This window comes from Brevundimonas sp. NPDC055812, assembly GCF_053616535.1.
Window position 1 is genome coordinate 1 of record NZ_JBSHDX010000005.1, and the last position, 55833, is coordinate 55833.

Below are 55833 nucleotides of genomic sequence, written 5' to 3' on the forward strand. Positions count from 1 at the left end.
TCCGGCACGAAGACGTCGTTCAGGCCGATGTCGCCCGTCACCGAGGCGCGCAAGCTGAGCTTGTCGCCGATCTTGCCCGTGGTGAAGCCGTCGAAGTCGCGCTCGACGATGAAGCCGCGGATCTTGCCGTCCAGCTTGGCCCAGACGATGGCCAGGTCGGCGATGGGCGAGTTGGTGATCCAGTATTTGCCGCCGTTCAGGCGATAGCCGCCGTCGACCGCGACCGCCGTGGTCTTCATCGAGGCCGGGTCCGACCCGCCGTCCGCCTCGGTCAGGCCGAAGCAGCCGACCAGCTCGCCAGCCGCCATCTTCGGCAGGAATTTCGTCTTCTGCTCTTCGGAACCGAAGGCGTAGATCGGGTACATGGCCAGCGACGACTGCACCGACATGGCCGAGCGATAGCCGCTGTCGACCGCCTCGACCTCGCGGGCGATCAGGCCGTAGGCGACGTGCGACGCTTCGGAGCCGCCGTACTGCTCGGGCAGCATGGCGCCGAGGAAGCCCATCTCGCCCATCTCGGTCATGATGGCGCGGTCGAAGACCTCGTCGCGGAAGGCGGCGACCACGCGCGGCAGCAGGGCCTCGCGCGCATAGGACCGCGCCGCATCCTGAACCATCCGCTCTTCATCGGTCAGCCGCCCCGTCAGGTCGAACGGGTCATCCCAGCGGAAGGTTTGGGCGGAAGGGATCTTGCCGTCGGCCATCGGTCGTCCTTGTGCGTCTGAGTAAGGGGCTCACGCGGGATTGAAGCGGCGTGACGAAGCGTCCCCTGTTGCTGCGGCGGGTTTAAGCCAGAATGCGACCGCCGGGTAGAGGGACCGGCGCGAGCACGCTAGGCTGTCGTCATGTCGAACGCTTTCAACCGCCTGTTCCGCGACCACCCGCGCGAGGTCGACGAGACCTATGTCGAGCATCTGGCCGCCTCGTCGCGCTTCGGCTTCAAGCTGCTGCGTCTGGCGGGCTGCGCCTTCATCCACGCCGTCGCGCCGGGCCTGCACAAGACCACGGTGTCCGACGCCATTCGCGGCATGGCCCAGGACATGGGCGGGCGCGCCGCTGAGGCCCGCGAGTGCCGGATGCGCGACGCGGGCGTCTGGGACGTCGGCCTCTAGGCGCTGAACACCCCGACCAGCCACAGGACCGGCGACAGCAGCACCACCACGCCCAGGATCGCCAGGCCCGCCCACTGAAAGGCGCCGAAGCGACGCGGCATGCTTGTACCGACAAAGCCCGCGCCGGTCGCGAAGGCGAACAGGGCCAGCCCTCGCGACGCCGCGCGAACCGTCGAATCCGGTCCGTCCAGATCATCGCCTTCATCGGTCGCGAACTCGCCGGTCCCGGCGCGCGCCAGCAGGTCGCGTGCCTGCGCCGCCTGATCCGCCCGCCCCATCAGACGGATGCCGAGGGCGCGCTGCATCAGGGGATCGACCGTGGTCTGGAACCGCTCGGTCACGGACACCTCGATGTCGTGCGACGCCAGGAAGGCGGCCGCCAGATCGGCCTCATAGACGTCTTGATAGCGGGCGATCTCGACCAGGCTCATGTCGCCAGCCTAGCACGCCTGCGGGACGCGCAATTGAAAACGGCGAGATCCGAAGATCCCGCCGTCGTCAATCGTTCGCAGTGCGCGGACCTTACAAGTCCAGCAAGGCGCGCGCGGGGTCTTCCAGCAGTTCCTTGATGCGGACCAGGAAGGTCACGGCTTCCTTGCCGTCGACGATACGGTGATCGTAGCTGAGGGCCAGGTACATCATCGGACGGATCTTGACCTCGCCGTTGATGGCCATCGGGCGCTGCACGATGTTGTGCATGCCCAGGATGCCCGACTGCGGCGCGTTCAGGATCGGCGTCGACATCAGCGAGCCGTAGGTGCCGCCGTTGGTGATGGTGAAGGTGCCGCCCTGCATCTGGTCCATGGTCAGGGCGCCGTCACGGGCGGCCTTGCCCAGGGCGCCGATGCCCTTCTCGATGCCAGCCAGCGACAGGACGTCGGCGTCGCGCAGCACCGGAACCACCAGGCCCTTGTCGGTGCCGACGGCGATGCCGATGTCGTAGTGGTTCTTGTAGATGATGTCCGTGCCGTCGATCTCGGCGTTGACGGCCGGGATTTCATGCAGGGCCTGGACCACGGCCTTGGTGAAGAAGGACATGAAGCCCAGCTTCACGCCGTGGCGCTTCTCGAAGACTTCCTTGTACTGGGCGCGCAGGGCCATGACGTTGGTCATGTCCACCTCGTTGAAGGTGGTCAGCTGGGCGGCCGTGTTCTGGGATTCCTTCAGGCGGCGGGCGATGGTCTGACGCAGGCGCGTCATCTTCACCCGCTCTTCGCGCGGCTGGTCGGCGCGCGGGGCGGCCGGAGCAGCAGCGGCGGGCGTAGCCGGGGCGGCGGCGCCGATGGCGGCGATGGCGTCGGCCTTGGTGATGTTGCCCTTCGGACCCGAAGCCGACAGCGAAGCCGGGTTCAGGTTGTTTTCCGAAACGACGCGCTGAACGGCGGGCGACAGGTGAGCAGAAGCCGGAGCCTGGGCAGAGCCCGTGTTGGCCGGAGCGGCGGCCGGGGCCGGAGCAGCCGCAGCGGCGGCGCCCGAGGCGGCGACCGAACCGATCACCTGACCGGGGGTCACGGTAGCGCCATCAGCAGCCGTGATGGTCAGGACGCCGGCGGCTGGGGCCGAGACTTCCACGGCCACCTTGTCGGTCTCGATCTCGACCAGCAGTTCGTCCTTGGCGACGGTGTCGCCCGACTTCTTCAGCCAGGTTCCGATCGAGCCTTCGGCGACGCTTTCGCCCATGGTCGGCACGGCGATGTCGACCGCGGCGCCGCCCGAAGCGGCCGGAGCGGCGGCGGGAGCCGCAGCCGCCGGAGCCGGAGCCGAGGCGGCGGCCGCGCCGCCTTCGGTCACGGCGCCCAGCACCGTGCCGGGAACGACCGTGTCGCCTTCACCGGCGTTGATCGCCGACAGCACGCCGTCGGCGGGAGCGACGACCTCGAGCGAGACCTTGTCGGTTTCCAGCTCGACCAGGACTTCGTCCTTCTTCACGGCGTCGCCAACCTTCTTGGTCCACTTGGCGATGGAGGCTTCGGCGACGGATTCACCGAGGGCGGGGGTCAGGATATCGGCCATCTTCAGTGTCTTTTCGTGTCTGAACTTTGCTTGTCTTTTAGGTCAGGCGCGGCGGTCAGGCCATGGCCTCGGCGAGGAAGGTCTCGAGTTCCTTCAGGTGTCGGCTCATCAGGCCCGCAGCGGTCGAGGCCGAAGCCGGACGACCGACGTAGCGCGCGCGCTTGGCCTTCACGTCCATCTTCTCGAGCGTCAGCTCGATCCACGGATCAACGAAGGTCCAGCCGCCCATGTTCTTCGGCTCTTCCTGGCACCACACCAGGTCAGCGTTGGGGAAGCGCGCCAGTTCCGCCGAGATCGACTTGATCGGCCACGGATAGAACTGTTCCAGACGCAGGATGTAGATGTCGTTGACGCCCGCCTTCTCGCGCGCGTCCAGCAGGTCGTAATAGACCTTGCCCGAGCAGACGATGACCTTGCGGATGTCCTTGTCGGCCTTGAGCGTGACGCCCGCCACGTCCGGACGCAGCTGGGCGTCGTCGCGCAGCACGCGGTGGAAGGACGAACCCTCGGCCATGTCGGCCAGGGTCGAGACGGCCTTCTTGTGACGCAGCAGCGACTTGGGCGTCATCAGGATCAGCGGCTTGCGGAACGAGCGGTGCAGCTGGCGACGCAGGATGTGGAAGTAGTTGGCCGGCGTCGTGCAGTTGGCGACCTGCATGTTGTTCTCGGCGCACTGCTGCAGGAAGCGCTCAAGACGCGCCGAGGAGTGCTCGGGGCCCTGGCCTTCATAGCCGTGCGGCAGAAGCATCACGAGGCCGCTCATCCGCAGCCACTTGCGCTCGCCCGAGGAGATGAACTGGTCGATCACCACCTGGGCGCCGTTCACGAAGTCGCCGAACTGGCCTTCCCACATGGTCAGGGTGTTCGGGTCGGCCAGCGAATAGCCGTACTCGAAGCCCAGCACCGCCTCTTCCGACAGGGCCGAGTCGATGACCTCGAAATGGGCCTGGCCTTCACGCAGGTTGTTCAGCGGGAAGTAGCGCTGTTCGGTCGTCTGATCGGTGACGCCCGAGTGACGCTGCGAGAAGGTGCCGCGCACCGAGTCCTGCCCCGACAGACGCACGTTGTAGCCCTCGTCCAGCAGGCTGGCGAAGGCCAGGCTCTCGGCCGTGGCCCAGTCGATGTTCTGGCCGCTCGACACCGCCTCGCGACGGCCGTCGATGACGCGCTTCAGCGTCTTGTGCACGTCGACGCTGTTCGGGATGGTCGTCAGACGGTGGCCGAAGTCCTTGAGCTTGTCGGCCGGGACGGCGGTGTCGCCGCGCTGCGCGGCGTCATCGGTGTTTTCGGCGCCCAGGCCCTTCCACTCGCCGTCCAGCCAGTCGGCCTTCTTGGCTTCAAAGGTCTTTCCGGCCTCGAACTCGGCGTCGAGATAGGCCTCGAAGCGGGCGATCTCGGCGTCGACCTCGGCCTGGGTGATGACGCCCTCGCCGATCAGGCGCTTGGCGTAGATCTCCAGCGTCGAAGGCTGGCTCTTGATCTTCGCGTACATCAGCGGCTGGGTGAAGGTCGGGTCGTCGCCTTCGTTGTGGCCGAAGCGGCGGTAGCAGAACATGTCCACCACCACGTCCTTGTGGAACTTCTGGCGGTATTCGGTGGCCACCTTGGCGGCGAAGACGACCGCTTCGGGATCGTCGCCGTTGACGTGGAAGATCGGCGCCTGGACCATCAGGGCCACATCCGACGGATAGGGCGACGAACGCGAGTTGCGCGGGCTGGTGGTGAAGCCGATCTGGTTGTTGATGACGAAGTGCAGGGTGCCGCCGGTGCGGTAGCCCTTCAGCCCCATCAGGGCGAAGCACTCGGCCACGACGCCCTGGCCGGCGAAGGCCGCGTCGCCGTGGATCAGCAGGGGGGCGACCTTGGAGCGGTCCAGCACCCATTCGACGTCCGGCTTGCCGACGTTGACCTCGGCCTCGCGGATGTCGAAGGCCTGTTTGGCGCGCGACTTGCCGAGGACAACCGGGTTGACGATCTCGAGGTGCGACGGGTTGGCGGTCAGCGACAGGTGGACGCTGTGGCCGTCGAACTCACGGTCCGACGAGGCGCCCATGTGGTATTTGACGTCGCCCGAGCCCTCGATGTCCGAAGGGACGGAAGATCCGCCCTGGAACTCGTGGAAGATGGCCTTGTAGGGCTTGCCCATGACGGCCGCGAGGACGTTCAGGCGGCCGCGGTGCGCCATGCCCAGAACGATTTCGTCGACGCCCAGGGCGCCGCCGCGCTTGATGACCTGCTCCAGCGCAGGAACCATGGCCTCGCCGCCGTCCAGGCCGAAGCGCTTGGTGCCGGGGAAGCGCTTGTGCAGGAAGCGCTCGAAGCCTTCCGCCTCGGCCAGCTTCTTGAAGATGGCCAGCTTGCCTTCCTTGGTGAAGGCGTTCTGCTCGAACTTGTCCGGGCCTTCGAAACGCTGCTGCAGCCAGGCCTTCTCTTCAGGCTCGGCGATGTGCATGAACTGCACGCCGATGTTGCCGCAGTAGGTGCGCTTGAGGATCTCCAGCACCTGGCGGACCGAGCCGGTCTCCAGACCCAGGACGCCGTCCAGGAAGATCGGGCGATCCATGTCGGCGGCGGTGAAGCCGTAGAACTCCGGCGTCAGCTCCGGGTTCTGGATCGGCGGCTCGATGCCCAGCGGGTCGAGGTTGGCCTGCAGGTGGCCGCGCACGCGATAGGCGCGGATCAGCATCAGGGCGCGGATGGAATCGTGGGCGGCGGCGCGCACGTCGGCGGCTGAAACGGCGCCCGAGGCGTCAGCGACCGGAGCGGCCGGACGCGGGCCGGGCTTGCCGGCGGCCTTGGGATCGACCTTGGGGGCCGGCCAGCGGCCGTCGAACACGGCGGTTTCCTCGGTCGGCTCGGTCGCGCCCGAACGGCCCCAGGAGCCGGCGGCGGCCGACTGCTTCACCAGGTCGGCGTTGTCCTTCAGCTGATCGAAGAAGGCGCGCCACTCCCCCGACACCGAGCCGGGGTCCGAAGCCCATTTTTCGTGCAGGTCCTCAATGAAGGCGGCGTTCGCGCCATAGAGGAAGGAGGTCTCGGCAAAGACCTGGTTCAGCCGACCCGCATCGTCCGCCATTTTTCTTTCAATCGTCCCTTTACAACCGCCCGCGCACAGCCGCGCGGAGAGCAGCGCCGTTCATATAGGCCCTGTTTCCTTACTGGTCATGACCGAAGGGAGGCGGAGCGGGTGGAATTTGGTCGAATCAGCAAGAAAAAACGCCCCCGGACGATTCCGGAGGCGTTACAAAAGGTCACACGGCGCGAAAAACGTCCCCGGAACGCGGATAGGTTAGACTTTGGTCTAATCCGCCGCCCCGCCGACGCCGCACCCGCCCTTCGGTGAATCCGGCGCTCAAGCCGCGAGCGACCGCGTCGCGAGCATTCGCCGCGCCCCTCAAAAAGGCGCTGAAGCAGCGAGCCGCCGCGCGGCGAGCGATAGCGCCCGCACGCGCAGCGTGCGCTGAAGGATTTAGCCCTTCAGCACTTCCACCAGAGTCGTGCCCAGGCGCGCCGGCGACGGCGACACGCGGATGCCCGCGGCCTCCATGGCGGCGATCTTGGATTCCGCATCGCCCTTGCCGCCCGAGACGACGGCGCCGGCATGGCCCATGGTGCGGCCCTTCGGCGCCGTACGGCCCGCGATGAAGCCGGCCATCGGCTTCTTGCGGCCCTTCTTGGCTTCGTCGATCAGGAACTGGGCGGCGTCTTCTTCAGCCGCGCCGCCGATTTCGCCGATCATGATGATGGACTCGGTGGCGTCGTCGGCCAGGAACATCTCCAGCACGTCGATGAACTCGGTGCCCTTGACCGGGTCGCCGCCGATGCCGACGGCCGTGGTCTGGCCCAGGCCTTCGTTGGTGGTCTGGAACACGGCCTCATAGGTCAGGGTGCCCGAACGCGAGACGATGCCGACGTTGCCCTTCTTGAAGATATTGCCCGGCATGATGCCGATCTTGCACTCTTCGGGGGTCAGGACGCCGGGGCAGTTCGGGCCCAGGAGGCGCGAGTTCGAGCGGTCCAGACGCGCCTTGACGCGGACCATGTCCTGCACCGGGATGCCTTCGGTGATGCAGGTGATGAAGGGGATCTCGGCGTCGATGGCCTCGATGATGGCGTCGGCCGCGCCTGCCGGCGGAACGTAGATCACCGTGGCGTCGGCGCCGGTGCGCTCCTTGCCTTCGGCGACCGAGGCGAAGATCGGCAGGGTTTCACCGTGCGAGCCGGTCCAGGTCTGGCCGCCCTTGGTCGGGTGCACGCCGCCGACCATCTTGGTGTTGTAATAGGCCAGCGCCTGTTCGGTGTGGAAGCCGCCGGTCTTGCCGGTCAGGCCCTGAACCAGGATCTTGGTGTCTTTGTTGACGAGGATGGACATGTGTCTGTGCTCTGAATTCTGTGTGTCTGCTGGGCGGTAGCGGCGCTTAGGCGACCGCCGCGACGATCTTCTGGGCGGCGTCGTCCAGGTCGTCGGCGGCCTGGATGGTCAGGCCCGACTCGTTCAGGATCTTCTTGCCCAGCTCGGCGTTCGTGCCTTCCAGACGCACGACCAGCGGCACCTTCAGGCCCACTTCCTTCACCGCGGCCACGACGCCCTCGGCGATGACATCGCACTTCATGATGCCGCCGAAGATGTTGACGAGGATGCCCTCGACCTTCGGGTCGGCGGTGATGATCTTGAAGGCCGCCGCGACCTTGTCCTTGCCGGCGCCGCCGCCGACGTCGCAGAAGTTGGCCGGCTCCTTGCCGTACAGCTTGATGATGTCCATCGTCGCCATGGCCAGGCCGGCGCCGTTGACCATGCAGCCGATGTTGCCGTCGAGGGCCACATAGGCGAGGTCCCACTTCGAGGCCTCGATCTCCTTGGCGTCCTCTTCAGTCTCATCGCGCAGGGCGCGGATGTCTTCGTGGCGGTACAGGGCGTTGCCGTCGAAGCTGACCTTGGCGTCCAGAACGCGCAGGTGGCCGTTCTCCATGACGATCAGCGGGTTGATCTCGAGCATGTCCATGTCCTTCTCGACGAAGGCCTTGTACAGGATCGGGAACAGCGACTTGCCGTCTTCGGCGGCCGAACCGGTCAGCTCCAGCGCCGCATTGATGGCGGCGACGTTCTCGGCGGTGACGCCGGCTTCCGGGTTGATGGCGATGGTGTGGATCTTTTCGGGGGTGGCGTGGGCCACTTCCTCGATGTCCATGCCGCCTTCGGTCGAGACGACGAAGGCCGTCTGACCGACCGAACGGTCGACCAGCAGCGAGCAGTACAGCTCACGGGCGATGTCGGCGCCGTCTTCGATGTACAGGCGGTTGACCTGCTTGCCGGCCTCGCCCGTCTGGGCGGTCACCAGGGTGTTGCCCAGCATTTCCTTGGCGTGGGCGACGGCTTCCTCGATCGAGAAGGCCAGACGCACGCCGCCCTTGGCGTCGGCGCCCAGTTCCTTGAACTTGCCCTTGCCGCGGCCGCCGGCGTGGATCTGCGACTTCACGACATAGAGCGGGCCAGGCAGCTGCTTGGCGGCGGCTTCGGCCTGGTCGGCCGAGGTGATGGCGACGCCGTCCGCGACCGGGGCGCCGTAGCCCTTGAGGACCTGCTTGGCCTGATACTCGTGAATGTTCATGTCTGATCCGCGCCGTTTAGGGAGGTTTGTGGAAACTTTGGCCGCGCTTATAGGCGTCGCGCCTTCGCCAGCGCAACCGCCTGTCGTCTTATGGCCTCATGAGGATTTTCTTATGCCGGGCGGCGGGCCTCGCCGGACCGCCGCCCAGGGCTGTCTGGGGGCCGTTAGTCGACCCAGTCCTTCTGGAGCGTGCGCGAGGCGCCGAACAGCAGGGCCGAGGACAGCAGGTAGAAGCCCATGCCCGTATAGATGGCCCAACGCAGGCTTTCCTCGCCGAAGGTCGGACGCAGCATGTCGCTCATCCAGCCGAAGTAATAGATGCCGACGGCGATCCCCAGCAGGTTGTTGATCAGCAGGAACAGGGCCGAGGCCGTGGTCCGCATGGTCGGGCTGGCCAGATGCTGCACCGCCGCCGTGATCGGCCCCAGCCAGGTCAGGTTCAGGCCCGTCGGGATCAGGAAGATCAGGAAGGCCAGGGCCAGAGCCGCAAAGCCGTTGGGGTCCGAGCCCGGCATGACCGCGCCCACCACCGCGCCTGAATTCATCGCCAGGATGAAGCACGGCACCGAAATCAGGAAGGCGATCGCCGGCGTCAGCGGATAGGCCCCCTTGGATTTCCTGCCCAGCCGGTCGGCCATGGCGCCGCCCAGCCAGATGCCCGCCACCCCGCCGACCAGGACGATGGCGGAGTAGTACCAGGCCGTCTGCGACAGGGTCAGGCCAAAGCTGCGCATGAAGAAGCTGGGCAGCCAGGCGGCCACGCCGTAGCCGCACACAGAGGACGACGCCGCGCCGAACGCCAGCAGCCAGAAACTGGGCTTGGGGGCCAGGGTGCGCACCACCGCCTTGAAGGGCGGGGCTTTCGGCGTTTCGACGGGAGCGGCTGCGGCAGCGGCCGGCTCGATGTCCAACCCTCCGCGCTTGGGATCCTTGACCGTCAGGCGCAGGACAGGCGCGACCAGCACACCCAGGACGCCGACCACGATGAAGGCCGTGCGCCAACCGTAGGTCGCCGCCAGCAAGCCGCCGACCAGGGTGCCCGCCGCCATGCCCAGCGGAATGCCGAAGGCGTAGGCCGCCAGGGCCCGCGCCCGCTGTGACTTGGGGAAGTAGTCGGCGATCAGGGAATAGGCCGGGGCCACGCCGCCCGCCTCGCCGATGCCGACGCCCATGCGGCACAGGAACAGGGAGCCGAACCCGCCCGCCAGGCCGCACAGGGCGGTGAAGCCCGACCACAGCGTCAGGGCGCCGGTCATGATCCACACCCGGCTGAACCGGTCGGCCAGCCAGGCGATCGGGATGGCCAGGGTGGAATAGAGCAGGGCGAAGGCCAGCCCGCCCAGCAGGCCGAACTGGCTGTCGCTGAGGTTGAACTCGGCCTTCAGCGGCGCGGCCAGAATGCCGATGATCTGCCGATCCAGGAAGTTCAGCATGTAGATGAGGATCAGGATCCCCAGCACATAGTAGCGATAGCCCGGCGAGGCGGTTTGCGCCTCGACCGTTCCCGCCTGGACCTTTGCGGCCTCGATCTGATTCATGGGCCTTCCCCGACTGGCTGCTGCGGCGACGGTAGCGGCCCGACGGCCGCGCGCCACGAAAAAAGAAGGGCGGCGGCTCCAACGAACCGCCGCCCAGTACGCTGCGCTCAGGCCTGCAGCATCAATACTTGGCCGAAACCTTGATCATCCAGGTCCGCGGCGCGCCGTAATAGGCGGTGCGGATGTTGCCGATGGACGAGAACTCCTGAGCGTCGGTCTTGTAGACCTCGTCCGACAGGTTCTGGCCATACAGGCCGACCGAATAACGATCCGACGCGTCCGACCAGACGACGCGAGCATCGTACAGCCAGTAGTCGTCCTGATACATTCCCGGGATCTCGATGGCCGTGTTCTCGTAGGTGTTGTCCACCGCCAGAGCCATCCTGGAGCGGAACTTGGCCGCGCCGCCGACGGTCACCGAGGAGCCGCCCGACAGGAACCATTCGTACTGGCCGCCGAACCGCAGGGTCCACTTGGGCGAGAAGGCCGGGTCCTGGAAGGCGCGGCTGCCGCCGAAGTTGGTGAAGCGGTCGTCCTTGAACTCCTTGTAGTCGGCTTCGAGGAAGCCGACCTGGGCGTCCAGCGTCAGACCGCGGATCGGGACCAGAACGCCTTCCAGCTCGAAGCCGAAGATGTCCAGCTGACCGGCGTTCAGCACCGACAGAACCGGGGCGGGCAGACCCGTCACCGGGTCCGTGTCGAGACCGGCGACGCGAGCCTGGAAGTCTTCATACTTGGTCATGAAGGCCGCCAGGTTCAGGCGGGCGCGACGATCCCAGAACGAGGTCTTGGCGCCGACTTCGAACGAGTCCGCCGTTTCCGGCTGGTACTCGGTCGCCTCGGTCGGGGAGTTGGCGCGGCCGTTGAAGCCGCCCGACTTGAAGCCCTGCGAATAGCGGGCATAAACCATGGCGTCGTCGGACAACAGATAATCGGCCGACAGCATGATCGAAGTGTCGTCGTACTTGCCCACGTCCGGAGCGAAGACATAGGTCGCGTTGAATGCCGGCAGCAGGCTGTAGAAGGTCGACGTCGTGCGCCAGTAGTCCTTCTCTTCCTCAGTATAGCGGACGCCCGCCGACAGGCGCAGCTTGTCGGTCACGTCATAGCTGAGGTTGCCGTAGACGGCCTTGGAGGTCGTCTCCAGAGTGTCGTCGATGGTACGCAGGAAGCCGGAGTTGCCGAACGCCGGTCCCAGCAGAGCGTCGTTATAGCTCTCCTGATGGGAGTCGACGTCTTCCTTCAGGTAGTACAGGCCCGCGACCGCGTTCAGACGATCGCCGGTATAAGTCAGCTGCAGCTCCTGGCTGAACTGGGTCTGATCCACGGCCACCAGGGCGTCGGCGATCTCCAGTTCCGTGGCGTCGAAGTCGATGTAGTCGTCGGTGTTCAGGCCGCGATAGGCGGTGATCGACTTCAGCGACAGCGCGTCGGACAGATCCCAGGTCGCGCGCAGCGCCGTGCCCCAGGTCTCCAGCCGCGTCTCGTTCGGCAGGCCCGGCGTCGTACGGGTCTTGAAATTATATTCCGGAACCGGGTTCGGCACGGGGCGCAACACCGTGGTTTTCAACAGGTCCGTCAAATCGTTCTGGGCCTGACCGACCGTCATGCCCGCATCGTCCTTGGCGTAGTCGGCGTTCAGGTCGATGCGGAAGTTCGACGCCGGATCCCAGGCCAGGCTGGCGCGCACGGCGGTCGAGTTCTTGTCGTTGTATTCGGCGCCGGTGGCCGGATCGGTGACATAGCCGCCGCGCTCCGAATGCAGAGCCGACAGGCCCAGGGCCAGGTTGTCGGTCACGGGGCCGGACACGGCGCCCTGGACTTCAACCAGGTCATAGTCGCCATAGGCGGCCGAGGCGCGGGCGCGGAACTCCTGGTCCGGGCGGCGCGACACCAGCTTCATGGCGCCGCCGATGGTGTTCTTGCCGTACAGCGTACCCTGCGGGCCGCGCAGAATCTCGACGCGCTCCAGATCCAGCAGGTCGAACTGGGTGCCGCGAATACGCGAATAATAGACGTCGTCGACATAGACCCCGACCGCCGGATCAAAGGTCTGCAGCGCGTCGGGCTGGCCCACGCCGCGGATGTAGATGTTGGTCGCGTTCGACGAGCCCCGGCCCTGGACCAGGTTCAGGTTCGGCACCGCGCCCTGCAAATCGGTGACCTGTTGAGCGCCTGTGCGCTCCAGCGTCTCGCCGCTGAAGGCGGTCAGGGCCAGGGGCGTCTTCTGGGCCGACTCCTCGGTGCGGCGGGCGGTGACGATGATGTCTTCGACCTGGGCCGCAGCCTCCTGCGTCGTCACGTCCTGCGCCTGAGCGGCCGAGGTCATTGCGCCGAATGCGGCGCCCGCCAGCAGGGCGGTCTTCACGAGTCTGTTCATGTGCATCCCAATCTTGTTTCCGGCCCGATGACGCTTTTTATTCAGCGTTCAATGATTTTCAGCATAGGTGACCGGGTTTCGGCCGGCTGTCAAACGGCCAAGCCTGATTTCCGTCACGGAAGAGCCCGCCCTGTGGCGCCGTTGCACTAACCCCCGAAGCGCGACTAGCTTCCGGCCATGACGAAGAGCGACCTGCCGCCGCCCCAAATTCCAGCCCCGCCCGCCGCCCCGGCGCGACGCGGGCGTCCCAAGAAGTCCAAGGCGGCCGTCGCCGGGGAGACGCGCGAGGCCATCCTGAACGCGGCCGAGGACCTGTTCTCCAAGCATGGCTTCTATGGCGTCACCATCCGCGAGGTAGCGCGCGAAGCGGGCGTGGATACGGCCCTGGTCCACTATTATTTCGGGGCCAAGAAGGAGCTGTTCGACGCCGTCTTCAACCGCCGCGCCGAGGTGTGGAACGCCGAGCGCGTGGCCGCGGTCGACCGCTACGCAGAGGCGGCGGGCGAGGCCATGACGCTGGAGGGGCTGTTCGAGGCCTTCCTGCGCCCGCCGTTCCAATGGTCGCTGAAGGGCGGGCCGGGGTGGAAGCACTACGCCGCCCTGGTGGCCCAGACCAACGCCAACCCGGCCTTCGGCGGCGAGACCATGGCCCGCTATTTCGACCCGGCGATCCGTCGCCTGCTGGAGTTGGTCAAGCGCATCATGCCCGAGGCGGACGAGGCCGACCTCTATTGGGCCTATCACAATCTGTCGGGGGCCCTGACCCTGACCCTGGGCGAGACGGGGCGTCTGGACCGCCTGTCGGGAGGTCTGTGCCGCTCGGGCGATCTGGACAGCGCCTGCGACTACATGGTGCGGTTCGCCGCCGCCGGCTTCCGCGCCGTCTGCGGTCCGACGCGCGCGTGACGGCTCGACTGGATTTCTCGCCGGGCTCCAAGGCGCGCGACTTCCTGCGCGGCCTGGCGGTCGCTGTAGGGGCGGGCGCCTTCCTGGCGCTCGGCGGCGCCTTCGGCTCCAACGGCGCGCCGCTGGCGCAGCGTCTGGCCTATTGGATGCCCGTGCTCGTCGTCGGCGGCCTGTGGGGACACCTGTGCAGCCTGCTGGTCGAGCGCTTCATCGACGTGGACGCGCGCCCGTGGCTGGGCGTCGCCGCCCTGACCCTGGTCATCACGGGGCCGTTGACCCTCATGGTCTGGGCCCTGACCGGCCTGATGTTCGAGGGGCGACTGCGCCACGCCGACGACCTGGCCCACTTCTTCCCGCCCGTGGCCCTGATCACCGCCGTACTGAGCGCCCTCAACGTCTTTCTGGGCCGCAGGCAGCCCGTTGAGACCCACGCCGCAGCGCCGGGCGACGCGCCCGCCCGCTTCCTGGACCGCCTGCCCTCGAAACTGCGCGGCGGGCGCCTGATCGCCGTCCAGGCCGAGGATCACTATCTGCGCCTGCACACGGACAGGGGCTCGGACCTGATCCTGATGCGCCTGTCGGACGCCCTGGGCGAACTGGAAGGGCTGGAGGGCGCCCAGACCCATCGCAGCTGGTGGGCGGCCCGTGACGCCGTGGCCTCGGTCGCGCGCGGCGACGGCCGCGCCGCCCTGACGCTGGACGGGGGACTGGTCGTCCCCGTCAGCCGCCGCTACGCCAAGGCCCTGCGCGACGCGGGCTGGTGGTGAGCCCCTACAGCCAGCGCTTCTTGCGGAAGTAGAAATACGGCAGGGCCGCCGACAGCACCATGGCGCCGACCGCCGCCGGATAGCCGTAACGCCAGTGCAGCTCCGGCATGACATCGAAGTTCATGCCGTAGATGGAGGCGATCAGCGTCGGTGGCAGCAGGGCCACGGCGGCGACCGAGAAGATCTTGATGATCTGGTTCTGCTCCAGGTTGATCAGCCCCAGGGTGGCGTCCATCAGGAAGGTCACCTTGGACGACATCGAGATGCTGAGCTCGCTCAGCGCCGCCGCATCACGCTGCATCAGACGCAGGGTCTGGCGCGCTTCGCGGTCGGCCTTGCCAGGCGCGCGGGAGGCCGACAGCGCCGCGTGATAGGCCAGCAGGCGTTGCAGGCTGGACAGGCTCTCGCGGATCAGGGCCAGGAAGTCCCCGGCCCGACCGATGTCCTGGATCACCGACTGCAGGTTGTGGCTTTCCATGGCGCGAGGATCGCGCTTGCGGAAGATCAGCCGCGAAATGCCCTCCAGCTCGACCCCCTTGGCCTCCAGGGCGTCGGCGTAGCGATCGATGATGGCTTCGATCAGCCCCAGCATGATGCTCTCGCCGGTCGCCAGCCTCTCGCCCGGCTTGTTGGTGGCGTGGGCGATGAAGACGGGAAAGGCGCGCGGCTGACCATAGCGCACCGTCACCAGCCGCCCGCCCTTGAGAATGAAGCTCACCGGCGTCTTGACCGGATCGTGGGTCTCCAGATCCGTGGCCACGGCGGCGATCATAAAGACGCCGTTGTCTTCGGCGTAGAGGCGGGCGGACGGCTCGACGTCGTCCATCTCGTCCCGGCTGGGGATGTCGATGCCGGTCAGGGCCTCCAGCGCGGCCACCTCATCGGCGGACGGAGAGACCAGGTCGATCCAGCAGGCGGGGCCGTGATCCACGGCCGTATCCAGGCGCACGAGCCGATCAGCGCGCCAGTCATAGGCGTTCAGCATAAGTCGCTTCCTTTCGCGAGGACACCCTCGCGCGGAAGCGGAGCGTCCTCAGAGCGTCGAAGAAGTTGAAGACGGACTTCGGTCTTCGGGGTTCATCTGAGGGTTTCCAAAAAGACGCCGCCCCACGATAGGCATCTGGGCGGCGCAGGGGTCTTGGCCCGTTCGACGGCGGGGGTCAACCGCCCGTCGACGAACGGCGATGAGGACAAGGCGGGATGTGGCTTTCACGCCCAGTTTCCGTGGAAGGCCGCCGGCAGGGCCACATCGGCGCGCCAGGTGGCGACCGGGCCGTCCTCGACGCGCATCAGGTCCAGGACGTGCAGTTCGCTGACCCCCGCCTTCAGATTGATGGTCGGGCCGACCAGCCAGGCGTCGGCCTCGTGCGTCCCGCCGGGCTTGGGGACGTAGACCATCTCGTCCGTCACATGATCGGGGCCGAAGTCGAAGGACCGGGTGCGCCCCGACGACCAGTCGGTGACGGCGACCGCCGAGGCCAGGGGCCGGTCGGCGCGCTCGCCCGTGGTGTGCAGGCTGAAGCGGCGCGCCAGGCCGGCGCGGCGCGGGTCGCTGCGCGGGAACTCGCCGACCACGCCGGTCCGCTCCAGCCGCCCGCGCCCGTTCGGCGACAGCACGACCATGGCCAGTTCGGCCGGTTCTCCGCCCAGTGGCACGCCGTTCAGCACCTCCTGGGCGCCGCGCGCGGCGAAGTCCATGTCCCTGTGCGCGCACAGGTCGAAGCGGATCGTGCCGTCCGTCTCGTCCCAGGCGTCGCCGACGTGGAAGAAGCCGAAGGGCGGCAGGTCGTAGAGGCGTCGCTGCGACAGGTCGGCCTTGTCGACCACCAGCACCTGGGTTCCCGCCTCGGGCGTCCAGTCGAAGCCCGCCGACATCGGCGCGACGTTGCGGACATGGACCCAGGGCTGCAGCACGATGACCAGATGGCGGGCCGTGGCGCTGAAGTCGTGGATGTAGCTGGCGCGCGGCAGGGCGATCACCTCGGCGTCCTCCAGCGACCCGTCCGCCGCCAGGCGCCACACCATGGCCTGTTCGCCGTTCACGCCCAGGTTCCAGATGCGGCCGTCCGGTTCGATGCGCGGATGGGCCAGGAAGGGCATGTTCTTCAGGTCGGGACGCAGGGTGACGAAGTCTTCTGTCGCCAGGGTCTCGGGATCCATGGCCAGCGGCGAGCCGGCCTCCCACAGGGCCCAAAGCCTGCCGCCGACCTTGTGCACCGAGGTGTTGGCCGGGCTGGCGTCGTCGGCCGAGCCGATGCGGGCGCGTGGGTCGCCGACGGTGCCGAAGCCGGGCATCAGCATGGCGTCGGCCTCGGTCTCCTGACGCCGCTTGCGGGTGTCGGCGAAGCGGGCGGCCAGGCTGGCCTGACCATCCTGAATGCGCCAGCGGCGGATCAGGCCGTCCCCGTCGAACCAGTGCTGGGACGAGCGGCCCGGCCGTCGGAACTTGGCCGGTCCGTTGCGATAGAGGCTGCCCGACAGCCCCTGCGGCGCCCGGCCGTGGACGAGGCGCAGGGCGCGCGGGGCGATGTCGCTCTCGACGTCGGCGGTGGCCAGGGACCAGTCGGCGGTCGCCGCCAAGGCTTGCAGAGCATAGGCCCGATCAGGGGCCAGGACGCGTGCGGCGGCGAGCGCGGCGGCGCCCATGAACAGGGTGCGGCGGGTCGGGATCATGACAATGTCTCCTGGCGTTCTGGACCTAGCGGATGCGGATGGTCTGGGCCGTGGCGCCCGAGACATCGAAACGGGCGCGCTCCCACCTGGCCGGGCCCATGTTGCCGACCGCGTTGTTGGAGAAGGCGAAGGGCTCGGTCGGCATGCCGAAGGGATTCACGTCCATCTTTCCGTTGGCGTTGACGTCGTGGAACGCCTTCATCCCGTAGGCGCCGGCGGGCAGGTTCTCGAACACGGCGGCGCGGTCGCCCGCCGCCACATCGACCCGGGCCACGCGGCTGGGCGCCCCGGTTTCATAGGCGGCCTCATCGGCATAGAGGGCGACCATGACCGCCCCGGTCTCCGCCCCGGTCTCGAAGGTGAAGGTCAAGCGATGGCCCGAAGGCTGGGCGGACGCCGGAACGGCGAAGGCGAGGACGGCGGCGACGGCGAGCAGGCGGATCATGACGAGGTCCTTTCGGGGACGGGTGAAGCGGTTCGCCGCCGTCCTTGCGTCGACCGGCTGCGCCTCGCCAGCGCCCTTGCGCCCTCGACCGCGGCGCCTTCGCCAACGACCACCGCCGACCGTTCGCGAAGCGCGAATGGACGCCTCCCTCGGCAACTGCGTCAGCGGCCCGGCTTGCCCCTCGCCGCCGAGGGCCGTAAGTCGCACAGTCATGACCCAGACGACCGCGACCGCCCCGCTGATCTGCCCCTCCATCCTGGCCAGCGACTTCTCCAAGCTGGGCGAGGAGATCCGCGCGCTGGAGACGGCCGGCGCCGACTGGATTCACGTCGACGTCATGGACGGCCATTTCGTGCCCAACCTGACCATCGGCCCGGACGTGGTGAAGGCCCTGCGCCCGCACACCAGCCTGCCGTTCGACGTGCACCTGATGGTCGCTCCGGTCGACAACTGGCTGGAGGCCTATCGCGCGGCGGGCGCCGACATCATGAGCGTCCACCCCGAAAGCGGCCCGCACGTCCACCGCACGCTGGGCCAGATTCGTCAACTGGGCGCCAAGGCCGGCCTCGTCTTCAACCCGGGCACGCCGCTGAGCGTGCTGGAGGAGACCGTGGAGATGGTGGACCTGGTGCTGATCATGTCGGTCAATCCCGGCTTCGGTGGTCAGAAATTCATCGAGACCTCGCTGAGGAAGATCGAGCGCGCCCGCGCCATCCTCGACCGCGCCGGGTCCAAGGCCCATCTCCAGGTCGACGGCGGCGTGGTCGCCGCCAACGCCGGGGCCTGCGTCGCCGCCGGAGCCGACGCCCTGGTCGCCGGCTCCTTCGTCTTCAAGGGCGGACCGGACGCCTACGCCGCCAACATCCAGGCCCTGAAGGCCGCCGCCGCGTGAGTCCTCTCGGCCCCTTCGCCCCGCGCGACAGCGACGTCCCCCTGGCCGAGGGGCACATCCCCGGTCTGAAGGGCGCGCCCCTGCGGACCCCCGTGCGCGCCGCCTCGGGCGCCCGGCCCGACCCGCGCCTTTGGGCCTCGGTCGCCAAGGGACTGGCCGCGCGCCAGGCGTGGATCGAGCTTTACGGCCTGCCCGGCTACGGCCTGACCTTAGGCGGTCCCACGGCCGAGGGCTTCGCCGTCAGTCCGCGTGACTTCCGCCCCCTGCCCGAAGAAGCGCCGCGCCCCCTGCTGTCGGGCAAGCTGACGCTGGCCGGCCTCAGCCTGGACGCCGAGACCCCGCTGGAGCTGTGGAACAGCCCCACCCCCAGCCGCGCCTTCGCGGTCGAGCTGCACGGCTTCGCCTGGCTGCCCGCCATGATGGCCCAGGGCGATCGCGGCGCGCGCGAGGCCCTGGCCATGACCCTGGCCTGGCGCGAGGTGTTCAGCCGCTGGTCGCCCTTCTCCTGGGATCCCGACATCCTGGCCCGCCGGGTCTATCACCTGGCCTGCGCCGGACGGCGACTGGCGGGCGCAGCGACAGAGATCGAGCGCCTGCAACTGACGGATATCCTGGCCCACCAGGCGCGCCAGCTGCTGCGTCCGCCCGGCGGGATCATGGGCCGCGCCGAGCGCCTGACCGCCGCCGCCGTCGCTGGCTGCGCCCTGACCGGCAAGGCCGGCGCCGCCATCCGCAACAAGGCGCTGAAACGTCTGCCCGGCGCCCTGGCCGCCACAGTCGCCCCCGACGGCGCCCACGCCACGCGCGCGCCGGAGATGGGGCTGGAGCTGCTGCTCGACCTGCTGACGCTGGACGACGCCCTGGCCCAGCTGTCGGAGGTGACGCCCGAGCCGGTGGCCGAGGCCATCTCGCGCCTGACCTTGGCCCTGCGCGTCCAGACCCTGCCCGACCGGCGCCTGGCCGTGTTCCAGGGCGGCGGCCCCTCGACGCCGGAACGCATCGCCGCCGCCCGCGCCCATGACGATGCGCCCGCCGCCCCGGCCGGCGGCCTCGTCGGCGGCCTGCTGCGCGTCTCCAGCCCGCTGCTGACCGTCATGATCGATGTCGAGGCCCCGGCCCGCAACGCCTGGTCGGCCGCCGCCTGCGGCCAGCCCGCCGCGCTGGAAGTCGTCTGCGGCCGCGATCGCCTGTTCACCTCGGCCGGATGGACCCCGCGCGCCCTGGACCGCCAGGCCCTGCGCCTGACGCCCGGCGCCTCGACCCTGACCCTGGGCGAACAGCCGCTGGGCGAACCCCTGTCGGGCTGGAAGGGCGAGTTGCTGGGCCCGCGTCTCGTCGGCCCCGCCCTTCATGTCACGCGCCAGCACCAGGAAGGCGACGGCGCCGTCTGGCTGGAGGTCGAACACGACGGCTGGATGCCGCTGTACGGCCTGATGCACCAGCGTCGTCTCTACATCGATCAGAGGCTGGACGAACTGCGCGCCGAGGAGCGGCTGCATCCGCCCGAAGGCCGTCCCGAAGCGACCCGCGCCATCGCCGCCCCCTACGCCCTGCGCTTCCAGCTCGAGCCGGGCGTTCAGGCCTCGCTGGCCCGCGACCGCCGCTCCATCCTGCTGCGCGGCCCGTCCGGGCGCGGCTGGTGGTTCCGCAGCGACGGCCCCGACGTGGCCATCGAGCCCGCCGTCCACATCGACGAAGGCCTGACCCGCCGTTCCTTGCAGATCGTCGTGCGCGGCTCGGCCCGCACCGACGCCGAGACCAAGGTCCGCTGGAAGCTGAGCCCCGCCGGCGCGAGCGGCGATCCGAGCTAAGCGCCGTCGAGGCGGCGGAGGAAGGCCGCGACGCTTCCGCCTCCCCCTCCGTCATCCTCGGGCTTGACCCGAGGATCGGGCGCCGGATCGCCTCCGTGACGAAGCCGTGCATCTCATACCAGACCAGGGTCTTCCAACCGTAGCGGTGAGCGAAGCCTTCGACGCCGTCCTCTCGGTCTGGCGAATGCGCTCATACAGGTTCGACGTCATGCCGACGTAGAGGACGCCGAGCGGGCGGCTGGCCAGAATACAGGTCGCTATGAAGGGACGGCGCTCGTTCATGGAAGGTCGAGTGGCGGACAACTCGATCCGCGGGTCAAGCCCGAGGATGACGGCGAGTGGAGAGAGCAAGAGCGCCCCAAGGGCTGACGCCGCGCCCCGTTGGTGCTAGAGGCCCCGCCATCTCCCCGCCCCAGCCGTAAACGGACGCCGCCCATGCCCGCCGCTCCCGACTTTCCGCCCGCCCCGGACGCGATCAAACCCGTCCGCGCCCTGATCTCCCTGTCGGACAAGGCGGGGCTGGAAGACGCCGCGCGCACCCTGGCGGGGCTGGGCGTCGAGCTGGTCTCCACCGGCGGCACCAAGGCGGCGATCGCGGGCTTCGGCCTGCCGGTCAAGGACGTGGCCGATCTGACCGGCTTCCCGGAAATGATGGACGGCCGGGTCAAGACCCTGCACCCCGTGGTGCACGGCGGCCTGCTGGGCGTTCGCAACGCCCCGGCCCACGCCGCCGCCATGACCGAGCACAATATCGGCGCCATCGATATCGTATGGATCGACCTCTACCCCTTCGAGAAGACGGTCGAGGACGGCGGCGGTTTTGAAGCGGCTATCGAGAACATCGACATCGGCGGCCCGGCCATGATCCGTTCGGGCTCGAAGAACCACGGCCACGTCGCCGTCGCCGTCGACTCGATCAGCATCGGCCTGATTGTCGAAGCGCTGAAGGCCGACGGCTCGACCACCCTGGCCCTGCGCAAGCAGTTGGCCGCCCGCGCCTTCGCCCGCACCGCCGCCTATGACGCCGCCGTTTCCGGCTGGTTCGCCGCTCAGCTGAACGACGCCGCTCCGGCCCGCAAGTCGATCGCCGGTTCGCTGGCCCAGACCCTGCGCTACGGCGAGAACCCGCACCAGACCGGCACCTTCTACCGCACCGGCGAGCGTCGCCCGGGCGTGGCCTACGCCACCCAGATCCAGGGCAAGGAACTGGGCTACAACAACATCGCCGACGCCGACGCCGCCTATGAACTGGTGGCCGAGTTCGAGGCCCCGGCCTGCGTCATTGTCAAGCACGCCAACCCCTGCGGCGTGGCCGTCGGCAAGGATCTGTCGAAAGCCTACGCCCGCGCGCTGGAATGCGACGCCGTGTCGGCCTTCGGCGGCGTCATCGCCGTCAACCGCCCGCTGAACGGCGACGACGCCCGCGCCATCACCGGCATCTTCACCGAGGTGGTCATCGCCCCCGGCGCGGATGAAGAGGCCAAGGCCGTCTTCGCCGCCAAGAAGAACCTGCGCCTGCTGATCACCGACGGCCTGCCCGATCCGCACGGTCCGGGCGAAGTCTTCCGCTCGGTGGCCGGCGGCTTCCTGGTGCAGTCGCGCGACCGCTCGCTGATCAAGCCGTCGGACCTGAAGATCGTCACGCGCCGCCAGCCGACGCCGACCGAGATCCAGGACATGCTGTTCGCCTTCACCGTGGCCAAGCACGTCAAGTCCAACGCCATCGTCTACGCCAAGGACGGCCAGACGGCGGGCATCGGCGCCGGCCAGATGAACCGCCGCGACAGCGCCCGCATCGCCGCCATCCGCGCCAAGGAAGCGGGCGAGGCCAAGGGTCTGGCCCATTCGCTGGCCGAGGGTTCGGCCTGCGCCTCCGAAGCCTTCTTCCCCTTCGCCGACGGCCTGCTGGAAGCGGTCGCCGCCGGGGCCACGGCGGTGATCCAGCCGGGCGGTTCGATCCGCGACGAGGAGGTCATCGCCGCCGCCGACGAGCGCGGCGTGGCCATGGCCTTCACGGGCGTTCGCGTCTTCCGGCACTAGGCATAGGAGCGCCAACGCGAGCCGCGCGGCGGCTCGCTGCTTGAGCGCAAAGAAGAGGGCGCTGCCGGTCATCGGCAGCGCCCTTTCTTTTGGCCAAGGCCCGGTCGGGCCTCAGTCCTCGATCACCTCGTGCGAGCCGGCGCGGCCCAGGCGCCAGTAGCCGGCGACCTTCATCCATTTCGGGTTGAACGGCCGGGCGGCCAGCAGGGCGGCGCGCATCGAGCGGGCGACCGAGGATTCGCAGGCGACCCAGACATAGGCGTCGGCCGGGTCGATCCGTTTCGCCGCCGCCACCGCCGCCGCCGTCAGGGCCTCGGCGCGGCCGCGCGGGCCGCCGTTGCGATGCACCCAGACGATCTCGACGTTCGCCGGACTGGGCAGATCCAGCTCTCCGCCTGCGTCGTTCACCTCGATGCAGGCGATGGCGCGCGCGGTCGCGGGCAGCTCCTCCAGACGGCGCGCGATGGCGGGGATCGCCGCCTCGTCGCCGACCAGCAGATGCTCGGCGAAGCTGGTCGGGATCAGGAAGGAGCCGCGCGGCCCGCCCAGACCCAGTTCGTCGCCCGGTCGCGCATCTTCGGCCCAGGCCGTCGCCGGGCCGCCGTGGCCGACCGCGAAGTCGATGGTCAACCGACGATTGGCGGCGTCGAAAACACGCGGCGTGTAGTCGCGCGCCACGGGCCGGGGCTCGGGAAACACCGGCCCGTCCGGACCCAGCGTCGGCAGCACCAGGGGCTCGCCGCGCGGCGCGGGGAAGATCTTCACGTGGTCGTCGAAGCCGGGGCTGAAGAAGCCCTCCAACTCCTCGCCCATCAGGACGATCCGTTTCAGCACGGGGGTCAGCTGCTCCACCGCCTCCACGCGCGCGCGGCGGAACTTCAGCTCGTGCCGCACGCGGCGCGGTTGTCTCAGCAGGGCGTCATTCATGCCTGTCTCACCTTGTCGGCCGCGGCCTCGATCAGGTCGGCGATGGTCTCGACCTGAGCCTCGCTGAGCGGCGGTTCCTGGCTCAGACGCTCATGGGTCGCCGCGCGGAAGGCCTCGATGGCCTGGGCGATGCGGGCCGGACGATCGGCGCGGCCGCGCAAGACCTTCATCTTACGCTCTGCGTGAGCCAGGGCCTCGGCGTTCTCGCCCAGCAGGCGACGGCCTTCATCGGTGACGGCGTAACGCTTCTTGCCGCCCTCGGCGACGACGCTCAGGGCGCCCATGTCCTCCAGGAGGGTCAGGCTGGGGTAGATGACGCCGGGGCTGGGCGTGTAGGTTCCGCCCATTCGGGCCTCGATGGCCTTGATCAGTTCATAGCCGTGACTGGGCTTGTCCGCGATCAGCGACAACAGCACCCAGCGCAGGGCGCCGTGCTCGAACATGCGGCCGCCGCCGCGACGGCCGTGGCCTTCGCCGCGCATCCGACCCTCGCCCATGCGTCGCCCTTCCGGCCGCATCGACCGAAAAGGGCCGCCGTGCCCGCGCGCAAAGCCGTGGCCCATGCCGCAGCCGCGCATTCCGATTCCCTTGAATCCTCTCATCTGCGTCTCTTTCTCTCTCACTTAGATATATCGAACTCGCAAACAGATATATCGATATATCGAAAGCGCAAGACCTCTTTCTTCGGCGGAGAGACGGATTAAGCTGCGCCGATGGACACCGTCGCCGCCCGCTGGGCCCAGCTAGAGCCCCATGTTCACGTCGTCGGACCGGACGACGACAAGGCCCGTCCGGCGGTCCTTCTGTTCCACGGCTGCGGCGGTCTGCGGGCCCATCTGCCGCGCTACGCCGAGGCGGCGAAGGCGGCGGGCTGGCGCGCCTTCATCGTCGATTCCTATGCGCCGCGCGGATGGGGCCGGAACTTCACCCTGATCGCCGTCTGCACCGGCCTGGCCTTTCGCGGCTATGAGCGCGCGGGCGACGTGCTGGCGGCCATCCATGGCGTCTCGCAACGCCCGGACGTCGACGCCTCGCAACTGGCGCTAGGCGGCTGGAGCCACGGCGGCTGGGCCATCATGGAGATGATGAGCGAGACGCCCGAGCCGGGCCGCATGGGCGTGGCCGATCCCGCAGCCGTCGACCTGTCCGGCGTCAAGGCCGTCTGGCTGGCCTATCCCTACATCGGCCCCTGGGCCTTCAATCGAATGAAGCCCTGGCGCCATTGCCCGCGCGTCCTGGCGCTGACGGCCAAACGCGATCACCTGACCACCGTCCGCAACGCCGAACGGGTCAACGCCATGATCCGCGACTGCGGTTCGGAGGTCGAAAGCTGGGTCGCCGACGGCACCCACGCCTTTGACGAGCCGACCAACAACGGCCCCATGCGCCACCATCCCGAACTGACCGAAGAAGCGCTGCGTCGCTTCAGCGCCTTCCTGAAGGACAGCGCGCCTCACGTCTGAAAATAATCTCTGGACCGCGCCTTGACGCGCGGGCTATCACGTAACAATTGAAGTTACATGAAAAGAGACTCCCGCCTCTCCAACATCCTGCACGCCCTGCTGCACATGGCCGAGCATGAACAGCGCTGCGGCCGACCAATGACCTCGGACATGCTGGCGGCCTGTCTGTCGACCAATCCGGTCGTGGTCCGCCGCACCATGGCGGGCCTGCGCGAACAGGGGCTGGTCGTGTCCGAGAAGGGCCACGGCGGCGGCTGGCGGCTGGCGCGCCCGCTGGAGGCCGTCACCCTGGGCCAGGTCCACGCCGCCCTGGGCGAGCCCGGCCTGCTGCCCGAGGCGCCCCCGGTCGAGGCGGAGGGCTGCCTGATCGAAGCCGCCGTCAACGACGCCCTGTCCGACACCTACGCCGCCGCCCGCGCCCTGCTGGCCGCGCGGCTGGACTCCATCACCCTGGCCGATCTGGCGGCGGACTTCTCGCGCCGGCTGGCCGCCCATCCCAAGCGAGACCTGCTCCATGCGCACCAGCGAAAATCCGATGCCCCATGACGCCGTCGTCATCGGCGGCTCCTACGCGGGCCTGTCCGCCGCCCTGCAACTGGTGCGGGCGCGCCGCCGCGTCCTGGTCATCGACGACGGCCGCCCCCGGAACCGCTTCGCCGCCCGCGCGCACGGCGTGCTGAGCAATGACGGCCGTCCGGGGTCGGAGATCGCCGCCGCCGCCCGCGCCCAGGTCGCAGCCTATCCCACCGCCGCCTTCCGCATAGCCGAGGCGGTGGACGCGACGCGCATCGACGGCGGCTTCTCGGTCGCCTTCGCCGACGGCAGCCGCACCATGGGTCGTCGTCTGATCCTGGCCCACGGGGTCGAGGACGTCCTGCCCGATCTGCCCGGCGTGAAGGAGCGTTGGGGCCGCACCGCCCTGCACTGCCCGTGGTGTCACGGCTATGAGGTCGGCGTCGGGCCGATCGGCGTCCTGGGGCGCGGCGACCATGCGGTCCAGTATGCCAGCGTCGTCGCCGAATGGGGCCAGGCCGTGCTGTTCATAGATCCGGCGCGGCTGAGCGAAGACGACGCACGCGTACTGGCACGGCGCGGCGTGACCATCGAGCCGACGCCCGTCGAACGCCTGGAAGGCGAGGCGCCGACCCTGACCGGGGCGCGGCTGACGGACGGCCGCTTCATCCCGCTGAAGGCCGTCTTCGTCGGCGCCCATGTGCGGCAGTCCGGCGGCTTCGCCGAGAATCTGGGCTGCGAGATGACCGACACCCCCATGGGCCGCATCGTCAAGGTCGACGCCCAGCAGCAGACCAGCCAGCCGGGGGTCTTCGCCGCCGGCGACCTGGCGCGGCCGGCGGGCAACATCACACTGGCGACGACGGACGGCATGACCGCCGCCCACGCCGCCTTCCGCTCCCTAATCGAAGAGGAGACGGCCTGAAGATTTCAGCGCGGCTCGATCTTCACCTCGGCGCGAACCGAGTTGGCGATGTAGCAGGCGTCGTGGGCGCGATGGTGCAGATCGGCGATCGCCGCCGCGTCCGGCTGCTTGTCGCCCGACCAGGTCACGGCCGGGCGCAGCACCACCTCGGTGATCGACATCTTGCCGCGCTCGTCCTTGCCCAGCGTCCCTTCCGCATCGTCGCGATAGGAATCGACCACGAAACCGTCCTTGCGGGCGTAGGCCAGGAAGAACAGCATGTGGCAGCTGGACAGGGCGGCGACCAGGGCCTCTTCCGGGTCCACCGCCGCCTCTTCCGACAGGGGCGGCGGGATCATGGGCGAGGGCGCAGACGATCCCCGTACCACCGCGCCGCCGTCGAAGCGCCAGTCATGGCCGCGTCCGTATTTGTTGTCGCTGAAGGGCTGATCGCCCCGGTTCCATTCGACGACGGCGACGTGCTGGCTCATGACAGGCTCCGAAACAAAGGGTCGAAGCTAAGCTAGGCGCCCTCAGCGGGTTCCGCCAGATCGCCCTTAACCAGATCGCCTTGGGTCAGCATCCGCATCTGCATCTGCGCCCGGATGGTGAAGCCCAACGAATGATACAGGGCGATGGCTCCGGCGTTGTCCGCATAGGAATGCAGGAAGGCCGTCTCGCCGCGCGCCAGGACGCGCTCGATCACCGCCCGCATCAGCGCCCCGGCGTAGCCGCGCCCGCGCGCATCGGGATGGGCGCAGACGCCCGAAACCTCGGTGAAGCCGTCCGGCTTCAGCCGCTCACCGGCCATAGCCAGCAGCCGCCCGTCCTGCTTGACCCCGAAGAAGTCGCCTAGCCGGTGCGTCTTGTCGAAGAAGGGCCCCGGCTCGGTCAGGGTCGCCAGAGCCAGCATGGCGGGCGCGTCGGCCTCGGTCAGGGGCTCGACAGCGATGTCGCGCGCCTTGGCCGGAGCCAGATCGACCAGAACCATCTGCGTCAGCACCGCCTCCTTCAGCACCGTCAGGCCAGGCGGGACGGGCGTGCGCTCCGCCTCGACCGTGGCCAGCAGCCCCTCGGGCTGCTCCAGCGCCGCGACGGCCGCCAGGCTTTCCGGCGACTGATCGACGCTGGCGACGAAGACGCCGTAACCCGGCGCCAGCCGCAGCGCCCCGCCCGCTCCCACGGCCAGGGACGCCTGACGCGCGGACGTCAGGGCGTTCCAGATCGGACGATCCAGCGGGTGCGCCATTCGGCTCAACCCTGCCAGAAGCCGACGATCTTCTTGACCTCGGCGATAGTCGGCTCGGCGACTTCACGAGCCTTTTCGGCGCCGGCGGCCAGGGCGCGGTCGATCTCGGCCGGGTCGTTCATCAGACGGCGCATCTCGGCGGTGACGTTCGCCATCGAGGACACAGCCAGCTCCGCCAGCTTCGGCTTGAAGGCGCCGAAACCCTGACCCGCGAACTCGGCCAGCACCGCCTCGCGCGTGGTGTCGGCCAGGGCGGCGTAGATGGCGACCAGGTTCTTGGCCTCTGCGCGGCCTTCCAGTCCCTCGACCGTCTCCGGCAACGGCTCGGGATCGGTCTTGGCCTTCTTGATCTTGTTGGCGATGGCGTCGGCGTCGTCGGTCAGATTGATGCGCGACAGGTCCGAGGGATCGGACTTGGACATCTTGGCCGAGCCGTCGCGCAAGGACATCACCCGCGTCGCCGGACCCTGGATCAGCGGCTCGGGCAGGGGGAAATAGCCCGGCGCGTTGAAGTCGTTGTTGAACTTCTGGGCGATGTCGCGGGTCAGCTCCAGGTGCTGCTTCTGGTCCTCGCCCACCGGCACCTCGGTCGCCTTGTAGAGCAGGATGTCCGCCGCCTGCAGCACCGGATAGGTGTAGAGGCCGACGCTGGAGCGTTCCTTGTGCTTGCCCGACTTCTCCTTGAACTGGGTCATCCGGTCCAGCCAGCCCAGGCGGCCGACGCAGTTGAAGATCCAGGCCAGTTCGGCGTGGGCCGGCACCGCCGACTGCGGGAAGATGACCGCCTTCTTGGGGTCCAGGCCCGAGGCCAGGTAGGCCGCCGCGATCTCGCGCGTCTGGGCCGCCAGCTTCTCGGGCTCCTGCCAGACGGTGATGGCGTGCAGGTCGGCAACGAAGACGAACAGGGGCGCGCCCGTGTCCTGCAGTTCGGTGAAACGCTTGAGCGCGCCCAGGTAGTTGCCCAGGTGCAGGGCGCCGGAAGCCTGGATGCCGGACAGGATGCGGCGCGGACCGGTGTATTGAGCCGGAGTCTGGTCAGTCATGATAGCGGATCTCGGAAATCGAAAGGCGAGTGTCGGCGCACGTTTTCGCGTGCGAAAGGGGGACGTGCGGAAGCGCGGAGCGGCGGGTCAGCCGCGCCATCGTCCATGAGCGAGAAATCGTCCCGAAAGCGCCATGCCCTCGCGCTTATCGGTTCGCAGCGCGAAGGGCAAGCTCACCGCGCCCGCCGGACCAGGCCCTTGACCTCAGCCACGGTCACGGCCCGGGTCAGGAAGGCCAGGACGACATAGGCCAGACCGCCCGAGGCCACGACCAGCAACAGGGTGATCTCCTTGGCGCCGTGGGTCGAACCCGCCAGGGCCAGAACGTCCGCGACCGGCGCCTGCAGCATCGGCCGCGCCCACGACGCGACGCCGACCACCATTGCCAGGCCCGCGCTGGCCAGGGCGATGCGGCCAAGGCGCCAGACCGCGCGCGGGCTCGGTCGATAGTAATCGCGCCGCCACAGGGTCGCGCCCAGTAGCAGCACATTGGTCCAGGCCGAGGCGCTGACCGCCGCCGCAATGCCCGACACCCCCATGCCGGCGCTGAACAGGCCGATGGCCAGGACGGCGTTCACCGCCACCGAGATCAGGGCGAACACCATGGGCCGCCGCGTATCGCCCCGCGCAAAGAAGGCGGGCGCCAGGATGCGGATCAGGACGAAGGCGGGCACGCCCCAGCCGAAATGCAGCAGGGCCTGGGCCGTGTTGACGGCGTCCACCTGCAGGAAGGCGCCGCGCGTGAACAGGGCGTCGATCAGGAAGTAGGGCATGGCCATCAAGGCCGCCGCCGCCGGCAGGGTCAGGGCCATGGACAGGATCAGCGCCTCGTCCATCGAGGCCTGCTGCTGGCCCTTGTCCTCGGACGCCACAGCCGACGACAGCTTGGGCAGAAGGGCGATGCCGATCGCCACCCCGACCAGGCCCAGCGGCAGTTGATACAGCCGGTCCGCCGTCGCCAGCCAGGTGCGGCCGCCGTCGACGAAGCTGGACAGGTTGCCGGAGATGAAGACGTTGATCTGGGTCGCGCTGTTGCCGATGGCGGCCGGGATGGCGGTGATGATGATGGCCTTCACCGCCGGGGTCATCCTTGGCAGGCTGAGGCGGATGTTCGCCCCCGCCTTGCGCGCCGCCCACCAGCACAGGCCCGCCTGGGCCACGCCCGCGACCAGCACGGCCCAGGAGGCGGCGTAGGCGGCCTCGATCTGGTCGCCCTTCACCGGGATGACGGCGGCCAGCATGATCAGGTTCAACAGGATCGGATAGGCGCCGGAGACGATGAAGCGCCCCCTCGCGTTCAGCACGCCGCTGAGCAGGGAGGCGATCGCCATACAGGGCAGATAGGGCATGGTGATCTGGGTCAGGATCACCGCCAGCTTGAAGCGCGCCGGATCGTCCAGGAAGCCGATGTTGATGACGGTCATCAGCCACGGCATGGCCAGTTGGGCGACGAGGGTCAGGGCCACGGTGACGGCGGCCACGGCGGCCAGGGCGTCGGTCGCGACCTTGTCGGCCGCCGCCTCGCCTTCGCTTTTCAGCGTCTTGGCGTAAGCGGGCACGAAGGCGGCGGCGAAGGCGCCTTCGGCGAAGATGCGCCGGAACAGATTGGGGAAGTTCAGCGCCGTGTAATAGGCGTCCGCCGCCGGTCCCGCCGAGGCGCCCAGCGCCGCCGTGATGACCAGATCGCGCGCGAACCCGGCCAGACGGCTGAGCAGGGTCATGGCGCTGAAGATGGCCGAGGATCGCGCCACCCCCCCCGATTTCGCCTTGCCCGTTGCGGCGGAGGCGGGCGGCTGGACCACCGGCTCGACCGTAGCGTTAGCGGCCGAGATCGGCGCGGACGGTTCGATAGGATCGGTCTTGTCGTTCACGGCTGTTCCTGCGCTCGGTCCCGAAACGCCTTAGCGCGCCTGCGGGCCGCTGGATACGGGCGAGCGGCCCAGCGCGCCTTCCAGATCCGACACATCGCGCACGCTGGCGCGCACCGGGATGATGCGCCGCCCCGCCGGACCCTGAGGCGCACGGTCCAGCACCTCCAGCAGGTCGGCCTTTAGCGCCTCCAGCTTCGACTTGCTCTTCGGTTTCCGGCCGTCGGCGTCGGTGATGTAGAAGCCGTCCACCGCCCGCTCACCGAAGCTGGCGACATGGGCCGAGCGGGTGGAATAGCCATGCGCGGAAATCGTCCGCGCCAGATCGGCCAGCAGGCCCGGCCGGTCGGCGCCCGACACCTCGATCACCACGGCGCTGGTCCCCGTATCGGCGTCGATCCGCACCACGGGCCGCACCTCGAACACGGCGCGGCGGGCGCTGACGCGCGGCGCCTCCAGAGCCGAGGTCCGGGCGCCCTTCAGCACCGCCCGCTCCATCGCCTTGACCAGAATGGCCAGTCGGCGCGGCTCGCGCCCGCCATAGGGCTCGCCCGCTCCATCCTGAATCTCGAACACGTCCAGCGCCATGCCGTCGTCAGCCGTAGCCAGCCGCGCGCCCACCACATCGGCGCCCGCCATCGACAGCGTCGCCGCCAGATCGGCGAACAGGCCGGGACGGTCGCGCGCCGCCACGGCCACGCGGGCGGTCGATTCCAGCGGCCCCTCGGCGGGCAGGGCCTCGACCGCCGCCCCTTCGCGTCGCGCTCGCTCGACCAACGCCGGGTGATCGGCCAGGGGGTCTTCGCGCGTCACAGCGTCGCCCCGGAACAGGGCCTCGGTCGCCTCGAACAGGGCGCGCATCAGCTGTCCCTTCCAGCCGTTCCACACCCCCGGCCCCACGGCGCGGATGTCGGCCACGGTCAGCACCATCAGCATCCTTAAGCGCTCCGGGTCGCCCACGGCCTCGGCGAAGGCGCGCACGGTCGAGGGGTCGGACACGTCGCGCTTCTGGGCGTAGTCGCTCATCAGCAGGTGATGGCGCACCAGCCAGACCACCAGCTCGATGCGGCGCGGGTCGACGCCCAGCCGCTCGCAGGCCCGGCGCGCGGCGATGGCGCCGTCCTCCAACTGGCCCCGGTCGCCGCCCTTGCCCACGTCGTGCAGCAGCATGGCCAGCATCAGGGCTTCGATATCGGCGATACGATGGATGACGCCCGTCGAGGCCGGATGGTCCCCCTCCAGCTTGCCGCGCGCGATGTCGTTGATGATCCCGACCGCCTGCAGGGTGTGCTCGTCCACCGTATAGGCGTGATACATGTTGAACTGGGTCTGGCCGACGATCCGCCCCCACTCGGGCAGGAAACGGCCGAGAAAGCCCGTCTCGTTCATGATCGACAGGACGCGATAGGGCCGTTGGCCATGCGCCAGCACCGTCAGGAAGGCCTCGGCCGCGCGCGGATCGCGGCGCAGGGCGGGCGTCACCAGCGTCAGCGAGCGGATCACGGCAGCGAAGGCGTCGGGGTGTAGGTCCAGATCCAGCCGATCCGCCTCGACGAACAGCAGCAGCAGCCGCACCGGATCGCGGGCGAACACGTTCGGCCCAGTGACCGTCAGCCGCCCCTCCTCCACCGCCAGACCGTCGAAAGCCAGCTTGATGCGACGGCGCCGGATCAACCGCGACAGGCCGCGCGCCAGCCCTTCCGCCTTCTTCTGCTGGCGGGCCTCCAGCTGGGCCGAGACGGCGCGGGTCAGGGCGCCGACCTCGCGCGCCACCTGGAAATAGCGACGCATGAAACGCTCGACCGCCAGTTCGTCGCCGCGCCCGCGCCATCCCATGCGCCGGGCGATCTCGGGCTGGAAGTCAAAGGTCAGCTTCTCCTCGGCCCGACCGGCGCTGAGGTGCAGCAGGATGCGGACCCGCCACAGGAAGCCGATCGCCTCGCGGAAGCTGCGCAGCTCGCGCGCGGTCAGCAGGCCCTCGAGCGCCGCCTGTCCCCGGTCGCTGTCCGGCGCCAGGGAGCGAGCGATCCAGAACAGGGTGTTGAGGTCGCGAAGCCCGCCCTTGCCGTCCTTGATGTTGGGCTCGACGCGATAACGGACGGCGCCGGTCTTCTGCAGGCGCACGTCGCGCTCAGCCATCTTGGCGGCGATGAAGGGGCGCGGATCGGCGCGGTTGACCGCGCTGCGGAACCGCTTCAGCAGGCTTTCGCCGAGCCCGACGTCCCCCGCCAGGACTCGTGCCTCCAGCAGGGTGGTGCGCACGGTCATGTCGTCGCGCACCAACGCCAGCGTCTCGCCGATGGAGCGAAAGGCCGAACCGACCTTCAGCCCCAGATCCCACAGGACATAGTGGACGAACTCGACCACCGCCTGTGCGCGCGGGCTGATCGCCCGCCCCGGCCGCAGGAACAACAGGTCGAGGTCCGAAAACGGCGCCAGCACCCCGCGCCCATAGCCGCCGACCGCCAGCAGGGTCAGCCGCTCGTCCGGAGCCGGATGAATCTGTTCGGTCGCGAACCGCCACAAGGTCGACAGCAGGTCGTCGGCCACCTCGGCGTAGAGACGCGCGGCCTCGGCCCCGTCGGTGGCGCTCTCGGCCCGGCGTGCGGCGCGGGCGCGGTCGGCGTCGAAGCTTTCGCGCAAGGCGGCGGTGACAGCGGCGCGCGGGTCCGGCGTCGAGGCGGCCTCAAGAACGGCGGACGGGAGCGGAGGCGGGACGATCACGATGGCGAGCATAGCACGCCCTTTTCTTCCCGCTCATCCCGGCGTCTTTAGCCCTTCGCCAAACCCTTCAGCCTATACAGCGCCTCCAGCGCCTCGCGCGGGGTCAGGTCGTCGGGATCGATGGCGGCGACGGCTTCGTCCAGCATGGACTTCATCGGCGGCGGGGGCGGTTCGGCCGCCGCGAACAGCGGCAGGTCGTCCAGACGCGCAGTCGCCGCCTTCTCATTCTCCAGCCGCTCCAGCACCTCGCGGGCGCGGCCGACGACCGCCGTCGGCACTCCGGCCAGACGCGCCACCTGCACGCCGTAGGACCGATCCGCCGCGCCGGGCGCCGCCTCGTGCAGGAAGACCAGTTCGCCGTTCCACTCGCGCGCCTTCATCGACAGGTTGCAGACGTGGTCGAGCCGTTCCTCGAGCTGGGCCAGCTCATGATAGTGGGTGGCGAACAGGGTCCGGGCGCGGTTGGTTTCGTGCAGGGCCTCGGCCGTGGCCCAGGCGATGGCCAGGCCGTCATAGGTGGCGGTGCCGCGCCCGATCTCGTCCAGAACGACGAAGCTGCGCCCGGTCGCCTGGGTCAGGATGGCGGCCGTCTCGACCATCTCCATCATGAAGGTGGAGCGGCCGCGCGCCAGATCGTCGCCCGCGCCGACGCGACTGAACAGACGGTCGACCACCCCCAGCCGCATCGACCGCGCCGGGACGAAGGCCCCGGCCTGCGCCAGCACCACCAGAAGCGCGTTCTGGCGCAGGAAGGTCGACTTACCCGCCATGTTCGGGCCGGTGACGATCGACAAGCGCGAGGCCCCGACGCCGTCGCCCGCCAGTTGGCAGTTGTTGGGGGTATAAGGTAGGCCCTGCGCCTTCACCGCCGCCTCGACCACCGGGTGGCGGCCCGCCTCGACGGCGAAACTCAAGGAATCATCGACGCTGGGGCGCACGGCCCCGACCTCTTCGGCCCATTCGGCCAAGGCGGCGTGAGCATCCAGTTCGGCAAGCGCCTCGGCCACGCCCTGCAACGGCCCGGCCAGACGCGCTGTCTCGCGGCGCCAGCCCTCGAAGGTCTCGGCCTCGATAGCGAGAGCGCGGTGCCCGGCCTGGCTGATTTTCGCGTCCAGCTCCGACAGCTCGACGGTGGTGAACCGCACCTGATTGGCCAGGGTCTGGCGGTGGATGAAGGGGCTGTCCGGTCCCGCCCGCAGCAGGGGCTCGGCCGCCTTGGCGCTGGCTTCAAGGAAGTAGCCGAGGACGGCGTTGTGGCGCACCTTGAAGGCGACGCCGCTATCGGCGACCGCCTTGGCTTCCAGTTCGGCGATGACCTTGCGGCTGTCGTCGCGCAGAGTACGGGCGGCGTCCAGTTCGGGCCGGTGGCCGGGGTTCACATAGCCGCCGTCGCGCGCCAGATGCGGCGGCTCGTCCATCAGACCGTCGGTCAGTTCGGCCAGCAGATGCGACAGGTCGCCCTCAAGCGCCAGCTGGTCCAGACAGGCGCTCACCCGCGCGGGCGGCCCGGCCAGCGGATCATTGGCCGAGGCGGCGAACAGGGCGCTCAGCCCCTCTGCCGTCTTCAAGCCCGAGCGGATCGCCGCCAGATCGCGCGGCCCGCCGCGCCCCAGCGCCAGACGCGAGGTCGCCCGCGCCACATCGGCCGAGGCGCGCAAGGCGTCCCGCAAGTTCCGTCGCAGATCACGCCGCTCCAGCAGCCACTCGACCGCATCCAGTCCGGCGTTGATCGCAGCCGGATCGCGCAAGGGCCGCGATATGCGCTCGGCCAGCGCCCGCGCCCCGCCCGAGGTCACGGTGCGGTCGATGGCGTGCAGCAGGGAGCCGTCGCGCTCGCCCCGCTGGGTGCGGTCGATTTCGAGGCTCAGACGCGTCGCCGGGTCGATGGCCAGAAAGCCGCTCTCGCCCGAACGGCGCGGCGGCGTCAGGGCGGGGATCTTGCCCGCCTGCGTCGTCTCCAGATAGGCGGCGATCAGGCCCAGAGCGGAAATCTCAGCCTCTTCAAAGGCGCCGAAGCCGTCCAGCGCCGAGACGCCGTAAAGCCGCTGGACCCGATCCTTCGCTCCGACCGGCTCGGCCAGGGCCTGGGGCATGGCCTGAACCACGCCGCCCGAGCCGTCCAGCGCGCCCTTCATCGTCTCGTCGGAGAACAGGCGGTCGGGGACCAGCACTTCGGACGGACGGAACGCCGCCAGCGCCGCGCCCAGATCAGACAGGTCGCAGGCGACCGAATCCACCACGCCCGCCGACAGCTCGACCACCGCCACGGCGGCCCTTCCTTTACGGATCGCCACGGCCGCCAGCCGGTTGGCGCCGCGCGCGTCCAGCAGCGTGTCCTCGGTCAGGGTGCCGGGCGTCACCACCCGCACGATGTCGCGGTGGACCACGGCCTTGGAGCCGCGCTTCTTGGCCTCTGCCGGGTCTTCCAGCTGTTCGCAGACGGCGACCTTGAAGCCCTGGCGGATCAGCCGCGCCAGATAGCCGTCCATGGCGTGGACCGGCACCCCGGCCATGGGGATGTCCTCGCCCTGATGCTTGCCCCGTTTGGTCAGGGCGATGCCCAGCGCCGCCGCCGCCTTCTGGGCGTCCTCGAAGAACAGCTCGTAGAAGTCGCCCATGCGGAAGAACAGCATGGCGTCCGGCTGGCCGGCCTTGACCGACAGATACTGGGCCATGACCGGCGTGGTTCCGGCGTCCGGCTTGAGGTCGGTTTTGGGCGGGTGGGAAAGCGGCGCGTTCATCTGGCCCGCAGGGTGGCGGATCGGGGCGGCGGCCTCAAGCGCGGGCGGCGTTCCTCATGCACAGGCGAAAGGCGACCTGTGGACAGCTTTGTGGATCAGGCCGCGCTGACCAGCCGCAGACGCGGGCGCGAGGCCAGGGCGGCGGGCGTCTCGTCCAGCGCCAAGGCGTCCCAGTCGATGTCGGGGCGCGGGGCGTGGGAGGCGGCGATGATGGCGCGCAGTTCGGCCGACGAAGCCACGCTGGCGATGACCGAAGCGACGCCCGGCAGGGTCAGGGCGTAGGCCAGGGCCGCCTGCATCGGATCGACGCGCGCCTCGGCCAGACGGCGACGCGTGCGCGACAGGGCCATGCCGTGAGCCGCCAGTTCGGGCGGCAGGCTGTCGCGGTTGGCGAACAGCAGCCCCTGGGCGAAGACCGAGGCCAGATGAACCTCGACGCCCTCGCTCGCCAGATCGGCGATGACGCCCGCGCGCGCCGCGCGCTGATCCAGGATGTTGCAGGTCAGCTGCACCACGTCCGGCTGGAACCGGCGGGCCAGCAGGCCGGGGCCGTCCTCGACCGTGGCGATGAAGCCGACCTTGCGGAAAATCCCGCGATCCTTCAGCGCCTGGAGGCGATCCCACAGGGCGCGGCCCTCGGCGCCCGCCAGATCGGCGGCGTTCTGCACCAGGACGGCGTCGCCGCGCGGCAGGCCCATGCGCTCCAGCGAGCGGCGGGCGCGCGCCTCGACCCGGTCCAGACCGTCGGCCAGGGGCACGGTGCGGACGGTGACCCGGAAGGGCGAAGGGAAGGGCCAGGCCTGACCCAGCATCCGCTCGACGTCGCCCTCAGGCCGGGTGGCGACCAGACCGACCCCGGCGTCGCCCGCAGTCTGCAGCAGGTGACGCGTCGCCTCCTCCCGCTGGCCGGGCGGCAGCGGACGGGACCGATCAGGCTCGACCACCAGGGCGATGGCGAGTTTGTCGGCCGGAGAGGGCGGAACGGCGAATCTCACGCCGCCACTTTCGCCGTCAAAGCTTAAGGGAGATTGACCGAAATCAAGGTCGTTGGTGAACGAAGACGCTTAATCCGCATCCGGCTGGTTTTCCGGCACGGCGGCGATGAAGGCCGGGTGAGCCTCTGCCCGCGCCTCGATCTCCAGCAGGCGCGGGAAGGCCGCCAGATCGACGTTGAACCGCCGCGCCGAATAGAGCTGCGGCATCAGGTAACAGTCCGCCAGGGTCGGCGTCGCGCCGAAGCACCAGCCCTCGCCGTGACGTACGACCAGAGCCTCCAGCGCCGTGAAGCCGTCGATGATCCATTGACCGGCCCAGGCGTCGACGCCCGCCTGATCGGCGCCCAGACCGCGCACGGCCTTCAGCACCCGCAGATTGTTGAGCGGATGGATGTCGCAGCCGATCAGCGCCGCCATGGCCCGCACCTGGGCGCGGCCCGCCGCGTCGCGCGGCAGCAGGGGCGGCTCGGGACGGGTCTCCTCCAGCCACTCCAGAATGGCGGGGCTCTGGGTCAGCACCACGCCGTCGTCCGTCTCCAGCGCCGGGACCAGGCCCTGCAAATTGAGCCGGAGGTAGGCTCCGGATTTCTGGGCGCCCGTGCGCAGGTCCAGCGCCGCCTGTCGATACTCGACCCCCTTCAGATTGAGGGCGATGCGGGTGCGATAGCTGGTGCCCGAGCGCCAGTAGCCGTGCAGGATCATGAGCGCACCGTGAAGCTGAGCGGCGGCAGGCCCGCGATGACCGCCTCGACCCGATCGCCGGGATTCAGCGGGCCGACGCCCTCGGGCGTGCCGGTGAAGATCAGGTCGCCGGGCTGGAGCGCCCACAGCTCCGCCGCCTTGGACAGGACGCCGTCGACGTCCCAGATCATGTCCGACAAGCGGCCCGACTGGCGGACGTCCCCGTTGACGCTCAGCTCGATGGCGGCGCCGGCGGCGGGCGGCGTCAGACTGAGCGCGCCGCAGGGCGCGGACTGATCGAACGCCTTGCCAGCCTCCCACGGCCGGCCCTTGGCCTTCGCCTCGGCCTGAAGATCGCGCCGCGTCAGATCGACGCCGACGGCCCAGCCGACCGGCCTGGCGTCTGCGCCCAGGGCTACGACCAGTTCGACCTCGTAATGCAGGTTCTGCGTCGCCGAGGGATAGGCCGGGTCGCTCCCATCGACGACCAGGGCGTCGGCCGGCTTGGCGAAGAAGAAGGGCGCGGGCTTGTCGGGATCGGCGCCCATCTCCCGGGCATGGGCGGCGTAATTCTGGCCCACGCACAGGATGCGGCGCACAGGCAGACGGCGAGAATCTCCGTCGATCGACAGGGACGGCGTCTGGGCGGGCGGGAACAGCCATTGGGTCATGACGCTGTTCTAGAAGCGCCGTGAACGGCGCGCCAGATCGGATTTTCGCCGCACGGCGCCCCATGCTGCATTGCAGGAACCTTGATCGTCGGTGTGGCGTTTCGGACAGGGCTTCTCTATTTAATCGTCAAGCTTACACAAGGAGCGGAGCGCGCATCATGGCCACGTCCAAGGCTCGTGAAGACATCAAGAACGACCTCAAGACCCTGAAGGAGGACCTCAAGGCCGGCGCCCGCGAGGAAACCCAGCGTCTGAAGGAAAAGGCCTCCGAGGCCGAAGCCCGCCTGCGCGAACAGGGCGACGAACTGCGCGAGAAGGCGCGCGGCTATTACGACACCGCCAAGGTGCGTGGCCGTGAATATTACGATGACGCCGCCGAGAAATTCGACGAGGCGCAGCGCTATGTCGTCGAGCGGGTGCAGGAACGCCCGATCCAGTCGACCGCCATTGCACTCGGCGTCGGCGTCGTCCTGGGTCTGCTGCTGGCCGGGCGTCGGCGCTGATGCTCGGGCGGGGGCTCATCAACCGCGCGGTGGCGACCTTCGTCGCCGCCGGCGCGGCCTTCGTGGCCATGGTCGCCCTGGGGGCGACGGTCTATTACCTGCTGCTGCTGGTCGTGCCGCCCGTGATCGCGGCCGCCCTGACCGCCCTGTTGTTCGCCCTGATCGCGGCCGTCGTCGCCCTGGTCTTCGTGCGCCGCGCGCGCGGCGACGATGAGGATGAAGAAGACGAGGAGCCGGAAGGCCTGGGCGCCCGCGCCCTGCACCTGTTCCAGCAGCGTCCGATCCTGGGCGCCGCAGCGGCTCTGGCCGGCGGCTTCATCTTCCTGCGCAATCCGGCCCTGGCCACCATGGTCGCGGCCGCCTTTACTGAAAAAAGCAGAGGACGCCGTCGGCGCTAAAGGAACGGCCAAGTCTCCGACGCGTTGGTTCAGGCAAGCGGCGTTGTCGACGGGAGGGGTCGAAAGCCCGCTCCTGTCAACACCTTACGGAGGGTATCGCCTATGCTTCGCTGGGCCATCATTTTCTTTATCATAGCCTTGGTCGCGGCCGTTCTCGGCTTCGGCGGCATCTCGGGCATGTCGTTTGAGATAGCCAAATTCATCGCCATCATCGCCGTCATCCTGTTCGTCGTCTCCCTGCTGGTGGGCGGCCTGAGAGGGCGCGGCGGGCCGCGCATCTAGCCGAGCCGGACGCATTGAAATCAGGGCCGCGACCAAGCCGTCGCGGCCCTTTTTCATGGTCTGAAACCCTCAGGCGCGGCGACGCGGCAGCCGCCAGGTCTGGTGATCGGCGAACCGATGTCCGTCCCAGGCCACGGCCGACACCGTCACCGTCTCGGCGTCCCATTCGATGCGGTTGAAGCTTGGGGGCGCCCCCCGCTCGCGATGCGACAGGGTTCCGCAGCCGACGGCATAGGAGCATTCGTCTCCGACCCCGATCGGCAGGGCGAAGGGCACATGGACATGACCGGTGACGACCAGGTCGACGCCCGCCTCAGCGAAGATGCGCGCCGCGCGCTCGCCGCGCTTGACCTCGCCCGTCATGGGCGCGCCGATCATCTCGACCAGGGGATGGTGGCAGGCCAGTATGCGAAGCGCGCCGTCGGGCGCCTGACGCAGAGCCTCCGCCGCGCGGCGCGTCTGATCCAGGTCGATGACGCCCTTGGACCAGTTGGGACGGGCCTGCCAGCCGCGCGCCGTCGTGACGCCCCGCACCATCAGGGCGTCGTGGCGGAACTCGTGATCATGGGCCGGATGGCCGGTCGCCTGTTCGAAGGCCCGCCACGGCCAGAACAGCCGCGCCATCACGTCCCAATAGGGCACGTCATGATTGCCCACGGTGACGAAGACCGGCTCGGGAAGGCCGCGGATCCAGTCGCCGGCCGCCGCAAATTCGCGCGGATAGCCTCTCTGGGTGATGTCGCCGGTGATCAGGATCAGATCGGCCCCGGCGGCGTGGGCGTAGTCGGCTGCGGCGGCCACCGCATGTTCATGCTCGCATCCGAAATGAACGTCCGAAAACTGGAGGACCAGACCCACTAGACGCTGTCCTCGCCGGCCGGAGGCTTGGGCGCCAGGGCCATGAAGGCGCGCGGTAGAAACCGCACCGCCGCCTCGCGACCCAGCAGCATCGGCTCGCCGTCGATCACGGCGGGAATGCGCGACCGGGCCTCCACCTCGATCCTGCGGGCGCCTCGGGTGGTGACGGTCGGATCCTGGCGCCAGTCGTCGAACAGGGCGTGCGCAGCCAGGCGGAAGGCCTGGGCCGCGTCGGCGGTGTTCATGGCCGCCGCCTCCAGCCCGTCGCACTTGTCCATCGCCTTGGAGATCAACGGGCTGATCAGCACCAGGGCCTCAGCCCTCTCCCGCTCGCTACCGTCCAGCGCATAGCGCACCCGGCCGGAAAAGGCCTTCTTCAGCGCGCGGCGGGCGTAGGTCCAGGCCATCTTCAACTTGCCTTCGCGGATGGCCTCGCGCGCCGGAGCCCACAAGGCGGGCGAGCCCAGGATCGCCGCGCAGTAGAAGGCCTCGCCCTCGACCTCGCCGCCGGCCACGGCCAGGGGGGCGCCCTCCTCCAGCGCGAGGCGCAGCGCCTTCTTCCAATCCCCCGTGCCGTAAAGCGCCTTGGGCAGCATGTTCATGGTGCCGCCGGGCAGGGGTGCGATCAGCGGCCCGTCGGACCCGGCGCGGGCGGCCACCGATCGCGCCGTCCCGTCGCCCGCCAGGATGAACAGGACGTCCGGACGCGCCTCCAGCGCCTCGCCGATCTGATCCGGGATCCGCGCCCCCTCCAGCACGACCACTTCGGCCTGAAGCGGATAGACGGCCAGAAGGGCGGCGGCCTCGTCGGCCGCCTGCGCCCCCACGCCGCCCGACAGCGGATTGACCAGGATGATGACCCGTTCCAGTCGGACCGCCTGCGTCAACGGTCGCGGCGTCTCATCCTGAGAGGCGGCGGCGGGGTCCAGGAGGTTCAGGAAATTCGGAGCGTCGTTTTGCGTGTCGGCTGTCATGGGCGGCGAACGTCTGCGCGGTCGGCCAGTTCCGCGCTCGCGGCCACGCGCTGGAATTTAAAGTGAAGCTTCGAGCGTTTTGCCTCGGAACCGCCCTCTTCGGGCTGCGTTATCGAAGCTTCAGGGGTGCCCCCTAAGGGATGAAGGACAGAACCATGAACAAGGCGATCATCGCCATCGCCGGCGCCGGACTTCTGGTGACCGCCTGCGCCAGCGACCCGTACTACGGCGGCGGCTACGGCTCGAACGAAACCGTCCGTCAAGGCGCCGTCGGCGCGGGCCTGGGCGCCGTGGCCGGCGCCATCATCGGCAACAACGTCGGCGGCGGCAACGCAGCCACGGGCGCGGCCATCGGCGCCCTGGCGGGCGGTGCGGCCGGCGCCATCCGCGGCTCGAACCAGGACCGCAACAACCAGCAGCGCTACCGCGACAACCAGGGGCGCTACTACTACTGCTACGATAACCGCCAGACCGAGTGCTACTGGGAGAACGGCCAACGCCGTTACTGATCCCGGCGTCTAGCCTCTGGCGCCCGAAGCGTTTTCGGGACAATCTGAAAGGGCGATCCGCATGGCGCGGGTCGCCCTTTTTGCTGGAGGGCGCGCGAGCCGCACGGCGCGCGCGAGGGGCCTGACATGAAGCTCATTTCCGCTGTCGTTCTGCTGACCGCCGGCCTGACCGTAGCCGGGTGCGCCGCCACCGGCGGCTACAAGAAGCGCAGCGACCTGGTCAGCGACCCGGCCGCCTGCGCCGACAAGCGGTTCGAAGTCTATTTCACGCCCGACCGCGCCACCCTGACCGACGCCGCCCGCCAGGCCATCGGCATGACCGCGACCCAGCTTCAGGGCTGCCAGATCAAGCACGTCAAGGTCACCGGCCTGGCCGACGCCCGCAGCGGCACGGCCGCCGCCAACCTGACCATTTCCGAACAACGGGCCCGCGCCGTCGCCGAAGCGCTGGCGGGCGCCGGCCTGCCCGCCCCGGCGTTCGACATCGAAGCGGCCGGCGCCGAGGGCGCGCTCGTCGGCGGCGTCAACGACCCTCTGCGTCGCCGCACCGAGGTGCTGATCGAGGTCGCCGCCCCGCGCTGACCCCGCCAGACAGCCGGCTGCGGCCCGCCGTCGCGGGGCGTGGCTAGGCGGGGCCTGAGGGTCTAAGGTCGCGCCTTTCCCCTGGTTCTGCTTCCGGCGTCGCCCTTGCGCATCCTGCTTCTTCTCCTGACCTGGTTCGTCCTCGCCCTGCCGGCGACGGCGTCCGCGTCCCCGTCCCCGTCCGAGGCCGCCCTGCGCGAGGCCCTGGCCGCCGGCGCCGCGCCCGCCAGAGGGGAGGCCGTCGCGCCTGGTCCCCAGCGCACCGAAAGGATCGAGGCCGAACTCGTCCCCATGGGAGCCTGGGCGACCCCGGGCTCGACCGCTGTCGTCGCCATCCGCCAGAAGATTGAGCCCGGCTGGCACACCTATTGGCGCAACCAGGGCGATTCCGGCGGCCCGACGACCCTGACCTGGGCCCTGCCGACCGGCCTGAAGCCAGGCGACATCCTGTGGCCCCTGCCCGAGCGCCAGCGGCTGCAGAGCCTGATGAACTACGGCTATTCGGGCACGGTCTTCCTGCCCGTGCCGATCAAGATTCCCGCCGACGCCCAGCCCGGCCGGAGCCTGCCTCTGCGCGTCACCGCCCATTTCTACGTCTGCAGCGACGAGATGTGCGTGCCCGAAGACCTCGACCTGGCGCTCGATCTGCCGGTGCGCGACGGCGCCGCGCCGCTGGACGCCCGCTTCGGCCAGGCGATCCAGGACGTCGTCGCCGACGCCCCGCGCCCCGCCGGGATCGAGGCCCGCGCCGCCCTGGTCGACGGCAGGCTGACCCTGACGGCCGTCGGCGGCCCGCTGACCGGCGCCGCGCCGAAATGGGCCTATTTCTATCCGTTCGAAGGCGGCGTGATCGACCACGCGGCCGCCCAATCCGGCGAACGCGGCCCGCAAGGCCTGACCGTCAGCGTCCCCGCGGGGCGCGGCCTGACGACCAACGGGCTGAACGGGCCGATCGGCGGCGTCCTGTCGACCGATCTGGGCGCCTGGGAGATCACGGCCGAACCCGGCGCGGCCCTGGCCGGCGTCGCGGGCGAGGGCGCCATCGGCGACGGCGAGGGCGTTCAGGCCGCAGCGACCGCGCCGACCGGGTTCGCCGACTTCGGCAAGGCGGCGTTGTTCGCCCTGCTGGGCGGGCTGATCCTGAATCTGATGCCCTGCGTCTTCCCCATACTGGCGATGAAGGCCGCCTCGCTCAGCCGCGCCGCCCATGAACCGGTCGAAGCCCGCCGCGACGGTCTGGCCTTCCTGGCCGGGGTGCTGGCGACCTTCCTCGTCCTGGCCGGGGCGCTGCTGGCCCTGCGGGCGGGCGGTCAGGCCCTGGGATGGGGCTTCCAGCTGCAGTCGCCGGGCGTTGTGGCCGCCCTGGCCCTGCTGATGCTGGCGGTGGCGCTGAATCTGTCGGGCGTCTTCCACGTCGGCGCAGGCCTGCAAGGCGCCGGACACGGCCCGCTGGCGCGCCTGCCCGGCGCAGCGGGCGCCTTCTTCACCGGCGTGCTGGCCGTGGTCGTCGCCGCGCCGTGCACCGCCCCCTTCATGGCCTTTGCGCTCGGCGCGGCCCTGTTCATGCCCTGGCCCATGGCCCTGTCGGTCTTCCTGATGCTGGGGCTGGGCCTGGCCCTGCCCTATGTGCTGATCAGCCTCAATCCGCGCCTGCTGGCCCGCTTGCCCAAGCCCGGCCCGTGGATGGAGACGCTGCGCAATCTGCTGGCCTTCCCCATGTACGGCGCCGCCCTGTGGCTGGCCTGGGTCTATGGCCGCCAGACCGCCGACGCCCTGGCTCTACTGTTCGGCGCCGGACTGATGCTGGCCCTGGCGCTATGGCTCTACGGCCGCTTCCAGGCCGCCGCGCCGGGCAAGGGGCGGGCTGCGGGGATCGCCGCCCTCCTGGCCCTGATCGCGGCCCTGGGCTTCGGCGTCCTGGCCGGAAAGGCCGCGCCCGCCGCGTCGGACGGCGACAGCGCCTCGACCCGCCTGCCCTCCCAGCCCTGGTCCGAACAGGCGGTGAAGGCCGCCCTGGCCGAGGGACGGCCCGTCCTGGTCAACTTCACCGCCGACTGGTGCGTGACCTGCAAGCTCAACGAGGGCGCCGCCCTGTCCTCGACCCGCACGACTGAGGCGCTGGAGCAGGCGAACGCCGTCTATCTGGTCGGCGACTGGACGCGCCGCGACGACGCCATCACCGCCGAGCTGCAACGCCACGGCCGCTCGGGCGTGCCCCTCTACCTCGTTTATGCGCCGGGCCGGGCCGAGCCGCGCATCCTGCCGCAATTGCTGACCGAGGGCGTCGCCGTCGACGCCCTGAAGGACGCCGCCGACCGCTGACTTTTCATCCCAAGGAGACCGCCATGTTCCGCCTGCTGACCGCCGCCTCCGCCTCTCTTCTGCTGCTCGCCGCCTGCCAGCAGCAACCCGCCGCATCGCCGGAGCGGTCCGAGACCGCCGCTGTCGCCCCCGAGGCGATCGAAGCGCCAGCCCCCGGCGAAACGGCCCCCGCCTTCACCCTGGTCGACGCCGAGGGACATCAGCGATCGCTGGCCGACTTCCGCGGCAAGACGGTCGTTCTGGAATGGACCAACGAAGGCTGTCCCTTCGTGAAGAAGCACTACAGCGGAGCCATGCAGGCCCTGCAGCGCGAGGCGACCGCCGACGGCGTGGTCTGGCTGACCATCATCTCCTCGTCGCCCGGAACCCAGGGCTTCGTCGAGGGGGAGGAAGCGCAAGCCTGGAAGGCCAAGCACCAGGCCGCCTTCACCCATCTGTTGCTGGATCCGACCGGCGAGGTGGGCAAGCGCTACGACGCCAAGACCACGCCCGACATGCGGATCATCGACCCCGAGGGGCGGCTGATCTATGTCGGCGGCATCGACGATCGGCCGACCAACAAGGTGGAAGATCTGGACGGCGCCAACAACTTCGTTCGCGCCGCCCTGGCCGACGCCAAGGCCGGCCGCGCGGTCCAGACCGCCTACGCCGCGCCCTACGGCTGCGCCATCAAATACCCCGAGACCGTGGAGGGCTGAGGATTCCTCGCGGAAACCAACCTCCCCTAATCGGGCCCCAAGTCGCGCAAAGCGCGGCAGGCCCAAGAACAGAATCAGGCCTCAGCCGGCGGCTACGCCGCGGGCTGAGGGGGCGAGGTGATGACCTCGACGTTGTCGTTCAGCAGATAGGACAGCTCGTCGAGCGCCAGCTTGCGTGCAGCCGCATCGGGCGCCGTCTCCACCGCCGCGACCTTGACCGGGATGTCTTCAGAAATGCCGCGCAGGATGCACTTCAGGTCGTTATCCGTGCCGCGTTCCTTGAGGATCAGATGCCCCTGCATGTCGCGCTGGGCCAGATCCGTCGCCTGGGTCTTGAACGCCGCATAGGCCGCGCCGGTGAAGAAGCCGGCCCGGTCCGCCTCGCCCGAGGCCATCCAGCCGTCGACGATCGACTTCAGGGCGCCCGACCGGGCGACCAGATCGGCGAACAGGGGCTCCTGGGCCACCGAGACCGGCGCGGCGGGCGCCACCGGCGGCAGGGCCGCCGCTTCGGCGACGGCGGGATCGGCCAGCATCAGGGCGACAGCGAGGGCTATTCCGCAGGACATGGCGTGCCTTTCACAAGGGAGCGGGCCGCGGCGCTTCCAAAGGAAACCCTTGTTGACCCGATCCTGGATTGAACTCTTCTCGGCCTGAGCCGTACACCAGAGCCTGCAAGCGTCGGGCCAACCGCACCGAACCGCCATGGGGAGACGATGATGCCGCACGCCGCCGCCTGGGCCGAACTCGAAGCCGCCGCCCGCCGGGACGCCGGCGCCCGCATCCAGGATCAGTTCGCCGCCGACCCGGATCGTCTGGCGCGGCTGACGCTGGAGGCGGCCGGCCTGCATATCGACCTGTCGAAGCAAAGCTGGACCCGCGCCGGCCTGGACGCAGCCCTGGCCCTGGCGCGCGCCTGCGACGTGGAGGGCCGCCGCACGGCCCTGTTCAACGGCGAGGCCGTCAATCTGACCGAGGGCCGTGCAGTGCTGCACCCGGCCTTGCGCGCGGCGAACGGCGCGGACTTCCAAGCCCTGGGCGAGCCGGTCTCGGCCGAGGTCGAGGCCGTTCGCGCCGAAATGAAGACCTATGCCGAAGCGGTGCGGTCCGGAAATGAGACAGGCGCGACCGGGCGCGCCATCCGGACGGTGCTCCATATCGGCATCGGCGGCTCCGATCTGGGTCCTCGACTGATCTGGGACGCCCTGCGCCCGCTTGATCCGGCCATCGACCTGCGCTTCGTCGCCAACATCGATCCGCGCGACATGGCCGAGGCCCTGATCGGACTGGAGCCCGAGACGACCCTGATCGTCGTCGTCTCCAAGACCTTCACCACCCAGGAAACCCTGACCAACGCCGAGGCCGCCAAGGCGTGGCTGGCCGCCGCCCTGCCCGCCGAGGGGATGGCCAGACATTTCATCGGCGTGACCGCCGCGCCGGACAAGGCGACGGCCTTCGGATGCGGCCGCACCTTCGCCTTCAGGGACTGGGTCGGCGGCCGCTATTCCCTGTGGTCGGCGGTCAGCCTGTCCTGCGTCATCGGCCTGGGCTGGGAGGCGTTCCAGGAATTCCTCGGCGGCGCCGCCGCACTGGACCGGCATTTCCTCGAGGCGCCGCTGGAGAGGAACGGGCCGGTGCTCATGGCGCTGGCCGACATCTACAATGTGGACGGCCTGAACCGCCCGGCGCGCAGCGTCGCGCCCTACGCCCACGCCCTGCGTCGCCTGCCCGCCTTCCTGCAGCAGTTGGAGATGGAGTCGAACGGCAAGCGGGTGCGCCGCGACGGCTCGCCCGTCGGTCGCCAGACCTGTCCCGTCGTTTTCGGCGAACCCGGCTCCAACGGCCAGCACGCCTTCTTCCAGCAGTTGCATCAGGGACCGCAGGTCGTTCCCCTCGACTTCGTCATCGTCGGCCGCACCTGCGAGGACGCGTCTTCGACGCCGCTTTGGGCCAACGCCCTGGCCCAGGCCCAGGCCCTGATGCAGGGCAAGACCGAGGGCCAGGCTCGCGCCGAACTGCTCGCCTCGGGCGCATCCGAGGCCGAGGCCGACCGTCTGGCGCCGCACAAGACCTTCCCCGGCGACCGCCCGTCGACGGCCATCCTGATGGAAGCGCTGACGCCCCGTTCCCTCGGGGCCCTGATCGCCCTTTATGAGCACAAGACCTTCGTCGAAGGCGCCCTGTGGGACATCAACAGTTTCGATCAATGGGGGGTGGAGCTCGGCAAGGCCCTGGCCAAGGCCGTGCTCAAGGACGCCCAAGCCGGCGCGCCTTCCTCTAACCTCGACCCTTCGACAGCCGACCTGCTGCGACGATTGACGGCGTGACCGTCGTCGCCCCCGCCTGGCAGAGGCTCGAGGGTCTGGCCCTGCTCGCCCTCTCCGCCCTGGCCTATGGGCGTTTCGGCCAGGAGGGCGGAGGTTGGGGGTTGTTCGCCATTCTCTTCCTGGCGCCGGACCTATCCTTCGCCGGCTACCTGGCCGGGCCGCGCGTCGGGGCCTGGAGCTATAATCTGGCGCACAGCCTGATCGGTCCGCTGCTGCTGGCCGGCGCGGGCTTGCTGATCTCCGCGCCGTCGGCGATCGCGCTCAGCCTGATCTGGCTGGCGCATATCGGCTTCGATCGTGCGCTCGGCTATGGCCTGAAGTCTCCGCAAGCCTTCGAGGTCACTCACCTGGGCCTCATCGGCAAGGCGCGCAAAGCTCAATCCGACTGAATCCTCCATGAAAAAGGCCCGGTCGCGAAACCGGGCCTTTCTTCATCTCGCCGTTCGCCTACCAGCGACGGTCATAGCGGTAGTCGCGATCGCGGCGGTTCTGATAGCTGCGCCACTCGCCGTGGTTCCGCCAGTAACGACCGTCGCGGTAATAGCGGCCGTTGTTGCGCTCGTAACGGCCGTTGTAATAGCCGTCGCGGCTGTTGATGCCGTGTTCGCGCTCCCAGTGGCCCTGGTTCCGGTAGCAGCGACCGCCGCGGTAATAGCTGCAGTCGTCGTTGCTCGAGGACGAGGCCGCGCCGAGGGCCGCACCCGCCAGGGCGCCGCCCGCGACATAACGTCCGTCGCCCTGGCCGATCAGGGCGCCGGCCACGCCGCCGACAACAGCGCCAAGGACGGCGTCACGGCCGGTATTGTCGCGATCGCGGTCGCGATAGTTCTGGGCCGCGGCCGGAGTCGTGGCCAGCATCGTCACAACCAGAGCAGGGGCGATAGCGCCCGCGCCGATCTTGAACAGGGTCTTCATGGCGGGCTCCTTTCGAAAGCCGGTTGATCCGTTGTCCCCTCTTTAGCGAAGCCTGTCTGAACGACCCCGGGGGCGCCCGTTCATTTTCGCTTCATCAAGGCGCCGAATTTCAGTCCGCCTCGCCCTTGACGCCCCCCGCCCCCCTGCCTAACTCCCCGGTCGTTAGCACTCGGGGAGGGCGACTGCCAAAGTCGTGGGCTCCGAGGGCTGGAACCAACATCCTAACGGGAGTTACTCAGATGGCGTTTCGTCCGCTCGGCGACCGCGTGCTGGTCAAGCGCGTTGAAGAAGAATCCAAGACCAAGGGCGGGATCATCATCCCCGATACGGCCAAGGAAAAGCCCCAGGAAGGCGAAGTCGTCGCCGTGGGCCCCGGCGTCCGTGACGAAGACGGCAAGTTCGTCGCCCTGGAACTGAAGGCCGGCGACCGCGTCCTGTTCGGCAAGTGGTCGGGCAGCGAAGTGAAGATCGACGGTGAAGACCTGATCATCATGAAGGAATCCGACGTCCTGGGCGTGCTGTCGTAAGACGCGTCCTGGGTTTCCGGAATTCTAACGTAAAATCTTATAGATAGGAGCAGCCCGCATGGCCGCTAAAATCGTAAAGTTCAACACCGACGCTCGCGACAAGATGCTGAAGGGCGTCAACGTCCTGGCTGACGCCGTCAAGGTGACCCTGGGTCCGAAGGGCCGCAACGTCGTGATCCAGAAGTCCTTCGGCGCCCCGCGCTCGACCAAGGACGGCGTCTCGGTGGCCAAGGAAATCGAGCTGGAAGACGCCTTCGAGAACATGGGCGCCCAGATGATCCGCGAAGTCGCTTCCAAGGCGAACGACAAGGCGGGCGACGGCACCACCACCGCCACCGTCCTGGCCCAGGCCATCGTTCAGGAAGGCCTGAAGGCCGTGGCCGCCGGCATGAACCCGATGGACCTGAAGCGCGGCATCGACAAGGCTGTCGAAGCGGTGCTGGAAGAGATCAAGTCGAACTCCAAGCCGGTCTCCAACAACTCGGAAATCGCCCAGGTCGGCACCATCTCGGCCAACGGCGACGCTGAAATCGGCGACCTGATCGCCCAGGCCATGGCCAAGGTCGGCAACGAAGGCGTCATCACCGTCGAAGAAGCCAAGACCGCCGAAACCACCGTCGACATCGTCGAAGGGATGCAGTTCGACCGCGGCTACCTGTCGCCCTACTTCATCACCAACCCGGACAAGATGGAGGTCTCCCTCGAAGAACCGCTCATCCTGCTCCACGAGAAGAAGCTGACCTCGCTCCAGCCCATGCTGCCGGTGCTGGAAGCCGTGGTTCAGTCGGGCCGTCCCCTGCTGATCATCGCCGAGGACATCGAAGGCGAAGCCCTGGCGACCCTGGTCGTCAACAAGCTGCGCGGCGGCCTGCGCGTCGCCGCCGTCAAGGCTCCGGGCTTCGGCGATCGCCGCAAGGCCATGCTGGAAGACATCGCCATCCTGACCGGCGGCCAGGTCATCTCTGAAGACCTCGGCATCAAGCTGGAAACGGTCACGCTCGACATGCTGGGCAAGGCCAAGAAGGTCCAGATCACCAAGGACGACACCACCATCGTCGAAGGTTCGGGCGAGAAGGACGGCATCGAGGCCCGCGTCGGCCAGATCAAGCGCCAGATCGAGGACACCACCTCGGACTACGACCGCGAGAAGCTGCAGGAACGTCTGGCCAAGCTGGCCGGCGGCGTCGCCGTCCTGCGCGTCGGCGGCTCGACCGAAGTCGAAGTGAAGGAAAAGAAGGACCGCGTCGACGACGCCCTGAACGCAACCCGCGCCGCTGCCGATGAAGGCATCGTCCCGGGCGGCGGCGTGGCCCTGCTGAAGGCCTCCAAGGTGCTGGACGGTCTGAAAGGCGACAACGCCGATCAGAACGCCGGCGTCAACATCGTCCGCCGCGCCCTGCAGGCTCCGATCCGTCAGATCTCGGAAAACTCGGGCGTCGAAGGCTCGATCGTGGTCGGCAAGGTGCTGGAGTCGGCCAAGGCCGAGTTCGGCTTCAACGCCCAGACGGAACAGTATGGCGACCTGGTGGAAATGGGCGTCATCGACCCGGCCAAGGTCGTCCGTTCGGCTCTGGCCTCGGCCGGTTCGGTCGCGGGCATCATGATCACGACCGAAGCCGCCATCGCCGACGCGCCGAAGAAGGCTTCGGCCGGCGGCGCGCCCGACATGGGCGGCATGGGCGGTATGGGCGGCATGGACTTCTAAGGAAGTCCGGCAACTCAAAGCTCAGACGACGGAGGGGCGGGATCGAAAGGTCCCGCCCTTTCTTTTTGGCGCTAGGTTCCCGCCTCACCCACCTCGCGTCCCGCCAGCCGCGCGCCTTCGACCACCGCCGGGTCGGCGCGGGCCGTGTCCAGAATCCAGTCACGGAAGCGGGCGATCTTGGGGACCAGGCGTCGGCCCGACGGGTAACAGAGCCAATAACCCTCGGCCAGGGCGACGGTCTGATGGAACGGCCGGACCAGCAAGCCGCGCTCCAGCTCGCGGCCGTAAAGGATGGGCGAGCCCAGGGCCACGCCCTGATCGCCCAAAGCCGCCGCCACCTCCATCGCCTGATTGTCGGCGGTCAGCCTGGGCGGCGCTCCGGCGTCAGCGGGCGCCACGGCGGCGGCGGCGAACCAAGCGGCCCATTCGCGGGGCTCTCCGATCAGATGGGCGCGCTTCAGATCGGCAGGCGACTTCAGCTCCAGCCGGTCGCTCAGGGCCGGAGTGCAGACCGGCGTGAAGACGGCCGGCATCAGAAAGCGGCTTTCCAGCCCCGGCCACCGGCCCGAGCCGAAGCGCAAGGCCACGTCCAGCCCGTCCGCGCCCAGATTGGACAGTATGGAACTGGTGTCGACCCGCACGGCCAGGTCGGGATTGGCCAACTGGAACGCGCCCAGCCGCGTCGCCAGCCATTGGGTCGCCATGGTCTGCAGCGTCGTGACGGCCAATACGCCCTGGTCCGCCTCAACCACCTCGGCCACCGCCCGCCTCAGCAAGGTCATCGCCTCGGTCGCGGCCGTAGCCAGTCGCTCGCCCTCGGGCGTCAGGGCCACCTGCCGCGTGCCGCGCGTGAACAGGGGCCGCTCGAGCCGTTGCTCCAGGTCGCGGATGCGCCAGCTGACCGCCGCCTGGCTCATGCCGAGAGCCTCAGCTGCGCGAGTGAAGCTGAGCAGGCGCGCCGCCGCCTCGAACACGCGAAGGGCGTCGACCGGAATACGGGAAAGGGGATCGGACATAAGTCAGCCTTATGAATCGGCGTCATCGTCTCGTTTGTGACCCGGCGCACCATGCGCCATCCTGACCTTCTCAGAAAGGAGGACGAAGTCATGGACCACATCTACCGCACTCATAAGGAACCCGCGTGGGGCTGGATCGGCGCCCTGCTCGACGCGCGCCGCCTTTCACGCCGAGAGACCGGCGAAGTCCGCCTCAGGGCCCGACCCTGCCCGGCGCCCCCGCGTCGGGCGGCCTGCTGACGGCCGCCGTTCCGCCGGGCGCGACCCCAAGCGCGCGACAAGCGCGACAAGGCGTCGCGCCCGGTTCCCTTCAGCCGGCGGAACAGTTGCCCCGGCGCGATACGACCGCCCATAAAGGCGCCTTCATCGTCACAGAGGGGGCCCTGATCGATGCGCCGCACCACCCGTATTCCGTCCTTCGCCGCCGCCGCGTTGATCGCCGCCGCCGGTCTGAGCGTCGCCGTTCCGGCTGAGGCCCAAGCGCGCCGCGCGGCGCCGACCGCCGAGCACGCCGACTGGCCCGCGCGCGCTGCGCCCGCACAGGCGCGCGCCGTGACCTTCGCCGCCGCCGCTTCGCCATCGGGCTCCCTCGTCTTGCCGCTGGGCTCGGAAGCTGATCTGGCCGCGCGCGGCGCAGCTCTGGACGCCGGAACGCGTCAGGCGATCGCCGCAGCCCTGAGCGCCGCACGTTTCGACTACAAGGCGCGCCAGACCCTGAGCCTGCACGGCGTCGGCGGCTGGGACCGCATCCTGATCGTCGGTCTGGGCGAAGCGCCCAAGGCCGCAGACGTCCAGACCGCCGGGATCGTCGCGGGCCGCGTGCTGAACAGCCAGCCGGGCACCCTGACCGCCCTGACCTCGGGCCTGTCGGCGGATATGGCCTCTGAACTGGCGACTGGCTTGGGCATCGGCCACTACCGCTCGGACCTGTATGTCACCACCGGTCGCGACCGCGCGGCGCCCGGCGCCCTGACCGTTGTGGCCGATGACGCCGCGAACGCCCAGGCGCACTATCGTCGCGGCGCGGCCCTGGTCGAAGCCATGGCCTGGACCCGCGACGTGTCCAACGAGCCGGCCAACGTCGTCTATCCCGAAAGCTTCGTCGAGCGCGCCCGCGCCGCCTTCGCCGGCGTGCCGGGGGTCGAGATCACCGAACTGGACGTGCCAGCCATGCAGCGCCTGGGCATGGGCGCCCTGCTGGGCGTCGGCCAAGGCTCCAGCCGCCCGCCGCGCCTTCTGGTCGTGCGTTATCGCGGACAGGGCGCTGCGACCGACGGTCCGATCGCCCTGCTGGGCAAGGGCATCACCTTCGATTCGGGCGGCCTCTCGCTGAAGCCCGGCTCGGGCATGGGCAATATGAAGATGGACATGTCCGGCGCCGCCAGCGTCGTCGGCGCGGTCCTGGCCCTGGCCAAGGGCGGCGCGCCGGTGGACGTGGTCGCCGTCGCCGCCCTGGCCGAGAACATGCCCGACGGCGGCGGCATCCGCCCGGCCGACGTCCTGACCGCCATGAACGGCAAGACCATCGAGATCATCTCGACCGACGCCGAAGGCCGTCTGGTTCTTGCCGACGCCGTGGTCTGGGCCGACACGACGCTGAACCCGGCCGCCATCGTCGACGTGGCGACCCTGACCGGCGCGGTCGGCGGCGCGTTGGGCGGCGACTATGCGGGCCTGTTCAGCCGCCACGACGCCCTGTCCGATCAGTTGAAGGCCGCTGGAGACGCCACCGGCGAAACCCTGTGGCGTCTGCCGTTGCATCCCAACTATGTGCGGGCGACCTCTTCGACCATCGCCGACATCAAGAACTCGGGCGAGGGCGGCGCCGGCGCGGGCACCGGCGCTCACTTCATCGGCTATTTCGCGCGGCCGGAGACGCCCTGGGCGCACCTGGACATCGCCAATATGGCCTTCGGCGCCGCCAACGACGTCAAGCCGGCCGGTTCGGCGGGCTACAGCGTGCGCCTGCTGGAGCGCTTCGTGCGCGACTTCCAGCCGGTGGCGAAGGAGAAGGGCGCGGGCGGCTACTGAAGCCGCCCCCCAGCCTTCACGCTTCTCAGCCTTCCTTGATGGCGACGATCTCGACCGACTGGCCCGCGACCGTCGCCTCATCCCCCTCGCGCCTGCCCATCAGGGCGCGGGCCAGGGGCGAGACGTGGCTGACGCTGCCTTGGGTCGGGTCGGCCTCGTCCTCGCCGACGATGCGCCAGGACTGAGTGCGCCCGTCCTCGCGCTCGATCGTCACCGTGTCGCCGAAGCGCACCTTGCCGTCCGGCGGCGCCTCGACCAGCTGGGCCGTGCCCCGCCGCGCCGACCAGTAGCGCAGGTCGCGCGTCGCCCGCGCCATGGCGGTGCGGTCAGCCTCGATGGAGCCCGCCGCCTGAGCCGCCGTATAGGCCGCGCGCGCAGCCGCCAGCTCGGCCTCGATCTGGGCCAGGCCCTGCGGCGTGACGAGGTTGGGATGGGGCGAGATCGGCCGGTCCGGCAGGTCCGCCGCCGTGGCTTCCAGATCTTCTTCCCGTGTAAAGGCGACGCTCATGTCCGCCAGCATAGGCCGCGGCGGTCATTCCGGCTAGGAAGGCGTCGATGACGCGCTCCCCCTCCACAGTCGCCGTAATCGGCGCCGGTCCCGCCGGGCTGATGGCCGCCGAACGTCTGGCTCAGGCGGGCCTGCGCGTCGTCGTGCATGAGCGGATGCCCTCGGTCGCGCGTAAATTCCTGATGGCCGGGCGCGGCGGGCTGAACCTGACCCATTCGGAGCCGTTCCAGCCGTTCCTGAACCGCTATGACGCCGCCGCTCAGGCGCGCATCAAGGGATGGCTGGACGCCTTTTCGTCCGCCGATCTGATCGCATGGGTCGAGAGGCTGGGCCAGCCGACCTTCGTCGGTTCATCCGGACGGGTGTTCCCCAAGGCGATGAAGGCCTCGCCCCTGCTGCGCGCCTGGCTGGCGCGGCTGGAAAGGCTGGGCGTCGAGATTCGCACCCGCTCGCGCTGGACCGGCTGGCGTGACGGCGACCTGACGTTCGATACGCCCGACGGCCAGCGGATCGAGCGCCCGGACGCCGTGATCCTGGCCCTCGGCGGCGCCAGCTGGGCCAAGCTGGGCTCGGACGCCGCATGGGTTCCGGCGCTAGAAGAGGCGGGCGCCGCCGTCGCCCCCTTCCGCCCCTCTAATGTCGGCTTTGATGTCGCGTGGTCGCCGATCTTCCGCGACCGTTTCGCCGGAACGCCGCTGAAAGGGGTCTCCCTGACGCACGGCGACCGCACCGTGCGCGGCGAAGCCATGATCGCCGCCTATGGGATCGAGGGCGGCGGAATCTACGCCCTGTCTGCCGATCTGCGCGAAGCGGTGGAGCACAACGAATCGACCGCGCTGACGCTCGACCTGCGGCCCGACCTGAGCGTCGAGGCCCTGACCCAGCGCCTGTCGAAACCACGCGGCAAGGACAGTCTATCGAACGGGCTGCGCAAGGCGGCGCGACTGGACGCCGCCGCCGTGGCCCTGTTGCGCGAAGGCGGCCCCCTGTCCGCAGAACCCGCCGAACTGGCCGCCCGGATCAAGGGCGTCGCCCTGACCCTGACTGGCGTGCAGGGCCTGAGCCGCGCCATCTCCTCGGCCGGTGGCGTGGCGCTGGACGCCGTGGACGAACATCTGATGCTGAAGGCGCGGCCCGGCGTCTTTGCAGCAGGCGAAATGCTGGACTGGGAGGCGCCGACCGGCGGCTATCTGCTGCAGGCCGCCTTCGCCTCGGGCGTCGTCGCGGCTGAGGGCGTACGCGTCTGGCTGGACGGGCGCTGAGGCCTTTCGGGGTCGACAGCCGCGGTCTCAGGGGGCAGCGTGGCGCAAATCGTCCAAACGCCGAGCTTGCCCATGACCCTCGCCCGTTCCGCCGCCGTCGGCCTGATCGCCGCCCTGATGTGTTCGACCTCTGCGCTCGCCCAGACCGGTCGCATCGACCCGGCCCGACTGAACGAAGCCACCCGCGTGCTGGCGTCCGATGAGTTCGAAGGTCGCGCCCCGGTCACGCCCGGCGAAGACCGCACTATTGAATGGTTGTCGCAGCAGTTCCAGGCGCTCGGTCTCGAACCCGGCGGCCCGAACGGATCGTGGGTGCAGGTGGCCCAGGTCAGCCGCACCAGCCAGGACGGCCCCGCCGCCATCAGCGTCTCTTCCCAGGGCCGCACGACCGAACTGCAGCGCGCCAAGGACGTCATCGTCTCATCCGACCGGCCGGTGGAGCAAGTCACCC

Annotated in this window: 51 protein-coding genes (1 of these 51 only partly in view); 23 read left to right on the forward strand and 28 right to left on the reverse strand. The window is 69.3% G+C overall.

The window, feature by feature from the left end; translation table 11 throughout:
* Window positions 1–704 (reverse strand): acyl-CoA dehydrogenase family protein (locus ACWGL1_RS09530; RefSeq protein WP_452111859.1); only part of this gene is annotated, 704 nt, incomplete at its 3' end.
* A 141-nt stretch (window positions 705–845) separates the two neighbouring features.
* Here ACWGL1_RS09530 and ACWGL1_RS09535 point away from each other — a divergent pair.
* Complete coding sequence (locus ACWGL1_RS09535; protein ID WP_291780784.1) at window positions 846–1112, forward strand: DUF6356 family protein; 267 nt, start codon at window positions 846–848, stop codon at window positions 1110–1112.
* Here the strand turns inward: ACWGL1_RS09535 and ACWGL1_RS09540 are convergent.
* The 7 genes from ACWGL1_RS09540 to ACWGL1_RS09570 all read right to left on the reverse strand — a co-directional run bounded on the left by ACWGL1_RS09540 (window position 1109) and on the right by ACWGL1_RS09570 (window position 12652).
* The gene (locus ACWGL1_RS09540) at window positions 1109–1543 is read right to left on the reverse strand and encodes a putative signal transducing protein (RefSeq protein WP_338577345.1); all 435 of its coding nucleotides are present in this window, start codon (window positions 1541–1543) and stop codon (window positions 1109–1111) included. The two genes, ACWGL1_RS09535 and ACWGL1_RS09540, sit on opposite strands and share 4 nt — an antisense overlap.
* Before the next feature lie 91 nt (window positions 1544–1634).
* Window positions 1635–3125: a 2-oxoglutarate dehydrogenase complex dihydrolipoyllysine-residue succinyltransferase gene (odhB, locus tag ACWGL1_RS09545; protein ID WP_338577347.1), complete on the reverse strand. Its 1491-nt coding sequence runs from the start codon at window positions 3123–3125 to the stop codon at window positions 1635–1637.
* A gap of 55 nt (window positions 3126–3180) precedes the next feature.
* Window positions 3181–6201, reverse strand: coding sequence for a 2-oxoglutarate dehydrogenase E1 component (locus ACWGL1_RS09550; RefSeq protein ID WP_338577349.1), 3021 nt, complete (start codon window positions 6199–6201; stop codon window positions 3181–3183).
* Window positions 6202–6594: 393 nt separating this feature from the next.
* Window positions 6595–7497, reverse strand: coding sequence for a succinate--CoA ligase subunit alpha (sucD, locus tag ACWGL1_RS09555; RefSeq protein WP_291780771.1), 903 nt, complete (start codon window positions 7495–7497; stop codon window positions 6595–6597).
* A gap of 46 nt (window positions 7498–7543) precedes the next feature.
* Entirely contained in the window at window positions 7544–8734 is a 1191-nt protein-coding gene (sucC, locus tag ACWGL1_RS09560; protein WP_291780767.1) for an ADP-forming succinate--CoA ligase subunit beta, read from the reverse strand.
* A 164-nt stretch (window positions 8735–8898) separates the two neighbouring features.
* A complete protein-coding gene (locus ACWGL1_RS09565) occupies window positions 8899–10272 on the reverse strand; it encodes a spinster family MFS transporter (RefSeq protein WP_291780764.1) in 1374 nt (457 codons plus the stop codon).
* A 121-nt stretch (window positions 10273–10393) separates the two neighbouring features.
* Window positions 10394–12652 carry a TonB-dependent receptor gene (locus ACWGL1_RS09570; RefSeq protein ID WP_452111860.1) on the reverse strand — a complete coding sequence of 753 codons (2259 nt, stop codon included), beginning with the start codon at window positions 12650–12652 and terminating at the stop codon, window positions 10394–10396.
* 177 nt (window positions 12653–12829) lie between these two features.
* On the opposite strand from ACWGL1_RS09570, the gene ACWGL1_RS09575 reads away from it, so the two are divergent.
* A complete protein-coding gene (locus ACWGL1_RS09575) occupies window positions 12830–13558 on the forward strand; it encodes a TetR/AcrR family transcriptional regulator (protein WP_312219915.1) in 729 nt (242 codons plus the stop codon).
* Window positions 13555–14325: a LytTR family DNA-binding domain-containing protein gene (locus ACWGL1_RS09580; RefSeq protein WP_452111861.1), complete on the forward strand. Its 771-nt coding sequence runs from the start codon at window positions 13555–13557 to the stop codon at window positions 14323–14325. Before ACWGL1_RS09575 ends, ACWGL1_RS09580 begins: the two co-directional genes overlap by 4 nt.
* A 4-nt stretch (window positions 14326–14329) precedes the next feature.
* Here ACWGL1_RS09580 and ACWGL1_RS09585 read toward each other — a convergent pair whose 3' ends face one another.
* From ACWGL1_RS09585 to ACWGL1_RS09595, 3 genes are all read right to left on the reverse strand, one after another.
* Complete coding sequence (locus ACWGL1_RS09585; RefSeq protein ID WP_452111862.1) at window positions 14330–15310, reverse strand: magnesium transporter CorA family protein; 981 nt, start codon at window positions 15308–15310, stop codon at window positions 14330–14332.
* A 224-nt stretch (window positions 15311–15534) separates the two neighbouring features.
* The gene (locus tag ACWGL1_RS09590; RefSeq protein WP_338577360.1) at window positions 15535–16998 is read right to left on the reverse strand and encodes a carotenoid oxygenase family protein; all 1464 of its coding nucleotides are present in this window, start codon (window positions 16996–16998) and stop codon (window positions 15535–15537) included.
* Between the two features lie 25 nt (window positions 16999–17023).
* Complete coding sequence (locus ACWGL1_RS09595; protein ID WP_452111863.1) at window positions 17024–17443, reverse strand: DUF2141 domain-containing protein; 420 nt, start codon at window positions 17441–17443, stop codon at window positions 17024–17026.
* A gap of 211 nt (window positions 17444–17654) precedes the next feature.
* Here ACWGL1_RS09595 and rpe point away from each other — a divergent pair, with 211 nt between their 5' ends.
* From rpe to purH, 3 genes are all read left to right on the forward strand, one after another.
* A complete protein-coding gene (rpe, locus tag ACWGL1_RS09600; RefSeq protein WP_291780743.1) occupies window positions 17655–18335 on the forward strand; it encodes a ribulose-phosphate 3-epimerase in 681 nt (226 codons plus the stop codon).
* Window positions 18332–20146, forward strand: a complete 1815-nt coding sequence (locus ACWGL1_RS09605; protein WP_452111864.1) for a heparinase II/III family protein — start codon at window positions 18332–18334, stop codon at window positions 20144–20146. Before rpe ends, ACWGL1_RS09605 begins: the two co-directional genes overlap by 4 nt.
* 435 nt (window positions 20147–20581) lie before the next feature.
* Window positions 20582–22186, forward strand: coding sequence for a bifunctional phosphoribosylaminoimidazolecarboxamide formyltransferase/IMP cyclohydrolase (gene purH / locus ACWGL1_RS09610; RefSeq protein ID WP_452111865.1), 1605 nt, complete (start codon window positions 20582–20584; stop codon window positions 22184–22186).
* Between the two features lie 111 nt (window positions 22187–22297).
* On the opposite strand, the gene ACWGL1_RS09615 is transcribed toward purH, so the two are convergent.
* Both ACWGL1_RS09615 and ACWGL1_RS09620 read right to left on the reverse strand, forming a co-directional pair.
* Entirely contained in the window at window positions 22298–23113 is an 816-nt protein-coding gene (locus tag ACWGL1_RS09615) for a siderophore-interacting protein (RefSeq protein ID WP_452111866.1), read from the reverse strand.
* Window positions 23110–23715 (reverse strand): PadR family transcriptional regulator, encoded by a 606-nt coding sequence (locus tag ACWGL1_RS09620; protein WP_452111867.1) that lies wholly within the window; start codon window positions 23713–23715, stop codon window positions 23110–23112. Before ACWGL1_RS09620 ends, ACWGL1_RS09615 begins: the two co-directional genes overlap by 4 nt.
* A gap of 111 nt (window positions 23716–23826) precedes the next feature.
* Here ACWGL1_RS09620 and ACWGL1_RS09625 point away from each other — a divergent pair, with 111 nt between their 5' ends.
* The 3 genes from ACWGL1_RS09625 to ACWGL1_RS09635 are packed head-to-tail and all read left to right on the forward strand — an operon-like array spanning window position 23827 to window position 26014.
* The gene (locus ACWGL1_RS09625; RefSeq protein ID WP_291780724.1) at window positions 23827–24576 is read left to right on the forward strand and encodes a dienelactone hydrolase family protein; all 750 of its coding nucleotides are present in this window, start codon (window positions 23827–23829) and stop codon (window positions 24574–24576) included.
* A 57-nt stretch (window positions 24577–24633) separates the two neighbouring features.
* Window positions 24634–25122: an Rrf2 family transcriptional regulator gene (locus ACWGL1_RS09630; protein WP_452111868.1), complete on the forward strand. Its 489-nt coding sequence runs from the start codon at window positions 24634–24636 to the stop codon at window positions 25120–25122.
* Entirely contained in the window at window positions 25091–26014 is a 924-nt protein-coding gene (locus tag ACWGL1_RS09635) for an NAD(P)/FAD-dependent oxidoreductase (protein WP_452111869.1), read from the forward strand. The genes ACWGL1_RS09630 and ACWGL1_RS09635 overlap by 32 nt, the downstream gene beginning before the upstream one ends.
* Before the next feature lie 5 nt (window positions 26015–26019).
* Here the strand turns inward: ACWGL1_RS09635 and ACWGL1_RS09640 are convergent, their stop codons facing one another.
* The 9 genes from ACWGL1_RS09640 to ACWGL1_RS09680 all read right to left on the reverse strand — a co-directional run bounded on the left by ACWGL1_RS09640 (window position 26020) and on the right by ACWGL1_RS09680 (window position 37965).
* Window positions 26020–26484 carry an OsmC family protein gene (locus ACWGL1_RS09640; protein ID WP_452111870.1) on the reverse strand — a complete coding sequence of 155 codons (465 nt, stop codon included), beginning with the start codon at window positions 26482–26484 and terminating at the stop codon, window positions 26020–26022.
* Between the two features lie 32 nt (window positions 26485–26516).
* A complete protein-coding gene (locus ACWGL1_RS09645) occupies window positions 26517–27242 on the reverse strand; it encodes a GNAT family N-acetyltransferase (RefSeq protein ID WP_452111871.1) in 726 nt (241 codons plus the stop codon).
* Between the two features lie 5 nt (window positions 27243–27247).
* Entirely contained in the window at window positions 27248–28285 is a 1038-nt protein-coding gene (gene trpS, locus ACWGL1_RS09650; RefSeq protein ID WP_291780709.1) for a tryptophan--tRNA ligase, read from the reverse strand.
* Window positions 28286–28458: 173 nt separating this feature from the next.
* A complete protein-coding gene (gene murJ / locus ACWGL1_RS09655) occupies window positions 28459–30156 on the reverse strand; it encodes a murein biosynthesis integral membrane protein MurJ (RefSeq protein WP_452111872.1) in 1698 nt (565 codons plus the stop codon).
* 30 nt (window positions 30157–30186) lie between these two features.
* Window positions 30187–32889, reverse strand: coding sequence for a [protein-PII] uridylyltransferase (glnD, locus tag ACWGL1_RS09660; RefSeq protein WP_452111873.1), 2703 nt, complete (start codon window positions 32887–32889; stop codon window positions 30187–30189).
* Between the two features lie 35 nt (window positions 32890–32924).
* Window positions 32925–35618, reverse strand: a complete 2694-nt coding sequence (gene mutS / locus ACWGL1_RS09665; protein WP_452111874.1) for a DNA mismatch repair protein MutS — start codon at window positions 35616–35618, stop codon at window positions 32925–32927.
* Between the two features lie 95 nt (window positions 35619–35713).
* Complete coding sequence (locus ACWGL1_RS09670; RefSeq protein ID WP_338577382.1) at window positions 35714–36613, reverse strand: aldo/keto reductase; 900 nt, start codon at window positions 36611–36613, stop codon at window positions 35714–35716.
* Between the two features lie 69 nt (window positions 36614–36682).
* Window positions 36683–37315, reverse strand: a complete 633-nt coding sequence (gene maiA, locus ACWGL1_RS09675) for a maleylacetoacetate isomerase (RefSeq protein WP_338577384.1) — start codon at window positions 37313–37315, stop codon at window positions 36683–36685.
* Complete coding sequence (locus ACWGL1_RS09680) at window positions 37312–37965, reverse strand: fumarylacetoacetate hydrolase family protein (RefSeq protein WP_338577385.1); 654 nt, start codon at window positions 37963–37965, stop codon at window positions 37312–37314. The genes maiA and ACWGL1_RS09680 overlap by 4 nt, the downstream gene beginning before the upstream one ends.
* A gap of 158 nt (window positions 37966–38123) precedes the next feature.
* Between ACWGL1_RS09680 and ACWGL1_RS09685 the strand changes: the two genes are divergently transcribed.
* The 3 genes from ACWGL1_RS09685 to ACWGL1_RS09695 all read left to right on the forward strand — a co-directional run bounded on the left by ACWGL1_RS09685 (window position 38124) and on the right by ACWGL1_RS09695 (window position 39148).
* Window positions 38124–38468 (forward strand): glycine zipper domain-containing protein, encoded by a 345-nt coding sequence (locus tag ACWGL1_RS09685; RefSeq protein WP_291780689.1) that lies wholly within the window; start codon window positions 38124–38126, stop codon window positions 38466–38468.
* Window positions 38468–38866 carry a hypothetical protein gene (locus ACWGL1_RS09690; RefSeq protein WP_291780686.1) on the forward strand — a complete coding sequence of 133 codons (399 nt, stop codon included), beginning with the start codon at window positions 38468–38470 and terminating at the stop codon, window positions 38864–38866. The genes ACWGL1_RS09685 and ACWGL1_RS09690 overlap by 1 nt, the downstream gene beginning before the upstream one ends.
* Before the next feature lie 102 nt (window positions 38867–38968).
* Entirely contained in the window at window positions 38969–39148 is a 180-nt protein-coding gene (locus ACWGL1_RS09695; RefSeq protein ID WP_003166483.1) for a DUF1328 domain-containing protein, read from the forward strand.
* A 69-nt stretch (window positions 39149–39217) separates the two neighbouring features.
* Here the strand turns inward: ACWGL1_RS09695 and ACWGL1_RS09700 are convergent, their stop codons facing one another.
* Window positions 39218–40006 carry a metallophosphoesterase family protein gene (locus ACWGL1_RS09700; RefSeq protein WP_291780682.1) on the reverse strand — a complete coding sequence of 263 codons (789 nt, stop codon included), beginning with the start codon at window positions 40004–40006 and terminating at the stop codon, window positions 39218–39220.
* A complete protein-coding gene (locus ACWGL1_RS09705) occupies window positions 40006–40980 on the reverse strand; it encodes a diacylglycerol/lipid kinase family protein (protein WP_452111875.1) in 975 nt (324 codons plus the stop codon). Before ACWGL1_RS09705 ends, ACWGL1_RS09700 begins: the two co-directional genes overlap by 1 nt.
* 155 nt (window positions 40981–41135) lie before the next feature.
* Here ACWGL1_RS09705 and ACWGL1_RS09710 point away from each other — a divergent pair, with 155 nt between their 5' ends.
* The 4 genes from ACWGL1_RS09710 (at window position 41136) to ACWGL1_RS09725 (ending at window position 45091) form a co-directional block, all read left to right on the forward strand.
* The gene (locus ACWGL1_RS09710; protein WP_338577398.1) at window positions 41136–41489 is read left to right on the forward strand and encodes a YMGG-like glycine zipper-containing protein; all 354 of its coding nucleotides are present in this window, start codon (window positions 41136–41138) and stop codon (window positions 41487–41489) included.
* Between the two features lie 126 nt (window positions 41490–41615).
* On the forward strand, window positions 41616–42071 hold the full coding sequence (locus tag ACWGL1_RS09715; RefSeq protein ID WP_291780673.1) for an OmpA family protein: 456 nt from the start codon (window positions 41616–41618) through the stop codon (window positions 42069–42071).
* A gap of 105 nt (window positions 42072–42176) precedes the next feature.
* Window positions 42177–44393: a protein-disulfide reductase DsbD family protein gene (locus ACWGL1_RS09720; RefSeq protein WP_452111876.1), complete on the forward strand. Its 2217-nt coding sequence runs from the start codon at window positions 42177–42179 to the stop codon at window positions 44391–44393.
* A gap of 23 nt (window positions 44394–44416) precedes the next feature.
* On the forward strand, window positions 44417–45091 hold the full coding sequence (locus ACWGL1_RS09725; protein ID WP_312220043.1) for a thioredoxin family protein: 675 nt from the start codon (window positions 44417–44419) through the stop codon (window positions 45089–45091).
* A 92-nt stretch (window positions 45092–45183) separates the two neighbouring features.
* Here the strand turns inward: ACWGL1_RS09725 and ACWGL1_RS09730 are convergent, their stop codons facing one another.
* The gene (locus tag ACWGL1_RS09730; RefSeq protein ID WP_338577403.1) at window positions 45184–45660 is read right to left on the reverse strand and encodes a hypothetical protein; all 477 of its coding nucleotides are present in this window, start codon (window positions 45658–45660) and stop codon (window positions 45184–45186) included.
* Window positions 45661–45807: 147 nt separating this feature from the next.
* Between ACWGL1_RS09730 and pgi the strand changes: the two genes are divergently transcribed.
* Complete coding sequence (gene pgi, locus ACWGL1_RS09735; RefSeq protein WP_452111877.1) at window positions 45808–47418, forward strand: glucose-6-phosphate isomerase; 1611 nt, start codon at window positions 45808–45810, stop codon at window positions 47416–47418.
* Entirely contained in the window at window positions 47415–47807 is a 393-nt protein-coding gene (locus ACWGL1_RS09740; RefSeq protein WP_452111878.1) for a DUF4260 domain-containing protein, read from the forward strand. The genes pgi and ACWGL1_RS09740 overlap by 4 nt, the downstream gene beginning before the upstream one ends.
* 58 nt (window positions 47808–47865) lie before the next feature.
* Here ACWGL1_RS09740 and ACWGL1_RS09745 read toward each other — a convergent pair whose 3' ends face one another.
* Window positions 47866–48333: a hypothetical protein gene (locus ACWGL1_RS09745; RefSeq protein ID WP_291780661.1), complete on the reverse strand. Its 468-nt coding sequence runs from the start codon at window positions 48331–48333 to the stop codon at window positions 47866–47868.
* Between the two features lie 239 nt (window positions 48334–48572).
* Between ACWGL1_RS09745 and groES the strand changes: the two genes are divergently transcribed.
* A complete protein-coding gene (groES, locus tag ACWGL1_RS09750; RefSeq protein WP_003166488.1) occupies window positions 48573–48860 on the forward strand; it encodes a co-chaperone GroES in 288 nt (95 codons plus the stop codon).
* 58 nt (window positions 48861–48918) lie between these two features.
* Entirely contained in the window at window positions 48919–50565 is a 1647-nt protein-coding gene (gene groL / locus ACWGL1_RS09755; RefSeq protein ID WP_291780652.1) for a chaperonin GroEL, read from the forward strand.
* A 71-nt stretch (window positions 50566–50636) separates the two neighbouring features.
* Here the strand turns inward: groL and ACWGL1_RS09760 are convergent, their stop codons facing one another.
* Window positions 50637–51581: a LysR substrate-binding domain-containing protein gene (locus tag ACWGL1_RS09760; protein WP_452111879.1), complete on the reverse strand. Its 945-nt coding sequence runs from the start codon at window positions 51579–51581 to the stop codon at window positions 50637–50639.
* A gap of 390 nt (window positions 51582–51971) precedes the next feature.
* On the opposite strand from ACWGL1_RS09760, the gene ACWGL1_RS09765 reads away from it, so the two are divergent.
* Complete coding sequence (locus ACWGL1_RS09765) at window positions 51972–53612, forward strand: leucyl aminopeptidase (protein WP_452111880.1); 1641 nt, start codon at window positions 51972–51974, stop codon at window positions 53610–53612.
* Window positions 53613–53637: 25 nt separating this feature from the next.
* Here the strand turns inward: ACWGL1_RS09765 and greA are convergent, their stop codons facing one another.
* On the reverse strand, window positions 53638–54120 hold the full coding sequence (greA, locus tag ACWGL1_RS09770; protein WP_291780642.1) for a transcription elongation factor GreA: 483 nt from the start codon (window positions 54118–54120) through the stop codon (window positions 53638–53640).
* 47 nt (window positions 54121–54167) lie between these two features.
* Between greA and ACWGL1_RS09775 the strand changes: the two genes are divergently transcribed.
* Window positions 54168–55382, forward strand: a complete 1215-nt coding sequence (locus ACWGL1_RS09775) for an NAD(P)/FAD-dependent oxidoreductase (protein ID WP_452111881.1) — start codon at window positions 54168–54170, stop codon at window positions 55380–55382.
* Window positions 55383–55454: 72 nt separating this feature from the next.
* Window positions 55455–55833 carry the 5' end (the start) of a M28 family metallopeptidase gene (locus ACWGL1_RS09780; protein ID WP_452111882.1) on the forward strand. 1262 nt of this gene lie beyond the right edge of the window, so only the first 379 of its 1641 coding nucleotides appear in the window; the start codon lies at window positions 55455–55457; the stop codon falls past the right edge of the window.

What these genes read in the sequence shown, in the direction of transcription:
- mutS (WP_452111874.1), bottom strand. Translation starts at nt 35,618, where the DNA reads ATGAACGCGCCGCTTTCCCACCCGCCCAAAACCGACCTCAAGCCGGAC.
- groES (WP_003166488.1), top strand. Translation starts at nt 48,573, where the DNA reads ATGGCGTTTCGTCCGCTCGGCGACCGCGTGCTGGTCAAGCGCGTTGAA.
- greA (WP_291780642.1), bottom strand. Translation starts at nt 54,120, where the DNA reads ATGAGCGTCGCCTTTACACGGGAAGAAGATCTGGAAGCCACGGCGGCG.
- ACWGL1_RS09760 (WP_452111879.1), bottom strand. Translation starts at nt 51,581, where the DNA reads ATGTCCGATCCCCTTTCCCGTATTCCGGTCGACGCCCTTCGCGTGTTC.
- ACWGL1_RS09570 (WP_452111860.1), bottom strand. Translation starts at nt 12,652, where the DNA reads ATGAACAGACTCGTGAAGACCGCCCTGCTGGCGGGCGCCGCATTCGGC.
- ACWGL1_RS09595 (WP_452111863.1), bottom strand. Translation starts at nt 17,443, where the DNA reads ATGATCCGCCTGCTCGCCGTCGCCGCCGTCCTCGCCTTCGCCGTTCCG.
- ACWGL1_RS09585 (WP_452111862.1), bottom strand. Translation starts at nt 15,310, where the DNA reads ATGCTGAACGCCTATGACTGGCGCGCTGATCGGCTCGTGCGCCTGGAT.
- ACWGL1_RS09775 (WP_452111881.1), top strand. Translation starts at nt 54,168, where the DNA reads ATGACGCGCTCCCCCTCCACAGTCGCCGTAATCGGCGCCGGTCCCGCC.
- ACWGL1_RS09730 (WP_338577403.1), bottom strand. Translation starts at nt 45,660, where the DNA reads ATGTCCTGCGGAATAGCCCTCGCTGTCGCCCTGATGCTGGCCGATCCC.
- trpS (WP_291780709.1), bottom strand. Translation starts at nt 28,285, where the DNA reads ATGACTGACCAGACTCCGGCTCAATACACCGGTCCGCGCCGCATCCTG.
- ACWGL1_RS09695 (WP_003166483.1), top strand. Translation starts at nt 38,969, where the DNA reads ATGCTTCGCTGGGCCATCATTTTCTTTATCATAGCCTTGGTCGCGGCC.
- ACWGL1_RS09685 (WP_291780689.1), top strand. Translation starts at nt 38,124, where the DNA reads ATGGCCACGTCCAAGGCTCGTGAAGACATCAAGAACGACCTCAAGACC.
- purH (WP_452111865.1), top strand. Translation starts at nt 20,582, where the DNA reads ATGCCCGCCGCTCCCGACTTTCCGCCCGCCCCGGACGCGATCAAACCC.
- ACWGL1_RS09645 (WP_452111871.1), bottom strand. Translation starts at nt 27,242, where the DNA reads ATGGCGCACCCGCTGGATCGTCCGATCTGGAACGCCCTGACGTCCGCG.
- ACWGL1_RS09615 (WP_452111866.1), bottom strand. Translation starts at nt 23,113, where the DNA reads ATGAATGACGCCCTGCTGAGACAACCGCGCCGCGTGCGGCACGAGCTG.
- ACWGL1_RS09725 (WP_312220043.1), top strand. Translation starts at nt 44,417, where the DNA reads ATGTTCCGCCTGCTGACCGCCGCCTCCGCCTCTCTTCTGCTGCTCGCC.
- ACWGL1_RS09540 (WP_338577345.1), bottom strand. Translation starts at nt 1,543, where the DNA reads ATGAGCCTGGTCGAGATCGCCCGCTATCAAGACGTCTATGAGGCCGAT.
- ACWGL1_RS09630 (WP_452111868.1), top strand. Translation starts at nt 24,634, where the DNA reads ATGAAAAGAGACTCCCGCCTCTCCAACATCCTGCACGCCCTGCTGCAC.
- ACWGL1_RS09710 (WP_338577398.1), top strand. Translation starts at nt 41,136, where the DNA reads ATGAACAAGGCGATCATCGCCATCGCCGGCGCCGGACTTCTGGTGACC.
- glnD (WP_452111873.1), bottom strand. Translation starts at nt 32,889, where the DNA reads ATGCTCGCCATCGTGATCGTCCCGCCTCCGCTCCCGTCCGCCGTTCTT.
- ACWGL1_RS09625 (WP_291780724.1), top strand. Translation starts at nt 23,827, where the DNA reads ATGGACACCGTCGCCGCCCGCTGGGCCCAGCTAGAGCCCCATGTTCAC.
- ACWGL1_RS09590 (WP_338577360.1), bottom strand. Translation starts at nt 16,998, where the DNA reads ATGATCCCGACCCGCCGCACCCTGTTCATGGGCGCCGCCGCGCTCGCC.
- ACWGL1_RS09635 (WP_452111869.1), top strand. Translation starts at nt 25,091, where the DNA reads ATGCGCACCAGCGAAAATCCGATGCCCCATGACGCCGTCGTCATCGGC.
- ACWGL1_RS09715 (WP_291780673.1), top strand. Translation starts at nt 41,616, where the DNA reads ATGAAGCTCATTTCCGCTGTCGTTCTGCTGACCGCCGGCCTGACCGTA.
- ACWGL1_RS09535 (WP_291780784.1), top strand. Translation starts at nt 846, where the DNA reads ATGTCGAACGCTTTCAACCGCCTGTTCCGCGACCACCCGCGCGAGGTC.
- ACWGL1_RS09765 (WP_452111880.1), top strand. Translation starts at nt 51,972, where the DNA reads ATGCGCCGCACCACCCGTATTCCGTCCTTCGCCGCCGCCGCGTTGATC.
- pgi (WP_452111877.1), top strand. Translation starts at nt 45,808, where the DNA reads ATGATGCCGCACGCCGCCGCCTGGGCCGAACTCGAAGCCGCCGCCCGC.
- ACWGL1_RS09620 (WP_452111867.1), bottom strand. Translation starts at nt 23,715, where the DNA reads ATGAGAGGATTCAAGGGAATCGGAATGCGCGGCTGCGGCATGGGCCAC.
- ACWGL1_RS09640 (WP_452111870.1), bottom strand. Translation starts at nt 26,484, where the DNA reads ATGAGCCAGCACGTCGCCGTCGTCGAATGGAACCGGGGCGATCAGCCC.
- ACWGL1_RS09565 (WP_291780764.1), bottom strand. Translation starts at nt 10,272, where the DNA reads ATGAATCAGATCGAGGCCGCAAAGGTCCAGGCGGGAACGGTCGAGGCG.
- rpe (WP_291780743.1), top strand. Translation starts at nt 17,655, where the DNA reads ATGACCCAGACGACCGCGACCGCCCCGCTGATCTGCCCCTCCATCCTG.
- ACWGL1_RS09575 (WP_312219915.1), top strand. Translation starts at nt 12,830, where the DNA reads ATGACGAAGAGCGACCTGCCGCCGCCCCAAATTCCAGCCCCGCCCGCC.
- odhB (WP_338577347.1), bottom strand. Translation starts at nt 3,125, where the DNA reads ATGGCCGATATCCTGACCCCCGCCCTCGGTGAATCCGTCGCCGAAGCC.
- sucD (WP_291780771.1), bottom strand. Translation starts at nt 7,497, where the DNA reads ATGTCCATCCTCGTCAACAAAGACACCAAGATCCTGGTTCAGGGCCTG.
- ACWGL1_RS09705 (WP_452111875.1), bottom strand. Translation starts at nt 40,980, where the DNA reads ATGACAGCCGACACGCAAAACGACGCTCCGAATTTCCTGAACCTCCTG.
- groL (WP_291780652.1), top strand. Translation starts at nt 48,919, where the DNA reads ATGGCCGCTAAAATCGTAAAGTTCAACACCGACGCTCGCGACAAGATG.
- ACWGL1_RS09690 (WP_291780686.1), top strand. Translation starts at nt 38,468, where the DNA reads ATGCTCGGGCGGGGGCTCATCAACCGCGCGGTGGCGACCTTCGTCGCC.
- ACWGL1_RS09680 (WP_338577385.1), bottom strand. Translation starts at nt 37,965, where the DNA reads ATGACCCAATGGCTGTTCCCGCCCGCCCAGACGCCGTCCCTGTCGATC.
- ACWGL1_RS09745 (WP_291780661.1), bottom strand. Translation starts at nt 48,333, where the DNA reads ATGAAGACCCTGTTCAAGATCGGCGCGGGCGCTATCGCCCCTGCTCTG.
- maiA (WP_338577384.1), bottom strand. Translation starts at nt 37,315, where the DNA reads ATGATCCTGCACGGCTACTGGCGCTCGGGCACCAGCTATCGCACCCGC.
- sucC (WP_291780767.1), bottom strand. Translation starts at nt 8,734, where the DNA reads ATGAACATTCACGAGTATCAGGCCAAGCAGGTCCTCAAGGGCTACGGC.
- ACWGL1_RS09550 (WP_338577349.1), bottom strand. Translation starts at nt 6,201, where the DNA reads ATGGCGGACGATGCGGGTCGGCTGAACCAGGTCTTTGCCGAGACCTCC.